This window comes from Sinorhizobium psoraleae (assembly GCF_013283645.1).
Lineage (GTDB): Bacteria > Pseudomonadota > Alphaproteobacteria > Rhizobiales > Rhizobiaceae > Sinorhizobium > Sinorhizobium psoraleae.
Window position 1 is genome coordinate 54,651 of record NZ_JABEKV010000005.1, and the last position, 55,493, is coordinate 110,143.

The following is a 55,493-nucleotide window of genomic DNA, read 5'->3' on the forward strand; positions in this document are numbered from 1 at the left end:
AACGACAGGAGAAGCAGGATGCAACACATAACAGTCGAGCCGAAACTCATCGAAACCGTCGCCGACGTGACGCCGACCGTATTGGCCGCGATGTCACGGACGTCGAACCCGCGGCTCAAGCAATTGATGGAGTCGATGGTGCGTCATCTCCATGAATTCATCATCGAGACACGACCGACCGAGGAGGAGTTCGAATACGGACTGCGCTGGATCGCGGCACTCGGCCACCACACTCACGAGACCAACAACGAGGTCGTGCTCGCAGGAGATGTCCTCGGCGCTTCGACGCTGATCGACCTCATCAACAATAACGGCATGCAGGGCGAGACGATGTCGGCGCTGCTCGGCCCCTTCTATCGCGGCCAGGCGCCCGTTTGCGAATGCGGAGACTGCATCGCGCGTTCCGAAACGCCCGGCCCGACGCTCTATTTCAAGGGTACGGTCACTGGCGTCGATGGCAAGCCGGTCGCCGATGCGAAGCTCGATGTCTGGCAGGCTTCCCCGGTCGGCCTCTATGAAAATCAGGACGCGGAGCAGGACGATTTCAATCTCCGCGGTGTGTTCCGCACCGATGCCGAAGGGCGCTTTCACTTCACGTCGGTGAAGCCGGCCGGCTATCCGGTTCCGACCGATGGGCCTGTGGGCGACCTGCTGAGAGCACAGCGGCGCCACCCGATGCGGCCCGCCCACATCCACTTCATCGTCTCGGCGCCGGGCCACAAGACGTTGATCACCCAGATATTCTCCGATACGCCGCAGGCGCTGGTGACGGACGTTGTCTTCGGAGCCAAGACCCAGATCGTCGGCAACTTCGTCGAACATACGGAGCAGCATCCCGACTACCCGGAAACGCCGCTGCCTTTCTACACCTGCGAGTACCAGTTCAAGCTGCTCGAGGGCGAACCGAGCTATCCGGTTCCGCCGATTTCCGGCAGCAAATCGTGAGGGCATCGATAATGCGCTTGTCTGATGCCCTGAAGGGAAAGGTTGCAGTCGTCGCCGGCGGGTCCGGCGGCATCGGGCGGGAAGCCTGCCGCCTGTTCGCCGAAGCCGGCGCCCGGGTCGTGGTCGGTTACCGCTCCGGAAAGGAGACGGCGGAGGCGATCGTCGCAGCGTTGCCGGGCGAGGGACACGTAGCCCTGCCTGTCTCGATCGAGGACTCGTCGAGCATCAATGCGTTTCGGGACAGGACGCTTGAGACCCTTGATCGCGCCGACATCCTAGTGAACACGGCCGGCGTGACGAGCCCGGTCGCCCATGGGGATCTCGAAGGCCTGACCGATGGGCTGATCGACCAGATTTTCGTCAACAACTGGCGCGGCGTCTTTTCGACTGTGCGCGCCTTCGCCCCGGCGCTGAAAGCGCATCGAGACGGGCTGATCGTCAACGTCTCGTCGATTGCCGCCTTCACGGGGATCGGCTCGAACATCGCCTACTGCGGCGCAAAGGCGGGCTTGGACATCATGACCAATTCGCTCGCACGCGCGCTCGCACCGGACATTCGCGTCATGGCCGTTTCCCCCGGCGTCGTCGATACGGAGTTTGTTCCCGGCCGCGGCCAGGCGTTCAAGGAGAAGGCTGCCGCAGCGACCCCGCTCAAGCGGCTGACGACGCCCACCGACGTCGCGGAGGCAATCCTCGCCTGCGCCACACATCTGAAATTCTCGACCGGCGCCCGGATCGTCGTCGACGGGGGGAGGCACCTTTGATGCAGCCGAAAGTCATCATTACCTGCGCCGTCACGGGCAATCTCACGACCAGGGAAAACCATCCCGGCCTGCCGGTGACCCCGGAAGAAATCGCCAACTCCTGTCTGGAAGCGGCGGACGCTGGTGCGGCCGTGGTTCATATCCACGTGCGCGATCCGCAAACGGCGAAGCCATCCATGGAGGTCAAGCATTACCGCGAGGTGATCGAGCGGATCCGGGCGAAGAACGATGCGGTGATATTGAACGTCACGACCGGACCGGGCGGGCGCTATCACCCGAGCGACGAGAACCCCGCGGTCGCCGGGCCCCGTACGACGCTGATGCGCCCGGAACGGCGCGTCGAACATATTCTCGAATTGAAGCCGGACATCGCGACGCTCGATCTCAACACGATGACCTTCGGGACGGAAGTCGTGATCAACACGCCGGGTAACGTGAAGATCATGGCCGACCTCATCAATGGGGCCGGCGTCAAACCGGAGCTTGAGGTTTTCGATACCGGTGACATCCAGCTTGCGCACGATCTCCTGAAGGCGGGCGTGCTCAAGTCTCCAGCGATGTTCACGATCGTTACCGGGGTAAAATACGGCCTGCCTTCGACCGCCGACGCCATGGCGCTCGCCGTACGGATGTTGCCGCGTGATGCGGTGTGGACCGGCTTCGGCGTCGGCCGCATGTCCTTTCCGATGGCCGCCCAGGCCTATCTGCTCGGCGGACACGTCCGCGTCGGCCTCGAAGACAACTCATACATCGCAAAGGGCGTGCTCGCGAAAGGCAACGGTGAACTCGTTGAGCGGGCCTGCGACATCGTCGGGAAGCTGGGCGGCCAAATCGCCAATCCGTTCGAAGCACGAGAGATCCTGCAGTTGAAGGCCTGAGCGGCCGCATCCATGAAAGGGGAAGACCATGAATATGCTGACTGACACGAAGGCCGCAAAGGCGTTGCGCGTTTCGCAAGCCTCTGCCGATCTCGACAATCTGCTGATCGACGTCGTCGACGTCAGCGTGCCACGCCCCGGACCGGGGCAGGTGCTGGTGGAGATCATGGCGGCGGGTGTCAATCCCAGCGATGTCAAGGCCTCGCTCGGTCACATGCCGCATGCGGTCTGGCCGCGCATTCCCGGGCGCGATTTCGGCGGCATCGTCCGGGAAGGCCCGAAATCGATGATCGGAATGGAGATCTGGGGGGGCGGCGGCGAACTCGGCATCAGCCAGGACGGCAGCCATGCCAGATGGATGGTGCTCGACCAGAAGGCGGTGCGCGAAAAGCCCAAGAATTTCACAATGGAGGAGGCAGGGTCGATCGGCGTGCCGTTCATTACGGCCTATGAAGGTTTGCGTGAGGCAGGCGGCGTCCAGCCAACCGATGTCGTCCTCGTCTGCGGCGGCAACGGCAAGGTCGGACAGGCGGCGATCCAGCTTGCGACGATGGCTGGCGCCAAGGTCTTCGCCGTCGAGTACAACGACCAACCATTGCTCGGCCATATCAATGCGCCGGTTGAAATGCTGAACAGCGGCTCCGACGACGTGGCGGCGATCGTTCGGGAAAAGACCGGTGGCCACGGCGCGGATATCGTCTTCAATACGGTCGGCAGTCCCTATTTCGAGATAGCCAACAAGGCGATGGCGAAACAGGCCCGGCAGATTTTCATCTCCACCTTCGATCGAGCCGTGCCGTTCGACATCTTCAACTTCTTCCGCGGCCGCCACAAATATATCGGTATCGATACCCTGGCACTTTCCTCAGTCGATGGCGCGCGCATCTTCGACCGGCTGAAACCGAAATTCGAGGAGGGCCTGCTGAAGCCTTTCCCGATCAATCCCGCCACCGTCTACGGCTTTTCCGACGCCGCCAAGGCCTATGCCTCGGTGCTGCGCGGCACGCCGGAACGCGTCCTCCTGAAGCCGTGAGGTTTTGCGGATGCAGGTGACCCTCTATCGAGAGGCGAAGCCCTACGAGGCGGCGGAGCATTACGACATGCGCTGCCTTCGTCTCCAGGGGAAGGAGGCGACGGACACAGATACGATCTGGGTCGGTCTGTCGCATCTTCTCCCAGGGGCGCGCACATCGCTGAAGGATGCGCCCGTCGAGAAGATCTACGTCTGCGTTGCCGGCGAGGTAACGATCGAGACGCAGGACGAGACGGTAACGCTAGGATATCTCGACAGTTGCCGTCTTGCGCCAGGCGAGGCGCGCGCTGTCGAACCGAACAAATGCCCCAGCATCGGTGCTACTTGCGATGCCTGCGTGAAATGGCCTCAACGCATCAAGGAGCAGCCGGCTCGGCCGCCGGCTGCTCACGCCGAAGGACTGTGTGGCCGACAGATCGATCAAAAAGTCGAGAAGACCACCATGAGCACTGCGGCCCAGAACAGGGCCGATAGTTCAGCCGCTACGAGAAACCCAATAGTGGTGTCACTCATATGATCCTCCTTAGGCAAACCTCCATTGCCAGGAGGAACTATAGGGGACGGCTGAAGGTTCCGCTACCCAATATCGTGCGGACTGCCCACGGAGGCATTTCTCCATTGGATCACGTGAGCAGCGAATAGATCAGAGCGCCAACGGAACCCCAGAAACCAATCATTACCAGCGACATCGCGAGAACGAAGATCTTAGTCACGGCAAAACTCCACAACCTTTACGCAGGTGGGAACAACTACCGCAGCGCTAAGCGCTTGGTATCGGCACTAAGTCTGAGAAGAGTGGGACTATGGTCTGACATGCCCCTTCGGAGGGGGTCGCCTCATCGACCCAGACACAGCGGCATGCTGAGAACGTCTCGGTATGCAAAATCTGGAATGAATGGTTTTCCACCATTTCGATTTTCCGCCGCAGACAACCCGCCTATTCTCCAATGGTGTCAGGACAGCACTGCGGAATTGCCATGATCGATATCGGATCCCCGCAAATTCAAGACGATGTCCCGTCGAGCACTGTTCCTTCTACGCCCTCGTCGTTGACCGACCAGAACGCTCACAGATATGAAATTCAACGGAGACCACATGCCTCACGCTCAACCGACGCCCGGTAAGACGCTTCTTTCGCCGCCCGACCATACGCTCATCATGATCGACTTCCAGTCGCAGATGGCGTTTGCGACGAAGTCGATCGACGCGACGCTTCTGCGCAACAATGCCGCGCTGGTCGCCCATGCCGCCGCCGGCTTCGGCGTATCGACCATTCTCACCACCGTCGCCGAGAAGAGCTTCTCGGGCCCGATGTTCGACGAGATCACGGCGGCCTTCCCCGGCAAGGCGATGCTCGACCGCACATCGATGAACACCTGGGAAGATGCTGCGGTGATCGAGGAAGTGAACGCGATCGGCAAGCCCCGCATCGTCTTTGCCGGTCTCTGGACAAGCGTCTGCATCGTTGGTCCGACGCTCTCGGCGCTCGACCAGGGCTTCGAGGTCTACATTATCACTGACGCTTGCGGCGATATCTCCGAGGAAGCGCACGAGCGCGCCGTCGAACGCATGGTTCAGGCCGGCGCCTGCCCGATGACTTCGCTTCAGTACCTGCTCGAACTGCAGCGCGACTGGGCGCGCGGCGAGACCTATGAGATGACAACCGGCATCGCCAAGACGTTCGGCGGCGCCTACGGCCTCGGCATCACTTACGCCAAGACGATGTTTGGCGCGTCCGAAGGACACTGACCTCTCCCAAGGCAGGGCGCGCCTGCCGTTCCGTCCGCAGCAGGCAGCGGACGGAACGGCCCTTTAATGACGGAAGGACGTTGTCGATGAAAACGTCTTTTCTTTCGCTTGGGCCGGGGCCATCTGCCGCAGGGCAGGGGGTAGACCTGCCGGCGCCGGCCTGCGGAGGCAGTGTGCGGCCCGAACTGCCGCACGCACCTGGAGTGTAATCTAACTCGTTGCAACTACGCCATCCCGGGCGCAAAACCGCTACACGGTTTTCCTGGAAATTGCCCTAAATTAGGCGCGCTCCTCCCAAATCTTCGCCAACTCGACGAGCGTCCTCACACTTTTGTCCATATCCTGGCGGCTGATCCATTCGAGCGGCGAATGAAAGGCATGTCCGCCAGCGAAGATGTTGGCACAGGGCAGGCCCATATACGACAGCCTCGAGCCATCGGTGCCGCCGCGAATGCTGCCGCGCACCGGCACCATGCCGGCGCGTCGGATCGCCTCCATGGCGTTCTCGACAATCTCCGGATGGCGATCGAGGATCGCCTTCATGTTGCGGTACTGCTGCTTGACCTCGAACGTGTAGCTCGAACCGGGAAAGTCCGCCATCACGCCATTCACGATGTCTTCGAGCATCGCTTCCTTGACAGCAAGGCCGGCCTCATCGAAGTCGCGGACGATGAAGCCAAGCGTGGCTTTTTCCATCGAACCGGTCACGCCGATCGGGTGAACGAAGCCGTCTCGGCCCGCCGTCGTCTCCGGGGCAATGTCCTTCGGCAAGCGGTCGATGATCGCGCCGGCGATCTTGATGGCGTTCTCCATTTTTCCCTTGGCGAAGCCGGGATGGATCGCGACGCCCCGGATGGTGATTTCGACGCCGTCGGCCGAGAAGGTCTCGTCCTCGATATGGCCGGCCGTTTCGCCATCCACCGTATAGCCGAATTCTGCCCCGAGCTTTTTCAGATCGACCTTGTCGACGCCGCGGCCGATTTCCTCGTCCGGGGTGAAGAGAAGCTTGATCGCACCGTGCCGGACGTCCGGATTATCGACGAGGAATTGCGCAGCCGTCATGATCTCTGCGAGACCGGCCTTGTCGTCGGCGCCGAGCAGCGTCGTTCCGTCTGTTGTGATGATGTCGTTGGCGATCTGGTTGCCAAGCTCCGGATTATCGCTGACGCGGATGACCTGCTGCGGATCGCCTGAAAGCCGGATGTCGCCACCGGCGTAGTTTCGCACGATTTGCGGCTTGACGTTGGCGCCGGTGAAATCGGGCGCGGTATCCATGTGCGAGCAGAAGCAGATCACGGGCACCGGCTTGTCGACATTCGACGGGATCGTCGCATAGACATAGCCGTGCTCATCGAGATGCGCATCGGTGAGACCGATCGCCATCAATTCCTCGACCAATATCCGCGCGAGGTTCTTCTGCTTTTCGGTAGAGGGCTGCGTCGATGACTTGGGATCCGACTGCGTGTCGATGACGACATAGCGGAGGAAGCGATCGGTAACGGTATCGGTCATGGCGGGTCCAATCTGTTCGTCAGCGTTGGGACCGCTATAGCCTTCGCCAGCCTTCCCGTGAACGCATTTTTTGTCGAGCGGCGGGTGCTCTACCGAAGCGAACTACAGCGCCGCGCGTCTTATCAGACGCGTCAAAGGCGTTGTAGCACTTTGAATTGTTTCATGTTTCTGTCCTTAAATCGACTACGGATTAAGGAACATGCAGTAGACGTCACGCGCCCCAGATGACGGACTGCTCATGCCGCTTGATGAGGTGCTTGAGGTTGTCGAACCCCGTGCGAACATGCCGGGCGAATTGGTCCACGGCGGGCGTGCGCGGGGCGTCCGAGCGTTTGAGCAATCCGAGTGCCCGCTCCGGATGGGGAATAGAGACCGGCAGTGCCGTGATGGATTTCTGGCTCCGGAGCGCGAATACGACACTGTGGGGCAGGATCGTCAGCGCGTCCGCAGCTTTCATGTAGTTGACGACGCTCATCAATGAGCCGCCGGAATAGCGGATCTTGATCTCGGTCGCGCCGAAGGAGAGAAGCATGCTGCGCAGATCGGCAAGCAGCGGGCTGCCCGGCGGCGGCGCGATCCAAGGAAACTCGAGCAAATGAGCAGGTTGCGGCCGTCGCTTCATCAGCAGCGGATGCGTTACCCGGCACGCAATCACATTGCGGCCCGGCAGTATCTGCTGGAACTCGAGCCCCGATCCTTCGTCCAGGATATCGATTGGACAGATGGCGAGGTCAATCTGATCGGCTTTGAGTGCCGCGCGAAGATCGGGAAAGTAGCCGTAGCTCTGGTCGATGCGGACGTCGGGATAAAGGTTCTGGAATTCCGCGATCATGCCGGCAATGAGGCCGTCCATGAAAAAAGGCGTGCCTCCGAGACGCACAACGCCGCTGTGGCCGACGCGGAAGCTTTCGACGGTATCGGAGGCCTTGCGCGATGCTGACAGCATGATCTGGCCGTGGTCGGCCAAGGCGCGCCCGAGCGGTGTCGGCTGCAATGGCCGGCGGCCCTTGATGAAAAGCGGCTCGCCAACCCGCCTTTCCAAAAGGGCAAGGGTGCGCGAGACGGCGGGCTGCGATAGCCCGAGCAGGGCCGCACCCTCTGTCACGCCGCCGGCCTTCACGACCGCGGCGAGCTGAATCAGATGGCGTTCATCGAACTTCATAGCATTTGGTTATATTAAATCGGAATAAAATCATCAACGCCTTTGCCGTCCTGGGTTAGCTTCTTCAGCAACAGTCGATGTCTTGGAGGAGAGTATGTCGTCGGGGCCACTGGCGTTGAATTTCAGCGAGGCAAACTCGTCCGAGATTTTTGCGCAACGACTTCCGCAAGTAAGCGACAAGCGGTTGCCGCAGGCTCTGGCGGCGGTTGTCATGCACCTTCATCAAGTCATCAGGGAATTGCGCCCGACCCCGGCGGATTGGCGTAACGTCATCGCCTTTCTGACCGACGTCGGCCATGCCTCGGACGAGCGCCGCCAGGAATGGGTGCTGCTTTCCGATCTGTTCGGTGCCTCGGCGCTTGTCGAGGAAATCAATTCGCGTCGCCCTAAGGGCGCGACACCGAATACGGTTCGCGGCCCGTTCTTTCGCGCCGATGCGCCCGAACTGCCGTCGGGCAGCGACATCTCGCTGGATGGCATCGGCGAAAAGCTCGAGGTTTTTGCCCAGGTGCGGGACCTCGATGGCCATCCGATCGCCGGCGCGGAAGTCATCACCTGGCAGGCCAATGCCGAAGGCTTCTACGAGAACCAGCAGCCCGATCTTCAACCGGAATTCAATCTGCGCGGCATCTTCGAGACGAACGAGGAAGGCGGGTTTTGCTACCGGACCGTCAAGCCTTCCGGCTATCGCGTGCCCGATGATGGTCCAGTAGGCAGGCTCCTGCGGCAGGCGGGATATCCGCTATGCCGCCCGGCCCACCTCCACTTCATCGTCAGGGCGCCCGGCTTCGAGACGATCACCACGCATGTCTACGACGCAAGCGATCCCCATCTCGGCGAGGATGCAATCTTCGGGGTCAAGGAGGCGCTTGTTCGCGAGTTCAAGCGGCTGGATGGGAAAGGGGCGCCGGCCTGGCGGCTCGATTTCACCTTCGTGATGGCGCGCGCAAGGCAAGGAGCGGATGCATGAACCGCAATTTCGTCTATAGCGGCAGCCCAGCTCATATCGTCTTCGGCGAAGGCAAAAGCGCTCAGGCCGGGGAATGGGTGGAAAGAATCGGCTGCAAGAAAGCGCTCGTGCTCTCTACGCCCCAGCAGCAGACCGATGCCGAAGTGCTGGCGGAACGCCTCGGGCCACTCGCTGCCGGCGTTTTTGCGGGCGCCGTCATGCACACGCCGGTCGATGTGACCGAGAAGGCGATGGAGATCGTTGCACGAACCGGCGCCGATTGCGTCGTTTCGCTCGGCGGCGGCTCGACTACCGGTCTCGGCAAGGCGATCGCCTATCGAATCGACCTGCCGCAGATCGTCATTCCGACGACTTACGCCGGCTCGGAGGTGACGCCAATCCTCGGGCAGACCGAGGGCGGGCGGAAGACGACCGTGCGTCATCCGAGCATCCTGCCGGAGGTCGTGATCTATGACCCAGCGCTGACATTGGGACTGCCGGTCGGCATGAGCATCAACAGCGGTTTGAACGCGATGGCGCATGCGGTAGAGGCGCTTTACGCTCAGGACCGCAATCCGATCTCGACGCTGATGGCGGTCGAGGGGCTTCGCGCCTTCGAGACGAGCCTGCCGAAGATGGCCGAGGCTCCGAGCGATATCGAGGTGCGCGCCAACGCCCTTTATGGTGCCTGGCTTTGCGGCACAGTGCTCGGCACGGTCGGCATGGCGCTGCACCACAAGATCTGCCACACGCTTGGCGGCACCTTCGACACGCCGCATGCCGAAACGCATGCAATCATGCTGCCGCATACGGCCGGCTACAACGCGGCCGCCGTTGCGGAACTGCTGGCTCCGATCGCCGAGATGTTCGGTGGCTCGGTCGGCGGCGGCCTTTGGGACTTCGCCAGGAAAATAGGCGCTCCACTGGCGCTGAAGGACCTCGGCTTAGGCGAGCCAGATCTCGACCGGGCAGCGGAGATCGCCACGGAGAATCCCTATTGGAACCCGCGCCCGGTTGACCGGCGATCCATTCGTGACCTGCTGCAGGATGCCTGGGAGGGCAGGCGGCCGACACGCTGAAAACACTCTCTGGAGGAGAGGGAAATGGGAGGAGGAACTATGTTTACGAGGCGTGATTTCTTGAAAACCACGGCGGCGACGGGGGCGTTTGCCGTCACGTCCGGACTCTCCATGCCGGCGATCGCGCAGAACGCGCCGGTCAAGCTTGGCTATGTCAGCCCCCAGACCGGGCCGCTCGCCGCCTTCGGCGAAGCCGACAAATTCGTCATTGACAGCTTTCTGGCGGCGACCAAGGCGATGGGCCTCAACTACGAGGTTGTCGTGAAAGACAGCCAGTCGAACCCGAACCGTGCAGCGGAAGTCGCCAAGGAATTGATCGTCACGGACGAGGTCAACCTCGTGCTGGTCGCGTCCACTCCGGAAACGACCAACCCGGTCGCGACCACCTGCGAGGCGGAGGAGATGCCTTGCATTTCGACGGTCGCTCCATGGCAGCCATGGTTCATCGGCCAGCAAGGCAATCCGGGCGACCCGAGCTCGTGGAAGCCCTTCGATTATGCCTATCACTTCTTCTGGGGTCTGGAAGACGTCATTGCCGTCTTTACCAATATGTGGGCGCAAATCGAGACCAACAAGCAAGTGGCCGGCCTCTTTCCCAATGACGGCGATGGCAATGCCTGGGGCGACAAGACGGTTGGCTTCCCGCCGGTCCTGGAAAAGATGGGCTATGCGCTCACCGATCCCGGCCGCTACCAGAACATGACGGATGATTTCTCCGCGCAGATCAACGCCTTCAAGTCCGGCCGGTGCGAGATTGTCACAGGCGTCGTGATCCCGCCGGATTTCACGACGTTCTGGAACCAGGCGAAACAGCAGGGTTTCGCGCCGAAGATCGCCTCTATCGGCAAGGCGCTTCTGTTTCCGCAAACGGTGGAGGCGCTCGGCGATGCCGGTCACAATCTCTCGTCGGAAATCTGGTGGACGCCGAGCCACCCGTTCAAGTCGTCTCTGACCGGCGAGAGTTCGGCCGAGATTGCCGGAAACTTCACCAAGGCCACGAACCGGCCCTGGACGCAGCCGATCGGTTTTGCGCATGCGCTGTTCGAACTGGCGGTCGACGTCATGAAGCGGGCGGCCGACCCGACCGACGGCGACGCTGTCGCCGAAGCAATTGCCGCCACAAGACTTGATACCCTCGTCGGGCCTATCGCCTGGGACGGAAAGAACCTGCCGCCTTTCGCTGCAAAAAATGTCGCGAAGACACCGCTCGTCGGCGGCCAATGGCGGCTCAAGGACGGCGGCGGCTACGACCTCGTGATCACCGACAACAAAACGGCGCCGGCCATTCCGGTCGGCGGCAAGATGGAGCCGATCGCCTGAGCTACAGGCGGTTACCCCTGGCCACCGGCCGACGAGGGCTGACACGCCGTATCTGTGCGGCGTCAAGCAACCATTGGATGCGCGGCGCAAGATGAACTGCCGGGCCTTTGGTCGTTTTCGGAGTGAAGCGAATGGCAATTCTAAGACTTGAAGAGGTGTCGAAGAAGTTCGGTGCTCTGACGGTCGCCGAGCAGATCTCCTTTGCCGTCGGCGAGGGCGAAGCGCTCGGCATCATCGGGCCGAACGGCGCGGGGAAGTCGACGCTCTTCAACCTCATCAATGGCAATATCGCGCCCGATAGCGGAACGATCCACTTTTGCGGTGCGGACGTCACCCGCGTGCCGCCGATGGCGCGCTGCCTTTCAGGAATGGGGCGGACATTCCAGATACCGCAACCGTTCGAGCAACTGACCGTCTTCGAAAACCTGCTCGTCGCCGGTTCCTTCGGCACGCGACGACAGGAATCGGAAGTCTCCGATCGCTGTGCTGAAATCCTTGTCGATACCGGTCTGATCGACAAAGCCAACGTGCTCGCCGGGGGCCTGACGCTCCTGCAGCGCAAACGGCTGGAATTGGCCCGCGCGCTCGCCACCGAGCCGAAGCTCCTGCTTTTGGACGAGATTGCCGGCGGCCTCACCGAAGGCGAGTGCCGCTCGCTGGTCGCCACCATCCGCGCCATCCACGCCAAGGGCGTCGCCGTGATCTGGATTGAACACGTTCTGCATGCGCTGAACTCGGTCGTCGAGCGCCTGCTGGTACTGCATTTCGGCAAGGTGATCGGCATCGGCAAGCCGGACGAAATCATGGCCTCGCGGCAGGTGCGCGAAATTTATCTGGGGATCGAGATCTGATGGCGCTGATCGAAACAAAAGGGCTGACCGCCTTCTACCGCGATTTCCAGGCTCTTTTCGGTGTTGATATCGCCGTGGACGCGGGTGAGACGATTGCCATCATTGGCGCGAACGGTGCCGGCAAGACCACATTGATGCGTTCCATTTCCGGGGTTCTCGCCAATGAGCCGGGAGCGATCCTCCATAACAACGAGCCGATCGGCGCCCTTCCGGCGCCCGACGTCCTTGCCCGCGGCATCGCCATGGTGCCGGAAGGGCGCAAGCTCTTTCCGTCGCTGACGGTCGAGGAAAATCTGCTTGTCGGCGGTTACGGCCGCAAGGCTGAGGGGCAGTGGACGCTGGAGAGCCTCTATGCGCTCTTTCCCGTTCTCAAGGAGCGTCGGCAGAGTCCGGCAACGGCGCTCTCCGGTGGCCAGCAGCAGATGGTGGCGATCGGCCGGGCGCTTATGTCAAATCCGAGCGTGCTGCTTTGCGACGAAATCAGCCTGGGTCTCGCGCCGGCGGTCGTGCGGACCATCTATGCCGCTTTTCCGCGCATTCGCGCGAGCGGCGCGTCCATCGTCATCGTCGAACAGGATATCGGCCAGGCACTGAAGGTTGCCGACCGCGTCTATTGCATGATGGAGGGACGCATCACGCTCTCCGGTCGCTCGTCGGAGCTTGGTCACGAAGAGATCCACAAGGCCTATTTCGGAGCGGAGCGCCATGAACTGGCTTGATACCATCCTCCAAGGCGTGTTGCTCGGCGGGCTCTATGCGCTTTTTGCAGCCGGCTTGAGCCTCGTCTTCGGCATCATGCGGCTTGTGAACCTCGCCCATGGCGACCTGATCGTGCTCGCCGCTTTTGCCATACTCGTGCTGACTACCTCGCTTGGCGTCAGCCCCTTTGTCGGCGCCCTCATTGCCGCGCCGCTGATGTTTACCGCCGGCTGGGTGCTGCAATACTTCCTGCTCAATCGCACATTGGGCAAGGACATCCTGCCGCCGTTGCTCGTGACTTTCGGGCTGTCGATCGTGCTGCAGAACGGACTGCTCGAAGGATTTTCCGCCGATAGCCGCCGTGTCTCCGCCGGTAGCCTCGAATCCGCATCGATCGCGCTTGGGCCGGTCAATGCCGGCGTCATGCCGCTGACGACTTTCCTTTCCGCCGTTGCCGTCATCGTCTGTCTCAACCAGCTCATTTACCGCACCGCCGTTGGTCGCGCCTTTCGCGCCACGTCGGATGATCCGGTGACGGCAGGTCTGATGGGCATCCGGCCGCAACGGATATTCGCGCTTGCAACCGGCCTGGCGATGGTCGTGGTGACGATCGCCGCACTCTATCTCGGCACCCGTGCCAATTTCGAGCCGACCTCGGGGCCGGCGCGCCTGATCTACGCCTTCGAAGCAGTCATCATCGGCGGGCTCGGCTCACTCTGGGGCACGCTTGCCGGTGGCGTCATCCTGGGGATCGCGCAGACGGTCGGTGCCGCGATCAACCCCGAATGGCAGATCCTCGCCGGGCATCTCGCCTTTCTGCTGGTTCTCCTTTTCAAACCGCGCGGCCTTTTCCCGCGCGCCGTGGATTGAGGTGCATCGATGTCGCTCGTCGTTCCATCCTGGCAGGTCGAAACCCGAACCAAGGCATCGGCGCCCTTCGCTCTTGCAGCTGCCGCAGCGCTGGCGCTCGCCTTCGCGGCGCCATTCCTCGTCTCACGCGGGGCCGTCCAGGATCTGTTCTTCATCCTGACGATGCTGGTGCTCGCGCAGAACTGGAATTTGCTTGCGGGTTACGCCGGGCTGATTTCGGTCGGCCAGCAGGCTTTCGTCGGCTTCGGCGCCTATGCGATGTTCGCCTGCGTGATCCTGCTCGGCGTCGACCCGATCGCTGCAGTGCTGATCGCGGGCGTGCTTTCGATGCTGCTGGCGATACCGACCGCGTTCTTCACGTTCCGACTGCAGGGGCCGTATTTTGCGATTGGAACCTGGGTGATCGCCGAGGTCGTCCGTCTGTTGCTGGCGCAGTGGAAGGCGCTCGGCGGGGGAACGGGTACGTCGCTGCCGCGCGACGCGACCCGCGACATGATCGGCGTCGGCTTGATGCGCGACGTCTTCGACATGAAGGCCTCGGAAGCGGGCGATGCGCTCACCTATTGGCTGGCACTGATCCTGATGGTGTTGACCATCGGCTTCGTCTACAGGCTGCTGTGCAGCAAGCAGGGTCTCGGCCTGGCGGCGGTGCGTGACAACGAGCAGGCGGCGCGCGCCGTCGGCGTCAATGCGCGGCGAATGAAGGCGCTCGTCTATCTCGCCGCCTCGTTCATCACCGGCGTTGCCGGCGCGCTGATCTACGTGCAGAAGGCGCGCATTTCGCCGGACGCGGCCTTTTCGGTCATCGACTGGACGGCCTACGTGATCTTCATCGTCGTGATCGGCGGCATCGGCACGGTCGAGGGGCCGATCGTCGGCGTCATCCTGTTCTTTTTCCTGCAGAATCTCCTTGCCGGCTACGGCTCCTGGTATCTCCTGATGCTGGGCCTGATCGGCATTCTCGTCATGCTTTTCGCGCCGCGCGGTCTCTGGGGCCTCTTCTCGGACCGCACCGGCATCCAGCTTTTCCCGGTTCGCCGCCTGCTGAGGGGCGGATCACTCAATCAAGCGCATAAGGGAGGGCCTCATGGCTGACATCACCACCGACGTACTCATCATCGGCACCGGGCCTGCGGGATCGGCCACTGCCGCGCTGCTTTCGACCTATGGCATTGAAAACGTGGTGATCAATCGCTACCGATGGCTCGCCAATACGCCACGCGCGCATATCACCAACCAGCGCACGATGGAGGTGCTGCGCGATCTTGGCCGTGACGTCGAGGACGAGGCCTATATGTTCGCCGCCGAGCAGGACCTGATGGGCGAGAACGTGTTCTGTACGTCGCTTGCGGGCGAGGAGATCGGCCGCATGAAGAGCTGGGGCAAACACCCGCTCAGCCGCGCCGAGCACCAGCTGTCTTCGCCGAGCCATATGAACGACCTGCCGCAAACCTTCATGGAGCCGCTCTTGTTCAAGACGGCATGCTCACGCGGCACGCAGGCCCGGATGTCGACGGAGTATATAAGCCACGTGCAGGACGCCGAGGGCGTCACCACCACCTGTCTCGACCGGCTGACCGGCAACGAAGTCACGGTCCGCTCGAAGTATCTGATCGGCGCCGACGGAGGTAATTCGAAGGTCGCGGAGCATGCGGGCCTCACCTTCGAGGGCAAGATGGGCGTTGCCGGCTCGATGAACATCCTGTTCGAAGCCGATCTCTCCCGATACGTCGCCCATCGTCCGTCGGTGCTTTATTGGGTGCTTCAGCCAGGCGCCGATGTCGGCGGCATCGGCATGGGCCTCGTGCGCATGGTGCGGCCCTGGCACGAATGGCTGATCGTCTGGGGCTACGACATCAATGAGCCGGCACCGCAGGTAGAGGAGGCTCACGCCAAGAAGGTGGTCTGCGATCTTGTCGGCGTGCCGGACCTGGAGCCACGGATCAAGCAGGTCTCCACCTGGACCGTCAACAACATGTACGCGACGACCATGTCCAATGGGCGCGTGTTCTGCATGGGCGACGCGACGCACCGCCATCCCCCCTCGAACGGGCTCGGCTCCAACACGTCCATCCAGGATGCGTTCAATCTCGCCTGGAAGCTTGCCTTCGTGCTCAAGGGCAAGGCCGGCCCAAAACTGCTCGACAGCTACGGCGCAGAGCGCGCACCGGTCGCCAAGCAGATCGTCACGCGGGCCAACAAGTCGATCGAGGAGTTCGGCCCGATCTTCAAGGCGCTAGGCCTGCTCGATTCGATCGACCCGGTGAAGATGCAGGAGAACATGGATGCGCGCTGCAACAACACGCCGGCCGCGGAAGAACAGCGCGCGGCGATCCGCAAATCCATTGCCGACAAGGTCTATGAATTCGATGCCCACGGCGTCGAGATGAACCACCGTTATCGTTCCGATGCGATCGTGACCGACGGGCAGGCAGAGCCCGCCTTCACGAAGGATGAGGAACTGCACTTTCAGCCGACGACATGGCCCGGTGCGCGGTTGCCGCATGCATGGGTATTCTCCGGCGACGGGACCAAGGTCTCGACTCTGGACCTGACCGGCCACGGCAAATTCACGATGCTGACCGGCATCGGTGGCGAAGGCTGGGTCGAGGCCGCCCGTGCCGTCGGCAGCGAGCTCGGCATCGAAATTGCTGCCCACGTGATCGGCCCGCGCCAGCATTGGCAGGATTTTACCGGCGACTGGGCGAACGCGCGCGAAGTGCGCGATAGCGGCATCGTGCTGGTGCGCCCGGATCATCACGTCTGCTGGCGAAGCAACGTGATCGCCGCCGACCCGGTGGCTGAGCTCTATCGCGTCATGACGGCGATTCTGGGCAAGTGAGGACCACTATGGAAGCGCATGAAAGAGGCTTTTTCACCGAAGAGAACTCCATCGAGGTCGTGACCGGCCGCAACCAGAACGCCAAGGATGCGCGGCTGAAGCAGGTGATGGAGGTCGTCATTCGCAAGCTGCACGAGGCCGTGAAGGAAATCGAGCCGACGCAGGAGGAGTGGCTGCAGGCGATCCTGTTTCTGACCCGAACGGGGCAGATGTGCAACGAGTGGCGCCAGGAGTTCATCCTGCTGTCGGACACGCTCGGGGTTTCGATGCTGGTGGATGCCATCAACAACCGCAAACCTTCCGGAGCTTCCGAAAGCACAGTGCTCGGACCCTTCCACGTCAAGGGAGCTCCGGAACTTGAGATGGGCGCCAATATCTGCCTCGACCACAAGGGAGAGGACCTGTTCATCCAGGGCCGGATTCTCGACACGAGCGGCAAGCCGATCGCCGGTGCGGTGCTCGATGTCTGGCAGGCCAACGACGAAGGCTTTTACGACGTCCAGCAGCAGGGCATCCAGCCGGACTTCAATTTGCGCGGCGTGTTCCGCACCGGGCCCGACGGACGGTACTGGTTCCGGGCGGTGAAGCCGAAATACTATCCGATCCCGAACGACGGGCCGGTGGGGCAGATGCTCGACTATCTCGGCCGCCACCCCAACCGTCCGGCGCATCTGCATTACATCATCAAGGCCAGTGGCTTCGAGACGCTGATCACCCACATCTTCGATCCGGACGATCCCTACATCAATTCCGACGCAGTGTTCGGCGTGAAGGAGAGCCTGCTCGCGGAGTTCAAGCGCACGCACGACCCGGTGCGTGCGAAGGAATACGGCTTCGAAGAGGACTTTTGGGAGGTGGAGCACGACTTCGTGCTGGCGCGCGCCGGCGAAGCGCGCAGTTGAAGCAGAGGGTGGCAAGCCTTGCGGAAGGGCTTGCCGCCTCTCTCTCTGCGTCAGGTCAAGCGCCGTCCGTCCGCAGAGAAAAGCCGTCGCTTATTATCGTCGACCGAAAGCATTATCGTGCTGCCGGCATTGACCGCCGGCCCCGAGCGATACTCGGCAATGAGCGGCTGGCCGTCGGCAAGCTGGCAATAGAGATACTGGGTGCCGCCGAGATATTCGGCAAAATCGACCTTTGCAGGAATGGATTCGGCTCTCCCGTCCGCGACGAAAAGATGTTCCGGCCTTGCTCCGAAGAAAACCTTGTCTCCGATTTGCAAATTCTCCGCTGCGATCGGCACGGACATCTCGCTTCCCGCAACGCGAACGCGTCCATTGCCTAGCCATATGGCACCGAGCAGGTTCATGCGTGGCGAGCCGATGAAGCCCGCGACGAAGATGTTCGCGGGATTCTCATAGACCTCGCGCGGCGTCCCCTCCTGTTCAACGCGCCCGTCCCGCAGCACGACGATCCTGTCGGCGAGCGTCATCGCCTCGGTCTGGTCATGGGTCACGTAGATCATCGTATTGCCAAGCTCGCGATGGAGTCTGGCGATTTCGATGCGCATCGAGACACGCAACTCCGCATCGAGGTTGGAAAGCGGCTCGTCGAAAAGAAAGACATCGGGTTTGCGCACGATCGCCCGTCCGATGGCGACGCGCTGGCGCTGGCCGCCGGAAAGCTGGCCTGGGCGACGGTCGAGCAGGTGGTCGATCTTCAGGATCGCGGAGGCGGCTTTCACGCGCGCGTCGATTTCGGCCGTCTCGGTGCGCGCCATTTTCAGACCGAAGGCGAGATTTTCGCGCACGCTCATATGCGGATAGAGGGCATAGGATTGAAAGACCATCGCAATGCCGCGGTCGGATGGATCGAGGTCGGTGACGTTGCGGCCCTTGATCTCGATCTCGCCATCGGTGACCTCCTCGAGGCCAGCAATCATGCGCAGCAAGGTCGACTTGCCGCAGCCGGACGGGCCGACGAAGACGACGAACGAGCCTTCCGCAATCCTAAGATCAATGCCGTGGATAACCTCCAGGCTGCCGAAGCTCTTGCGAATGTCCGTCAATACAACTCCCGTTTCGTTCATGCCTTCACCGCCCCAATTCACCGGCGCGGATCCAGACGAGCATCTCGCCGGGCGTGCGGTTGTCCCAGAGATGATAGGGAACGAAACGGGCGGTCGCCCGGTTCATCTTCGGCGGTGTCGTGCGATAGAGCGTGGGTCCCCAGTCATCCGCTTCATCGCGGGCGACGGGAATGTCGAGCGCGACTGCCCCTTGCACCTCAGCGATTTCTGCAGTCTTCGCGTTCGAGACATCGGAACCAAGCACAATCCCGTTCAAACCCGCGCCGTTGTCGGTTGCCTCTGCGCAGTAAACGAGCGGCCCGCGCATAAGCGCGACGCGCCCCGTATCCTGCCGCACCTGCGGATTGGCCCAGAGCGCGCGCGGCGTCAGCGGAATATCGAGTTCGACACGGTCACCGCTCCTCCAGTTACGCTCGATGCGCGCGTAGCCGTCGATTGTCGCCCCCGGGAGATCGATCGCCTCGCCGTTCAGTTTCAACGTGGCGCCCTCTGCCCATTCGGGAATGCGCAGCGACAGAGAGAAGCGGACCGGATTCTGCGTCGTGACGTCGAAGCGGATGGCCCCCTCCCAGGGATAACGGGTCTTCTGCGCCAGCTCGACCTTCACGCCGCCGATTTCGAAGCGGCCCTTGCTCTCGCCGTAAAGATGGACGGCGATTTCGTCGTCTGCCACGGCGTACATATAGGAGCCGATGGAGGCGAGCGGGCGCGAGATGTTCGGCGGGCAGCAGGGGCAATGATGCCAGCTCCAGCGATGGTGCTTGCCCGCGCTTTCAAGCGGGTTCTCGTAGAAGAAAGTTTTCCCGTCGAGCGAAAGACCAGCCATGGCGCCGTTGTAAAGCGCCTGCTCCATGATGTCGGCATAGCGCCGGTTCGGGCCGCGCCCGAGCATGCGGCTTGCCCAGAAGACGAGACCGACGGAGGCGCAGGTCTCGGCATAGGCGCTTTCGTTCGGCAGGTCGTAATAGTCCGTGAAGCCTTCGTTCGACGCCGCCGGTCCGATGCCGCCAGTGACATACATCTGCTTGGTCGTCAGGTCGTCCCAAAGGGTTTCGAGTGCCGCGGTAAGGCTGTCGTCGTTATATTCGGTCGCGATATCCGCCATTCCGGAATAAAGGTACATCGCGCGCACGGCATGGCCGACGACCTTCTTCTGCTCCCGCACCGGCAGGTGCGCCTGATTGTATTCGTAGGTCTTCTGAATGAACTGCTTTGGATCGCGGCCATCGCGGATCGCTTCCTCGGTGAAGAAGTGAGGCTCTCTGCCGCGCTCGTCGATGAAGAACTTGGCGAGATCGAGATATTTCTTCTCGCCCGTAACGCGGGCAAGCTTTACCAGCGCGAGCTCGATTTCTTCATGGCCGCAATAGCCCGGCAACTGCCCTTCGCCATGGCCGAAGACCTGGATCATGTAGTCGGCAAAGCGGCACATGACGTCGAGCAGCTTGCGCTTTCCCGTCGCCTGGTAATAGGCGACGGCGCCCTCGATCAGGTGGCCGGCGCAGTAGAGCTCGTGGTGATCGCGAAGATTGGTCCAGCGCCGGCCGGGCTGGACCCGCTGGAACCAGGCGTTCAGGTAACCGTCCTTGTCCTGCAGCTTTTCATACATGTCGACGATCGCATCGACACGCGCCTCGAGCCTGGGATTGGGCTTCCGGTAGAGCGAATAGGCAATGGTCTCGATCGATTTTCCGAGATCGCTGTCCCAGAACATCTGCGTCGAGCCCGACCAGGCCTGCAGCGGAATGACGATGCCAGGGCTCGGCTGGTCGATGTCAATGGCCCTGAGCATGCCGGCCTCGACGCAGCGGTCGAGCAGGACTTCGGCGGTGGATTCGCAGATCGCGTCCTGGCGGTCGCCGAAAAGCCCGTGCACTTCAACGCTCGGAACAGGGAGTGGGCGGAACTGGCGATCGTGTCGGGGTTTGTTCATGGCTTCATCCGTTTCTTGGAGTTCATTTCACCGCGCCGGCCATCAGCCCGCGCATGTAGTAGCGTTGCAGGAGCAGGAAGACGCCGAGACAGGGCAGGGTCATGACGGCGACACCGGCCTGAACCGCGCCCCAGTTGACCGCGCCGAGGCGGCCGGCGCGCACTGCCATCATCAGGACGGGGAGCGTGTATTTCTCGTTGCTGGACAAGAGCACGAGTGCTGCCAGGAATTCGTTCCACGCATTGAGGAAGGCGAAGATCGCGACGGTCGCGATGCCCGGTAACACCAGCGGCATCAGCACCCGGAAGAGCAGCTTCAGGTCTCGGGCGCCATCGATGCGGGCTGCCTCCTCGATCTCCTTCGGTACCGCGTCGAAGGCGTTGCGCATCATGAAGACAGAAAAGGGAAGCTGCAGCGTCACATAGACGAGCGTCAGTCCGAAAAGCGAGTTGTTGAGTCCGAGCCTGGCGAGGATGATGAAGAGCGGTGTCAGGATCGACTGGAACGGGATCATCAGCGTGGCGATGATCAGCACGAACAGCACGTTTTTCAACGGAAAGCGGTAGCGCGAGAAGCCGTAGCCCGCGAGCACACTGACGGCGACGGTCAGCGCAACGGTTGCGAGCGACACGAGCAATGAATTGAAGGTGTGCTGCCACACACCGGCGCCGAAGGTGTCGAGCGAGCTGTAGGAATCAAGACTGATGCCGTTCACCGGCCATGGCGGCAAGGGTGGCAGACGGGCCTCGGTGCCATGCCGGAACGAGGCAAGCAGGGTGATGGCGAAGGGCGCCAGGAAGAAAAGCGCGATCGCCACACCGGTTGCGTGATAGGCCGATTCTGCCCGGAACGCCTTGCGTTCCCGGCGCCGGCGGGAGAGGCTCATGGAGGCGTTCATCTTGGAAAGGGTCATGGGCGATCCTCGCCGACGCGAAGCAGCCGCAATTGCATGACGCTGATAACCACCAGGATGGCGAGGAGCGCGATCGAGAGCGCCGCGCCGTAGCCGAGATTGAAGGACACGAAGGACTGGTTGAAGATGTAGTAGACGACGGAGATCATACGGTTTTGCGGCCCGCCGCTCGTCATGATGTAGAACTGGTCGAAGGCAAGGATCGAGCCTGTCACTGAAATGATCAGCGCAAGCGCGATCGTTCTGCGCATCAGCGGCAAGGTCAGGTATCGGAACCGCTGCCACGGGCCGGCGCCATCGATGCGGGCGGCCTCTGTCAATTCGGACGGAATTGCCTGCAGACCCGTGAGCAGGATGATCATGGTGAAACCGGCGATCTTCCAGACGACCATGACGATGATCGTGAAGAAGGCGCTATCGAAAGTCGCAAGCAGGTTGGGGCTCTTCTCGACGAGCCCGAGCGCCCGCAGGGCAGGGCCGATGAAGCCGCTGTCGACGTTCGCGAGCCAGACCCAGAGCAACGACGCCGAGGCGAGCCCGACGACGACGGGCAGGAAGATGATGGTGCGGTAGGCGCCGACGAAGCGTCGGTGCTTCTCGACAAAGATCGCCAGCGGGAAGGCGACGGCGAAGATCGCGATCGTCACGATCACCGTGTAGTAGGTGGTGAAGCGCAGTGCCGAGACGAAGCGCGCGTCGTTCGCCATGCGGAAATAGTTGTTGAAGCCGATCCAGCGCGGCGAACCGAGCAGCGGCCAGTTGTGCAGGCTCATCCACCCGGTAAACAGCACCGGCATGACGAAGAAGACGATGACGAGGGCCATCGCCGGGGCGATGTAAAGAAGTCCGCGCCACTGCGAGTGGCGCCGTCTTCTGCGCACGGGCAATGCTTTTCCTGGGCCAGGGCCGGCCATCGCAAATTCTCCGCCTGTTCAAGAAAGAGGGGTCGCAGGACTGCCTCCGACCCCGGTTCCACTTTGCGATCACTGGCCGGTGTCGATGATCGACTGCATTTCCGACTGGGCGTTCGAAAATGCCCCGTCGACATCGTCGCCATAGATTGCCGCATTGGTGAAGGTTGCCCACGGACCGTTGGCGCTGTTGATCAGATCGTTGAATTGCAGCGTGTAGGGCGTCTTGGCGACTTCGATCGCTTTGATGCCCACCTGCATGCGCGGATCGAGACCTTCAAGCACCTTGTCGGCGATATCGCCGCGGGTCGGCAGGCTGCCGTATTTCGCCATGATCTTCTGGCCGTCCATCGAATAGGTGTATTCGAGGAATTCCTTCACCGCGTCGATCTTCTTCGTGCCTTTGGTGATGACGAAGTTGTCGCCGCCGGCAAAGGATGACGTCCCGCCGTTGACGCCGGGGATCAATGTCACGCCGAAGTTGATATCGGGGTGTTCGGTCACTAGCGTGCCGATGGCGAAGGCGCCAAGGCTTTGCTGGCCGATCTTGCCGTTTGTGAAGGTCAGGAAGTTTGCGCCGTTGTCGCTGGCCGCGCTCGCCGGGACGAGGTCCTTCTTGACCATCGAACGATAGATATCGACCGCCTTGCGCATTTCCGGCGTGTCGAGCGTCGCGATCTTGCCGTCGGCGGAAAGAATGTCGGCGCCCGAACCCCAGACGAGCGGGGTGAATGTGAAGATCATGCAGCCGCCGCAGCCGCCGCCGGAGAAGTAGAAGCCGTAGATATCGTCACCGAGCGCGCGGATCTTCTCTGCATTGGCTTCGATCTCCTCCCAGTTTGCCGGCGCCTTCTCCGGGTCGAGGCCGGCCTTTTTGTAGAGGTCCTTGTTCCAGGCGAAGATCGAGGTCTCGACGGAAAGCGGCAGACCGTAGATGCGATCCTGGTAAGTTCCAAGCTGGACGTGCGACGGCGAGAGTGAATTGAAGTAGGGCAGTGCCTTCGCCCAGTCGGTCAGGTCCTCGAGCTGGCCGGCGGCGGCAAAGGCCGGCGTGTAGATAAGGTCGAGCGAAAGGGCGTCCGGGGCCTGTCCGCCCGCGATCGCGGTCGCATATTTCTGCACCAGTTCGGAGAACGGCACTTCGGTCATGGCGACCTGGTTCTCGTGACTGGCATTGTAGGCCTCGACGACCTTCTTGAAGGACTCGCCGATGCCTGAGCGAACCCACATTTCGATCTTCTCGGCGGCCGACGCACCGGACGCCAGGCACAAGGTAATGATGCTCGTTGCTGCCAATAGACGCTTGATCATGGCACTCCTCCCGTTGTGGCGCCTCCTCGCGCCGTTTCGTTATTCCGTGGGGCTCATGCCCCCGCATGATTGCCGGACAACCAGCCGGCAGGGCAATTTCCTCACGCCGGGCTCGACGGGTCTTCCTTCGGCGAGCGCAAGCACCGTGAGGCCGGCTTCCCGGCCGAGTTCCTTCAACCCCATGTCGATCGACGTCAGTGGCGGCCGCGTTTGTGCCGCCAGGATCTCCCAGTTGTCGAAACCGACCACCGACACATCTTCCGGAACCCTGACGCCGCGCTCGCGCAATGCGTCGACCACGCCGCGGGCGATCTGGTCGTTGCCGCAGAAGATGGCATCGGGCTTCTCGCCGGGCCGATCCCAGATCGACCCGACAGCTTCATGGCCCCAGCTTTCCGCCCAGATACCGTAGAGGACCGGCTCGGCATCGCCGGCCACTTCGCGGTAGGCGCTGGCGCGCTCCCGGACCGAGAAGAAATCCTCAGGTCCCGTGATATGCGCGATCCGGCGGCGCCCTAGCTTTGCCAGCCATTCAACCGCAAGACGCGCGCCCTGCGCATCGTCCGACCGCAGCGTCACGCTGTTTTCGCTTCCTTCGGTAAAGGCATAGACGACCGGTACCGGCAGGCTCGACAGATCGACGGGCAAGCGCCGATCCAGGCGCTTACCGGAGGCGATGATGCCGTCGACCTGCTTGTCGAGCATGGCGTCGACATGGATCTGCCCCAGCGCCGGATCGTCTTCGATGGCGCACAGGAATACCGACACACCGTGATCGACCAGCGCTTCGGAAATTCCTGCCATGACCGGCAGGGTGAAACGTCCGTAGGTATCGTTCGTCAGAAGCCCGATGGTGAAGCTGCGCTTGCTGAGCAGCCCGCGCGCAAGAGCATTCGGCCGGAAGCCGATTTCCCCGGCGATGCGCTTCACCCTCTCGCGCGTCTCGGCACCCATGCGTCCGGTGTTGTTCAACGCCTTCGAGGCCGTTGAAATACTGACGCCTGCCGCCGCAGCCACGTCATGAATGGTCACGCGTTTGTTGGCCGGACTATCCAGAGAACCCTCCCGTGTTTGAGAAGAGAAAACCTTTTCTCATGCAGTCTGTCAACAGAAAAAAGGTTTTCTCATTAATGGCGGGCCGACCGCGCTCGTGACCGTGCCGAGATCAGCAAGAAGGCCGCGACAAGGACGATCGAAGCTGCCGGCACCGCCGCGCCGCGATCCTCCATCGCCAGCAGGGTCAGGCCGCTGAACGCGCACCACAGGAGCGGGACCGGCAGAAGCAGCCAGAGACGTTTTCCCCTGATCGCCAGCACGGCGCCAAGCGTCGTGATCGCGGTCGGATCGGGCATCAAACCGAAGGTTTCGGCGGCGGCCAGCGAGCGCGTCGCCAGCAAGGGAAGAAACGGGTGAACCAACAGGCCGAAGAGGGCGAGAAACATCCCGCCGTAGCGGCGCCATCGGCTCACGGACAGGACGTCATTGCTGGCACGCAAGCTGAGCAGCGCCAGAAGCCCGGCCTGGAGAAAGAATGCCATCGCTGCGTAGGTCGCACCCCAGTTTATGGTTGCATAGCGAAGCCAAAGGAACTGCCATGCGCAAAAAGCCCAGGCCGCGGCAAATACCGGCAGAAGCGCAATCCGCGCATAGCGTACATGCATGGCTGCGAGAACCATGATCGCCAGCGTACCGGTCACGAGGACGAGCTGAAGCGGCCAGAAATCTTGGTTATAACGCTCGACAAGGCGCAAATAGACGCGCGGAGAGAACATCAGGAAATCGGCAGGCGTGTAGGTCCACCAATCCGACATCCGCCGACCTCACCACGCATCCGTTCGATAGCATTGGACGAGGCCGGCGTTCACAACGCCTCCACATAGTCGAGCATGCGACGCCGGATCGCCTCGTCAGGCAGGACGCCGCCGCCCGCTTCAAGATTCTCGCGCACGTGGTCGACGCGCGTCGTCGCCGGTATGGCACAGGTCACCGCCGGATGCGAGACGATGAACTTCAGCAGGAACTGCGCCCAGCTCCGCGCGCCCGTCTCGGCAATCCATTCGGGCAATGGTTCGTCATCGAGTTGGCGGATCAGGCTGCCCTGGCGGAATGGGCGATTGACGATGACCGCGATGCCCTTCTCCTGCGCCAGCGGCAGAATGCGCTCCTCCGCCTCGCGGTCGAGGATATTGTAGGTGACCTGAACGAAATCGATCGGCTGGCTCTCCATGATGCGCGTGATTTCCTGATGCCTTCGCCCTTCCGAAGTGGTGATGCCGACGTAGCGCAACTGCGCTTTCGCTTTCATGTCGAACAGCATCGGCAGATGCTCTTCCCACGAAACGAGATTGTGGACCTGCATGAGATCGAACCTCTTTACGCCCCAATAGGCACGGGAGGCTTCGATCTGCTCCGCCCCGCTTGTCGGATCTGAAATCCAGACCTTCTCGGCTGAAAACAGGCGATCGGGGTATTTTAGCTTTTGCAAGCCGTAGCCGATGGTTGGCTGCGAGGAGCCGTACATGGGAGACGAATCGATCATGCGCCCGCCGCCCTCGAAGAACGCCGCCATCACGGCAGCGCACTCGTCCTGAAGCACCGGATCGTCGCCGACATTGAAGGTGATCCAGGTACCGAGTCCTATCACCGGTATTTCCTCGCCGCTCGAAGGGATCGCCCTGCGGGTGACGCCTGCGACTTCGGCAGGGGCGGGTTGCCCTATCAGCGGCAGGGACACGCCCAATGCAAATCCCTGAAGGACGCTTCGTCGTGTGAACCTCATCGAGGCACCTCCTTTCCGCGCTCGGCAAGGGGACAAAAGCATAAACATTATACTCGTCAGATCCGGCGAGATCATGGACCGCTGCGGCTGAGGCCAGAAACCACGAAGTCGTGAAGAGAGGGGCAACGGCTGGAACATGGAAGGCGTTTCGGGACTTTCCGCTTGTTCAGCGCGATTCAAGTCCTTATTTGACGTTGACCGTCATCGGCTGGAGCGTCATGGGGCAGAAACTTCCTCGTCATGCGATCTGGCTTCCGCCCGTGCAGCCCAATATCTTTTGAGCAATGCAACAGTTCGTCAAGGCGCCGAAGAGAGAGATCGGATGGGGCATGCCGACGTCGGTTGCCCTGCATCTGGCGCTTGCGTTCTTGTTGCTTTTTCGGTTGCCCGAAGCACCGGTGGAGCCCGAGAAGGAGCAGAGCGTCAACGTAGAGCTTGTTCCGCCACCGCGCCCGAAAGCGAAAGAAAAGCCGCCTGCAGACCCGGCCAAATCAGGCGCCAAACCATCAGCCTCACGGCCGCAGGCGTTCGAATCCGCTTCAGCGCGCGCCGATGTAAACGAAGCACGGCAATCGGCGCCGAAGCAGGGCGAGACGCAAGACGCTCCGAAAGCCGTCGAACAGCCGAAGCCGGGGCCACCCAAACCAGAGACTGCCGCGCGCGAAATGCCCGAAACCCGACCGGCGCCTCAGGTCTTGGCGACGCGGCAACCCGACGCAGCCAGCGGGCAAAGCGAGACGGAAGCGGCGTCCCTCGAAAGCGTGCCGGTCCCCGCGCAAAGGCCGCTGCAGGAACAAGGCGAAAAGCAAGAGGCCGCGGATCCGGCGGGCGCCAATACCGACCAGAAATCCGGCGAGCTCGTTCCGGCGAAGGAACTCTTCTCACCGAACGCGCTTTCGAACCCGCGCGTCAAGCAGGCGCTGGGGAAGCTCCCCGTCAAGAAACGCATAGTGCAGATCTGCAGCATCGAGGCGCTGGAGCAGGTGCGCAGCCAAAGACCGGGTGCCTTTCCGGACATGCTCGTTCCCTATGGTCCGACAGGTGGGATTATTTCGACTTCGGCGCTCACCGCCCGGGGTGGCGCCTACCGCAGCAAGGCGAACTGGTACAACGTCGACTTCAAATGCGAGGTCGACGCCGATGCGACGGCGGTGGTCTCCTTCAGCTTTGCAATCGGCGGCGCGGTGCCGAAAAGCGAATGGGACGCGCGCCAGCTACCACTGAATTGAGGTGGGCGGAGGCGACGGCGCGGTCGGACACTCGCGCGAAAGCAACAGGGCCTCCGTTTCGGGAGGCCCTATTTTCAGCTTACGGAGTTTGCTTCAGGCGGGACGCTCGCCGGCGCTCGGCCGCCACTTGATCAGCCGATTTTCGACCATGTCGAGAAGGCTGTCGATGATCAGCACGAACATTGCCAGTATAATGATGCCGGCAAACACACCAACTGCATCGAAATTTCCTTCGGCCTGAGCGATCAGGTAGCCGAGACCGGCAGAGGCGCCGAGATACTCACCGATGATGGCGCCAACGACCGCGAAGCCGACGGAGGTGCGCAGCGAGGACAGGATCCAGCTTGCCGCGGCCGGAAAATAGACATGGCGCAGCAGGTCCGACCGCTTTGCCCCGAGAATGCGGGCGTTCGACAGAACGACCGGGTTCACCTCACGCACGCCCTGCATGGCGTTGAAGAATGTCACAAAGAAGACGAGCGTGACGGCGAGTGCCACTTTTGACCAGAGGCCGAGGCCGAGCCACAGCACGAAGATCGGGGCGAGGACGACGCGCGGGATCGCATTCAGACCCTTGATGAATGGATCGAGAATGCGAGCCGTCCTGCGGCTAAGTCCGAGCCAGACGCCGGCAGCGACGCCAAGGCCCGTGCCGATGAGATAACCGAGCACGGTCTCTGTCAGCGTGATCGTCACGTGGCGGTAGAAATCGGTGTCGGTCACCCAGGACATGACCTGGTTGAAGATGTCGACCGGTGCCGGGAAGAAAAAGACATCGATCACGCCGGCAGCGACGCCAAGTTGCCAGCCGCCGAGAATGACGGTCAGGAGGCAGAGCTGGATCAAACGTTCAGTCATGGCGTTCATAGCTTTTCTCCACTTCGCCGCGCAGTGACGCCCAGATGTTGCGATAAAGGTCCATGAAGCGTGGATCGAGCTTGATTTCCGCCACGTCGCGCGGTCGGTCGAGGTCGACCGCGAAGCTGTCGATGACGTGACTGCGCGGCCCGGCCGCCAGAACCACGACGCGGTCACCGAGTGCGATGGCCTCTTCGAGGTCATGTGTGATCATCACGACGGCGCGCCGCTCTTCCTGCCACAGGCGCAAGAGTTCGTTCTGCATCAGATGACGCGTGTGGATATCGAGCGCTGAGAACGGTTCGTCCATCAGAATGACCTTTGGCCCGGTAATCAGCGCCTGGGCCATCTGGACGCGTTTGCGCTGGCCACCCGACAACTGATGCGGGTAGCGGTGCTCGAAACCCTTGAGGCCGACCTTGGCGAGCCAGGCCATGGATCGTTCACGACGCTCGGCAGCGTCAACGCCCTTGAACATCGGGCCCAGTTCGACGTTTTCCAACGCTGTTTTCCAAGGAAGCAGCGCATCCTGCTGGAAGAGATATCCGATATCGTTCTGGACGCCTTTGACCGCCGCACCATCGATCGAGACCGCACCGCTCGCGGGCTTCAGGAGGCCAGCGATCGCGTTGAGGATTGTGCTCTTGCCGCAGCCCGTCGGGCCGACGATCGCGAGAAATTCACCATCGGCAACGGTAAGATTGACATCCTGAACGGCGACATACGCGCCGAATGACATGGTGACCGCATCGATCGACACCATCGCCTTGGGCGTTTGCCGACCGACAGCATGCGGCACGGGTTTCACGACAGCCAACGACATGGCTTCCTCCTCATCAGTTCGCGACATCGTGCGGCACTTTGCCGATGAAGTCGTTGGTATAGGTTTTCGATAGATCGATATCCGTGGCTGCGACTTTCTCGTTGAAGCTCTTGAGAACGGCGAGCGGCGTCTTGACATCCTCGTCGCTGAAGCGGCCGTCGGTCGAGAAGATCGCCTTCGCGTTTTCGACGGCTTTTATGTAGGTTTCTCTATCGCCCGAAATGAATTCTTTCGGGAGCTTCTCGACGATCTCCTCGGCCGAGTGATTGTTCATCCACTCCAATGCCTTGACAGTCGCGTTCGTGACCTTCTGGATCGTCTCGGGGTTCTCGTCGATGTAGTCCTGGGTGGCATAGAGGACGGAGGTGGGATAGGTTCCGCCGTAGATTTCCTTGGCGCCTTTGTCGCTGCGCGCATCGATGAGGATCTTGCCGACGCCCTTGGCTTCGATGAAGGTCGCCGCCGGATCGTAGTTGACGAGCAGATCGACCTTGCCCTGTTCGAGTGCGGCGACGGCTGCAGAGCCGGAGCCGACGCCGATCAGCGAAACGTCGTCCGCCGACAGATTGTGACGCTGCAGATAATAGCGAACGAAGAAATCGGAGGACGATCCGGGCGAAGTGATGCCGATCTTCGCGCCCTTGATGGTTTCCGGCTTTGCCGGGTCAAAGGTGGCATTCTTGCCGCCGGCAAGGACAAGGCCGGAGTTGCGCGCGAGTTGTACGAAGCCGACGACGGCTTTGTTCTGTGACTGCATCTGAATCGTGTGGTCGTAGAAGCCTACGGCAATGTCGGTCGAGCCGGCTACCAGCGCCTGCAACGTTTTCGAGCCACCGGAGGCAAAGTTCTCGACGGTCACCTCAAGACCTTCCCGCTCGTAAAGTCCGAGACCCTGAGCGACGGGAAAGGGAAGGTTGTTGAGATTGTACGAGCCAACGCTGATGCGAACCGGTTCCGCGAAGGCGGATCCGGCAAACGCAACGGTGGCCGCGAGGGCGAGCATGAGCTTCCGCATGATTGTTCCTCCAGGTTACGTGGTGCCCTCCCGGCAGCCACTTCAAATTATGCCGCGCAAAACAGGCGCTTGGTAGGCTTTGCGAAGACGTGCCCTTCGAACAGGCGTCGCGCGGTTCGCAAGATGCCGGCGACTATCTTTCCGTCCCTCTCTTGCAGCTTCACATCGAGGTGGCCGCTTGGGTGTTCGATCGACAGTACAAGCGGGGGCGCGCGCAAGCCGGTCAGCCGGGAAGCCACGGTGTTTCTGGCGATGCAGGCCGTCGCTATCCCGACGGCGCCGGTGGTGGCAAGCGAGGGATGACATTGGTGCGGCATGAAGTACCGAACATTGAGGTCGCCGTTTCCCTTGGGCTTGCTGACCAACACTGGCTTCGGGGTGACCTGATCGCTTACGTCGCCCATGCCCATGCGCCGGCCGGCCTCCATCCTTAACGCTTCGATCCGGCCGAGCGCGGACTTATCGGCATTGAGTTCAGCGGCCGTTTCGTTTCCCGTGGCGCCGATCGCCTCCGCGTCGAAAAGGACCATGGGCATGGCGCAGTCGATGCAGGTCACCGCGATGCCGTCGATGTATTCCAGAGATTGTCCGGTCGGGAACAATTTTCCGGTCCGCGCTCCGGCGGCATCCATGAACGTCAGCGCGATTGGTGCGGCCTTGCCGGGAACACCGTCGATCGAAGCGTCGCCAAGATAGGCGACCTTGCCGTCCGGCGTCGGAACCTCTGCCTCGATCAGCTTGCCGGTGTTCACATTGTGAATACGGACGAGGGTCGTCGCGCCTCGCGCTGAAACCAATCCTGCTTCGATCGAGAAGGGGCCGACGGCGGCGAGCATATTGCCGCAGTTCGGCGACGTGTCGACCATCTGCTGATCGACGCGCACCTGGGCAAAAAGATAGTCGACGTCGGCGCCGGGGACGGTGGAGGGGCCGATGATTGCGACCTTACTGGTGACCGGATTGCCGCCACCGATGCCGTCGATCTGCAGGGGATGGCCCGAGCCCATAACTGAAAGCAGGATCTGGTCCCGCTCGGCCTGATCCGCCGGCAGATCCGACGCGAGAAAGAACGGACCTTTGGAGGTGCCGCCTCTCATCAAGACGCAGGGTACGGAAATCAGGTCGTTCATCGCCAAAATCCATGAGACTTATGTTTACGCCGTATCAATGATCGGCTTTATTGCATTTAGCGGCGATGCGATTGATATGTGAAATGCAAAGTTTAGGAGAATTGATCCGATATGAGCATCAATTGCGAGATTCTCGACCTGAGAGCATTTCTGAGTGTGGTGGAACTGGAAGGCTTCCACAGGGCGGCAGAGGCGCTCAATGTTTCGCAACCAGCCCTGAGCCGCCGCATCCAGAAGCTGGAGATGGCAATCGGTGCGCCCCTGCTGGAGCGCACAACGCGGCATGTCTCGCCGACGGCGCTCGGAACGGAGCTGATACCGCTGGTACGTCGGATGCTCGAGGAATTCGATGGATCGCTCTTTGCCGTCAGGGACGTCGGTGTGCAACGAAGCGGCCTGGTGACGATCGCGTGCCTGCCGACGGCGGCGTTCTACTTTCTTCCGACCGTCATCAGGCAGTTCAATGCCGAATATCCGAACATCCGGTTTCGAATTCTCGACCTTCCGGCGACTGACGGCCTGCAGGCGGTGGCTCGGGGCGAGGTCGAATTCGGCATCAACATCATGGGCACCTCCGACCCCGACCTGATCTTCGATCGGCTGGTGGAAGATCCCTTCGTGCTCGCGGCGCGCAAGGACCATCCCCTTGCCGACAGGCAAGAGGTCGGCTGGGGCGATCTGGAACCGTTCCGGCTGATCACGGTGCACAGGTCGAGCGGCAACAGAACGCTGCTCGACGCCGCGCTCGCACGATCCAATATCAAGCTGCGCTGGTTCTACGAGGTCACGCATCTTTCGACCTCGCTGGGGCTCGTCGAAGCCGGCCTCGGCATTTCCGTGCTGCCGCAAATGGCCACGCCGCAGGGCGATCACCCCTTCCTCGTCACTCGACCGATCCGCACTCCCGAAATTTCGCGAACGATCGGCGTCGTTAGGCGTCGGGGCGGGACGCTTTCTCCGGCCGCCGAGCGTTTTCTCGACATGTTGATCGGGACGTGGAGAGTCGAAAGCCGTGTACCCGAAGATCGGCCCCCTGCTACCTCCTGATTGCGTAAAGCATCATCCAAGCTATCACTAATGAAGCACTTATGAGGAAAGCGCGCAGTGTGATAGGATTGATCTTTGGGAGTAATTCCGGTTCGGGGAGGCGCCGGATAAAGTTTCAGTTGCCATAACCCGTGTCGAGTCAGTGTCTCCGCCATGCCGGATAGGGTGAGGTCCTCCTTCGAAAAAGCGGCCTCTGAATAATAACTCGGAATGGGAGGTGTATGATGGTTCGTAAACTGTTTCTCACCTTGGCTGCCGCGGCGTCCGTCCTCGCGATCAGCGGAGCCGCATGGGCCGATATCACGATCCTTGTGCCGTCGGGCAGTGAAGGCGACGGTCTCAGAGCTGCGGCGGCGGATTACGCGAAGATGAAGGGCACGAAGGTTGAGACCGTGCAGGCGCCCTATGCCAACGTCTTCGAGCAAGGTGCCAATGCCGGCGCTACCAAGTCCGGCATCTTCGACATCGTCCTGATGGACGATCCGTGGATTCCGTTCTTTGCCGAGAACGGGCACCTGGAGGACTTGACGCCCTTCTTCAAGAACGCCGGGTTGGAAGGACCCGACAACGATTTCCTGTCGAAGTCGCTCGCAATCTGCCGCAACCCGTACAATTCCGGCCCTTATGTCTGCCTGCCCTATGTCGGAAATGCGCAGATGTTCTTCTATGATGCTTCCAAGTACAAGGAAGCCGGCGTCGATGCCCCGAAAACCTGGGACGACGTGCTGAAGGCGAGCAAGACGCTGACGGAAGGCGGCGGCGGCCGCTATTTCGGCTACGTCTTCCGCGGCGGTCAGGGCAATCCCGTCGTAGCCGATTTCATGCCGATCTTCTGGTCCTATGGCGCCGATCTTTTCAATGCCGATCGCACCAAGGTCACGATCGACACGCCAGAAGGTGCTGCCGCCATGAAGATGTTCATGGCGCTACGCGATGTCTCGCCGAAAGGAGTGGAGAGCTACAACGCGAACGAGGTCGGCACGGCACTCGCCGCGGGCACGTCCGCTTCGTCGATCAACTGGCCGAACTGGGTCGCGACCTTCGAGGATCCGAGCCAGTCGAAAATGGTCGGCAAGATTTCCTATGGGCCCATTCCGGCTGGAACAAAGCCGGGCAGCTCGGAAATCGGCCACTGGACCATGGGCATCATGTCGGCGTCGAAGAACAAGCAGGAGGCCTTCGACTTCATGCTCTGGGCGACGTCGCCTGAGCAGATCAAGATCTCCGCCGAGCGCGGCAATCCGCCGGTCCGGGCCTCGGTCTTCACCGATCCGGAACTGACCAAACAGGAGAAGTTCCGGCATTATCCGGTGCTGATGGAGGCGATCCAGGCTTCGACCCCGCGTCCGCGCCATCCGAAATGGCCGGAGATAGAAAATGCCTTCGGCATAGAGCTTTCCAAGGCCGTCGCCGGCACGATCACGCCGGAGGAGGCGCTGAAGAACGCGCAGGCGGCGGTCGAGCAGATCACCGGCCTAAAATAACCGGCAATCCTGTGTGGACGGGGCGTTTAGGCCCCGTTCCCATCAGGGGACGGCCGCCTTGATCAAGAGGTGAGTCGAGGTCTGCGGGAGAGACCGATGTTGAAATCCGCAAACGACGGTACGTTGACTGCGCAGTCTCCGCCGGGCGGCCCCCTGGAGCGGTGGGCGGAGCGCCATCTGCGCTACCTGATGCTCGCGCCGACCGTTCTGATATTGCTGGCGCTGACCATCTTTCCAAGCGTCTACATGTTCTACGCAGCGGTTCACAAGATCAGCCCGAACCCTGATCTGGCGTGGGAGTTCGTCGGTCCCGGTAATTTTGCGCGGCTTCTGTCAGACGCACAGTTTCACGTCGCGCTCCGCAACACGGTCGTCTTTACCGTCGTGGCGGTGGCGGTCGAGTTTCTCCTCGGTCTCGGCCTGGCCTTGCTTCTCGACAAATTCATCCGCCGGCTGACGTTTCTGAAAACGGTGCTGATGATTCCGATGATGCTGCCGCCGATCGCGGTCGCCATCACCTGGAAACTGATCTACGAGCCTCAATTCGGCGTGCTAAACGAAATCATGTACCGCCTTGGTCTTCCCTTGCAGGCGTGGGCGGGCGACGTGAACCTTGCGATGTTTTCGATCATCGTTGCGGACGTCTGGCAGTGGACACCCTTCATATTCCTATTGATGCTGGCGGGCCTCGCAAGTCTGCCGGTGGAACCCTACGAGGCGGCAGCACTCGACGGCGCCTCGTCCTGGCGGCAATTCTGGGATCTGACGCTGCCCTTCCTGAAGCCGGTCATCGCCATCGCGCTGCTGCTGCGGGTCATGGACGCGCTGCGTCTCTTCGATCTGGTCTTCATCCTGACCGGCGGCGGCCCAGCCGATCGCACCAAGGTGTTGAGTCTTTACATCTATCAGGTCGCTTATCGTTTCGCCGACCCTGGCTATGCGGCGGCGATATCGCTGTTCGTCCTGTTCGTGACGATCATTCTCAGCACCTGGTTCATGAAACGCATGCGGCTGGCGGATTGATGACGATGACCACCAGAACCCTCCATAGACGCAGCCGCACGAGGGAGGTGATCACCCGCCTGGCGGCCTACCTGGCGATCCTCGTTGCACTGATCCTCACGCTTTTTCCGATCTACTGGATCGCCGCCAATTCATTCAAGTTCGATATCGACATTTTCGCCGTGCCGCCGGAATGGCTGCCGCGGAACCCGACACTGAAGCACTATGACGAAGCGTTCATCCAGCGTCCTTTCCTGCGCTACGCATTGAACAGCTTCCTCGTCGCAGTCGGGACGACGACCGTTTCCGTGGTTTTCGGCACCATGGCGGGCTATGCGCTGGCACGGTTCAATTATCCGTGGCAGTGGCGCAAGCAGATTTCGTTCTGGATCCTGTCGACACGCATGATGCCGCCGATCGTCAGCATCATTCCGCTCTATCTGTTCTTCAACTATTTCGACATGCTGAACACGAAGTCGGCACTCGTCATTGCCTACACCGCCTTCAACCTGCCGTTCGCGACCTGGATGATGAAGAGCTATTTCCAGGACCTTCCGGTCGAACTGGAGGAGGCCGCGGTCGTCGACGGCGACACGCGCTGGGGCGCCTTCCTGCATGTGGCCTTGCCGCTCGCCAGACCTGGGCTCGCTGCAACCGCCATCTTCTGCCTGATCATCTCGTGGAACGAGTTCCTGCTGTCCCTCATCATCACGTTGACCGAGCAGTCGCAGACGCTGCCGATCGGCATTGCCGGGCGGGTGACGCAGTACAATACCTATTGGGGCGAGATCAGCGCGGCCGGATTCATGGCCTGTGTTCCGATCGTCATCTTCGCTTTCATCGTTCAGAAGCATCTCGTCCGAGGGCTTTCCCTTGGGGCTGTCAAGGGTTGAGCCATGGCGTCCGTCACGTTCAAGAACGTCTCGAAGAAGTTCGGCGAATTCGTCGCAATCACCGACTTCAACCTCGATATCAAGGACAAGGAATTCCTCGTCCTGCTCGGACCTTCCGGTTGCGGCAAGACGACGACCATGCGCATGGTCGCGGGGCTCGAGGAGGCGACGTCCGGCGACATCTACATCGACGCGGACCGCATCAATGGCGTGCTGCCCAAATATCGCGACGTGGCGATGGTCTTCCAGTCCTATGCGCTCTATCCCCATCTGACCGTCGAGCAGAATATCGGCTATCCGCTGAAGATCCGCAAAGTGCCACCTGCCGAGAGCAAGCAGCGGATCGTCGAGGTGGCGCGGCGTGTGGAACTGGACAGCCTGTTGTCCCGTCTTCCGAAGGAGCTTTCCGGCGGTCAGCGACAGCGCGTGGCGCTCGCCCGTGCGATCGTGCGCACGCCGCGCGTCTTCCTGATGGACGAGCCGCTCTCCAATCTCGATGCCAAGCTCCGCACCCAGATGCGCGCGGAACTGAAGCATCTTCAGCATGAATTGCAGGTTACAACGATCTACGTCACTCATGACCAGATCGAGGCGATGACGCTCGCCGACCGCGTGGCGGTGATGAACAAGGGCGTGATCGAGCAGCTCGGAACGCCGCGGGAAATCTACAACGATCCGCGCACGCTCTTTGTTGCGGGCTTTATCGGTTCGCCATCGATGAACCTCATTCCCGGCGAGGTGAGGGATGGCGTGTTTGCGAGTGCTGGTCTCAGGGTCGGCGGGCTCGGCCGGCTCAGCGTCTCCCATGCCGTTCTCGGCGTCCGCCCGGAGGACGTCCACGCGGCCCGGGTCGACGATCCCGACCTCAACCTGGTTGCGCCGATCTATTCGGTCGAACTTACCGGAGACAGCACGCTCGTCAGCCTGCGGCTCGCTGCTCGACTCATGACGCTTAGGGCCGACAAGAATTTCACCGGTCAGATCGACCAGCGGATCGGCGTCAAGGTTGCGACGGATCGCGTATTTCTGTTCGACGGGGAGACACAATCCCGTGTCGATATCTAACCTTTGCGCCGCGACCGTCATCATCGCCATGACGTCCCCCGCGGCTGCGGCCGATAGAGGCCCGATTAATGGCAATCCGTTGATTGAGATCCCCGCCGGCCCGTTTGTCTTCGGTCGCGACGACGGTCCCGAAAACGAGCGCCCGCGCCGGGTGATCGAGGGAATGGCATTCTCCATCAACCGCACCGAGATCACGAACCGGCAATACCGCCGTTTCGTCGAGGCGACCGGGCATCGCGCGGCCTTTTATGCAAATCACCCGATTCTCGGTCTGGACGACAGGCCGGTGGTCGGCGTGAGCTGGGAAGACGCCGTGGCCTTTTGCCGTCACTACGGCCTCTCGCTGCCGTCGGAGCAGCAATACGAAAGGGCTGCGCGGGGAACGAAGGGGGCGCCATTTCCCTGGAGCGAGCGGGCCGGCAAGGCGGTGCCGGCCAACTTCGGCACGGATAGCTGCTGTTCCGGCGATGCACGCGACGGCTATCCTATGACCGCTCCGGCGGACGCCTTTGCCCACGGTGCGAGCGGGGAGGGCGTGCTCAATCTCGTCGGCAATGTCTGGGAATGGACCAGCGATGTCTACGCACCCTATGAGGGCGGTACGGAGGCGGTGAACGTCGGACCGTATCGCGTGCTTCGCGGCGGCGCCTGGAATAGCGATTCAGCCCATCTTACCACGACCTATCGCCTCGCCTATGATCCGGAATTCCGTTTTGCAGCCAATGGCGGCTTCCGATGCGTTCGCTCCAAGCCCTGATCATCGCGACGGGTCTTCTGTTCCTCGCAGCCGGCGCAGCTGCCGAACCGATAGCCGCGCCCGGCTATAGACTGGAGACAGTCAGCAAGCCGGGTGCTGTTTTCTCCGGCCTGTCCCGCGACCGTGAGGCGCTGCTTGTCACCGATCTCGCCAGCGGCCGGCTTTACCGGCGTGAGCCGGATGGTGTCCTTGTCTCCTTCGGTCCGGCCTTTCCGCACGGCCTCGATGTGATCGGCGACCCGACCGGCCCCTACCGCGTCACGCGCGTCGGCGATACTTTTGTCGTGGCTCAAGGGTGGACGCCGGTCGATGCCGGCGAAGGTCCGCTTGACCATGCCCTCGTGGCGATCGGCGAGGACGGCAACCCACGCGTGATCAGCAGCGATTTCTGGAATCCGTTCGACTTCGCCGTTACGAATGGAACCTACTACGTCATCGACTCCGCACGAAATAGCGTCGAACGCGTGCAGGCGGACGGTCGAAAGCAAACGGTCATGACCTTTCGCCGCGTGAAGCAGGAAACGACGGCCTTGCGGCAGCTTTCTCCGACGGAGTTTACCGAAGAGAACGGTTACGAAGTCGATGCGGTGCCGACCGGCATCGCTCTTCGCGACCGGCGCATCCATGTGGCGCTATTCGGCGGATTTCCTTTCCTCGACGGCGCGGGAAAGATCGTTTCCACCCCGGAGACGGGTGAAACAACGGTGCCGCGGGTCGATGTCGAAGGCCTGAACGCGCCGGTGGCAATCGCCTTCGATGCGGATGGCGGGATGCTTGTCCTCGAGCATGGTCGTTACGACCAGAAGGAGGGTTTTCTGAAGGGGAGCGGTCGATTGCTCAAACTCGATAAGACGACGGGCGCCAGGCAGACCATTCTCGATGGGCTGACACGGCCCGTCTCCGTCCTCGTCTGGGACGAGCGGCGGCTCGTCGTTTCCGAGCTTGCCGGTAATCTCCACTTCCTGACGCGGGAACCGACGCCATGACGCTGACGAGCACTCAGGCATTCCTTGCCTGGTCGGCCGTAAGCGCCTGGTCGCGCGTTCCCGAAACGATGATCTCCAGCACCTCGTGCTCGTCCGTGTTCCCGATGTATCGGTCGCCGACATACTCGCCGCGCTTGAGCACCATGACGCGATCACCGACAGCGAAAATGTCGACAAGGCGGTGGGAGATGATGATCTGGGCGACGCCTTGCCGCTTCAGTTCCAGCATGGTCTCGAGCAGCCGTTCGGTCGCCATCACCGATAGATTGGCTGTCGGCTCGTCGAGGATCACCACGCGCGGCTCGAACGAGATTGCTCGCGCGATCGCCACCGATTGCTGACGGCCGCCCGACAGGCTCTCGACCTTCTGATAGACCGAATTCACATCCACCTTGAGCCGCTTCAACACGCCCTCGGCTTCCGCATACATGCGCCGCCGGTCGACAAAAAACCCCCGGCGCGGCCAGCGGCCGAGAAAGATGTTCTGGCCGACGTCCATGTTTCCGCAAAGGGCGAAGTCCTGGTAGATCATCTCGATGCCCGCCGCGCGGCTTTCGTGCGGGCTCTTGAAGTGGACCGGCTTTCCGGCGACCAAGATCTCGCCGGCGTCGCGCTGGTAGGCGCCGGTCAGAATCTTCATCAGCGTGGATTTGCCGGCCGAGTTGTCGCCGACGAGGCCGAGGATCTCGCCCGGGTAGAGCACGAGGTCGACGCTTCTGAGCGCCTGCACCGCTCCGAAGGCCTTTTCGATACCGCGCATCTCGATAATCGGAGCACTTCTGGGGCTATCGGGCATGGCTGGTCTCCGGGGCTCGCTGGCGCGCAAGACGCTCGCGCAGGCGGCCGAACAGGTTGGCCTGGCGAACCCAGATATCGACAAGCACTGCGACGATCAGAATGCCGCCGATGAAGACGTTGATCCAATGCTGCGGCATGCTGAAGCCTTGGACGTTGAGCTGCAGCAGCGCCCGCACGAGTGTGATCACGGCCGCGCCGGCGAGCGCACCGATCATCGTGCCGTAGCCGCCGAAGATCGAACCGCCGCCGATGATGACTGCAGCGATCGCATCGAGTTCACGGAACTGGCCGGCCACCGGGTTGAAGCTGCGGAAATAGGCGACGTTGATGATCCCGGCCATGGTCGCGCAGAGGGCGGCCAACAGCAGCGAAAGTAGCCGCACGCGATTGGTGTTGATCCCGGCATAGGCGGCGGCCCGGATGTTCCCGCCCGTGGCGTAGACCTGCTGACCGAACGGCGTGTAGGCAAGGACGACGCCGGCGACGAGCGCCACGAGGAGCATCCAGATCGTCTGCACGCTTACGACCAGGGCGACAGTGCGCAGAAGCCCGTCCGGCAGCACGATCTGCATGTGCAGGAGGATGTCATTCACCTTGCGGCCGATGAGGTTGTAGCCCTCGGGCCAACCGGTCAACTGCTGGCCGGCGACGAACCAGGCGGCGAGGCCGCGGGCGATGTAGAACATGCCGAGCGTGGCGATGAAGGCCGGCAGCTTGAAGCCGACGGTCACGACGGCATTGACGAGGCCGGCGGCCATCCCCGCCAGCAGGCCCATCGTCACGGCGGTGACCGGGTCGGCGCCCAGCACCTTCAGGAAATAGGCCGCGGTACTGCCGGCAAGGGCGAGCACGGCGCCGACGGAGAGATCGATATCGCCGGCGGCGATGACATAGGTGAGCCCGACGGTGATCAGCGCCAGCTCGGTGTAGTTGAGCATGATCGCGAAGGTGTTGGAGAGATTCCACCAATAGTCGGGCCTGAGCGCAAGGCCCGTCAGCCACAGGACGGCAGTCAGGATGATCGCGAGCGCATCCCGGCGGCCCAGAAACCGACCGAGCACGGTGGTTGACGGCGTCACGTCCGTCGCCATCGCCCCCTTTGTCTGCACGCCCTCGAGCGCCACACCTTCCATTTCGTAGGCGGGCGGCGGTGGCTGGCCGCGCAGCCACGCCCAGAACCGCGCCGCAAGCTGGCGGCGAATGAGGTGCGGCTCGATGAGCACCGCAATGACGAGGAGCAGCCCGAGGAACACCAGCACGGCACCTGCAGGCAGGGTGTACCGGGCGTTGACGGCGATGCTCTCGCCGTCGATCACGACGGTACGCGTGATCGGCCAGCCTTCACGCAGCACCTTGTCGATCAGGACGACGACAGCGGTGCCGAGGCAGGAGCCGATGACACGGCCGCGGCCACCAAGGATCGACGCGCCGCCGATGATGACGGACGCGATGACGGTAAGCTCCCAGGTGACGCCGTAAAGGGGCGTCACACCCTTGTCCTGAGCCGCGGACAGGAGTGCCGCAAGGGTCGCCGAGAGCGATGAGATCAGATAGGCCCGGATGCGCACCCAGTTCGTCGGTATACCGGCATAAATCGCCGCTTGCTCGTTGCCTCCGGTGGCGAAGGTCTCGTAGCCCCAGCGGGTTTTGGCGAGCACCAAGGCGCCGACCGTGGCAACGATGGCGAAGATGACGATCTGGTTGTTGAAGCCGAAGACGTTGCTCCCGCCGAGGTGGAAGAAGAGCGGGTAATCCCTTGCTTTGCCGGAATAATAGATCGCCTGGCCGTGCGTCAGCGCCAGCACGAAACCGCGCCCGATGAAGAGGATCGTCAACGTGGCGATGAACGCCGGCACCTTCAGAACGGTGACGAGCATGCCGTTGACGAGCCCGATCAGCGTACCCAGTAGTATGCAGACGATCACCGACGTCGCGATGTCGAGATTGAGAAAGCTCGGCGCGAACAGCCGGGCGAAGATCACGGCGATCAGGCCGTAGGTAGAACCGACCGAAAGATCGAGATCCTTGTTGGCGATGACGAAAGTCATGCCGACGGCGATGATCCCGACGCGGGAGGTGTCGCGCAAAAGCGCGTGAAGAGCACCCGTCGATCCGAAGAAGGCCGGATTGACGAGCGCCCCGCCGAGAAAGAGCAGGGCGAGGAAGATCAGAAGGCCGGCTTCCCAGCCGCCGACCAGCTGCGGTGGTGCACGGCCGAGCGATGCCGTCGTGGTGAGCGCCATGGAGTTCCTGCGATTCTTGCTGTCATCACGATGCGGGAGAGCTTGCGCCCTCCTGCATCTGCTCAGATGCACACGCGGGCATCAGTTCTCGAAACGCTTGCCGACCTTGGCGACCGTTTCCTTGGTCACGAGTTGGGCACGCGTATCGAGATTGGCGGCCGAAATGCCACGGTCGATCTGCAGGTAAAGCTGCATCACCGGCCAGAAGCCCTGCAAGAACGGCTGCTGCCCGAGCGAGCCGGTGAGGTTGCCGGCAGCGATGCCTTCCTGCTGGGCCGGGCCAAGGTCGAAGCCATAGGCGCAGAACTTGTTCGTCCACCCCATCTGTTCGACGGCCTTGACCAGCGGCGGCGTGAAGACGTTGTTGGCGGTAAAGGCGCCGACGACGTCGCCGCGCGACTCGAACAGCGACACGAGCGCATTGACCGGGTCGTTCGGGTTCGTGTCGATGCCGACGTTTTCCGGGCCGGCGTCGACCTTGAAGGCGTCGAGCTTGCCGGCATCCTTCAGCGTCTTGACGATCGCGTTGAAGGCGGCGGTAACGCGGTTGTTCACTTCGATGTTGCCCATTGCGGTCGACGACGGCAGCAGGATCGAGCCCGAAGTGGCGCCGCTGTCGAGCACGCATTTGGCCAGCGCCTCACCGCCGATCGCTGCTGCCGAAGCGTCCTGGCCTGTATGGCTGATGCTGCTTCGGTTGAGGATCGTGCCGTCGAAGGAGTTGGTCGTGGCGACCGGAATGCCGGCGGCCTCGGCGGCCTTGACGATATCGTTGTATGCGCCGGCCTGCGGTGTCGTCATGATGATCCCATCGATCGTCGGGTCCTGTACGATCTGGTTCAGGATCTCGATCTCGCGGGCGGGATCATCCACCGGCGATTCCGAACCGAGCAGCAGGATGGTCGCGCCGATCATGTTGCCGGCGACCTTGGCTCCGACATAGACCGGATCGAAGAAGCCGTTGCCGGCCGTGTGGGTCACGATGGCGAAGGTGAGATGGCCATCGGCCGAATGGAAGTTCTTCGTTTCCGGAGCTTCCTTGGCGGCGTCATCGAAGCTGTAGCCGCCGACTGCCTTTTCGACACTGCCGGACTGGGCAAAGGTGTTCTGGGCGCAAAGGGATAGCGCCGCGACCGATGCCGCGCACAATAAAACTCGCCTCATGTTGGTCCTCCCTTGCAATCACGGGAGAAAGCCGTTCGGGCGCGTGACTGAGAGGGTCCGAAAGCTTCCTCCCATCTGCCAAGATGCTAATATTCTGCGCATTCCGGTCGAAGTAAATGGTGAACTCACCAAATTGTCGTATTTATTAGGGCGGTAGACCGGTTTCGCGAGATAAACGCCCTGGCGCTGTCGACGCCGGCGGGCGCCCCCCCATCGCCGGCGTCGACTGCCCCTCGAACTTCAATGCGCTGAAAGCCCGAAGAGCGCCTCAGCATTGCGGAAGCAGATCTTTTCGAGGTCCGCCTTGGGAAGGTCGAGCGTGTTCAGGATTTTCAGCGTGTCGCGGATATAGCCCGGGCCTTTTTCCGGATCGAACGGCGAGTCGGACGCAAAGAGGATGCGGTCGCTGCCGTAAAATTCCAGGCCGCAGAGCGTCGCTGCGCGCGAACCGAAAACGGCGGTGTCTGCGTAGAAATCCTTGAAATAGTCCAGCGGACGCTTCTTCAGCCGCTTGAGCACGAGAGAAAGATCCTCGTCCGAGGTCCGCTTGCCGAGCTGGTCCCAGCCGGGGCCGACACGTCCTTCGAAATAGGGAACCATCGCTCCCATGTGGTGGGCCAGCACCTTGAGGCCGGGAAGCCGGTCCATGAAGCCGGAGAAGACGAGCCGCGCCATGGCGGCGCTGGTCTCGTAGGGCCAGCCGAAGGTCCACCAGATCTCGTATTTCGATTTGTCCTCCGTTGCATAGTCCGGCATGGACGAGTTCCGTGACGGGTGGAGCAGTACCGGCTTGCCATGGCGGGCAGCGGCTTCGAAGATCGGGAAGAAACGCTCCTCGTCGAGCGGCGCGCCGTTGACGTTGGTGTGGATCTGCAGGCCGTTCGCGCCGAGTTCGGTGAAAGCCCGCTCGGCTTCTCTGACGGCCGCTTCGGGAGCGTTCATCGGAAGTGCGGCGACGAAGCCGGCGAACCGGTCCGGGTGTTTCTCGACGAGTTCCGCCAGTCCGTCATTGCCGAGTTTGGCAAACTCCGTCGACAGCTCCGGGCCGCCCATGGCTTCGAGCGGCGGCATGCCGAGCGAGAGGATCTGCGTATAGTCCTTGAACTCGTCCATGACACGGAAGCGGGCTTCGAGGTCATGTATGCAGGGAATGCCTTGCATCCGGCGACCGATATCCTTGCCGGCACCGTCGAGCTGCTGGATCCTTTGCCAGAGCGCTTTCGGGAAAAAGTGATTGAACGCGTCAATATAGTGCATCGTGTTCCTCTTGCTGCGATTTGGCCTGGTGGCGCCGAGGGTCAGCCGCGCTTCAGGCGCCGGACGAGATAGGCGAAAGTGGCTTTGAACATTTCTTCGCGGAACATGTGCCGGCGCTTGGCCTTGACGTCCTCCGGCTTGCCGAGCGCCTTGGCGCCGCCCGCCGCCTCGACCCAAAGCTGCATCATGCAGGCGGTTTCGAGCGAAAGCGCCAGGTAGATTGCCTGCTCGATGCTGGCGGCTGCGGTGACGATGCCGTGGTTCTGCAGCAGCATGGCGCCATGACCGCCGAGCGTCGCGGCCACCGCGCGGCCGCGTTCGGCCGTGGTGATCAACTCGGTCGTCTGGGAAAAGACCGGCAGTCCTTCGGAGAAGATCGATCCGGCGTGGCCGATCGCCTGCAATGGCTTGCCGAGTGCAGAGAAGCTGACGGCGTAGGGCGCATGCGTGTGGACGACGGCGTTGACGTCGGGCCGCGCCCTTAGCACCTCCGAATGGATATAGACCTCGTTGTGGCGGCCGAGATCACCGGCGACCTTCTCGCCGTCGAGACCGACGGTGATGAGGTTGTCGGGCGTGATTTCCTCAAGGCCAATCTTCGAGGCCTTCATGTAGAAACGATCCGGCGCATCCGGCACGCGCACCGAAATATGGCCCCGCGTCCAGTCGCCCTGTCCGGCCTGTTCGAGGATTTTGCCGGCCTCGACCATTCTCTGTTTCACGTCCTCATGCATCGTCTTCTGCTCCGATGGCTCATTGCAAAGGAAAGGATTGCCGCCGGCGAGGAGGTCTCCGCCGCTTCGGTCTTGCGGGTCGCAGGCGCTACACACGGTGCTTGTCCCCCCGCTTGCGGCCTTGCGACACGTCGAGGAAGAGTTCGCAGAGCGGCACCTTGCGATCGATCAGGCCCTGTTCGTATGCATAGCCGACGACCGTTTCGAGCGTCCTGCGGTTCTGGCCGTCGAGGCCGTAGGCCCAGGGGTCGTCGCCGAGGATTTCCTGCTGTTCCTCCCAGGCCTCGCGGTACCAGGCGAGCGGCACGATGCGCGGATTCTCCATGCGCCGCATCGCGATGCGCTTTGCCTCGTTGAAGGCCTGAAAGAGATTGATCGGCACCCAGGGATGGCGCTCGACGATCTCGGGGCGGATGCCGAGAACATGCATGATGGGGAAAATGCCGGTTCGGCTGTAATAGGCGATCTCCTCCCGCTTGTAGTCGGGAAAAAGCCGGCCGACGCGGGGATCGCGCCTGACGATGGGTTCGATCAGGTCGGGATGGAGGAGCGCGTCGATCTCGCCGTCGAGAAGCATCTGCTCAACCGACTTGTCGTCGGGAAGGCGATGAAGCCGGAGCCCTTCCGGCGGCGTGAAATCGACATCCTCGTCCAGTTCGGCATACCAGTCGATCGACTTGTGCGGGACGCCGTACTCGCTTTCGAGAAGTCCGCGCAGCCAGAGCGTCGCGGTGACGAGATAGCTCTTCACGCCGACCTTGCGACCGATCAGATCCTTCGGGTCGCGGATTCCACTTTGGGTGTTGGTGAAGATGAAGCCGTGGCGAAAGCGGCGGTGCAGAAAGACCGGGATCGCCGCGAAGGGCAGCCCCTGTGCCTTCGCGGCGATGTAGGATGATAGCGAGACTTCGGCGACGTCGAACTGGCCGTTTCTCAGAAAGCGCCAGTGACGCGTCGTGGAGTCCATCTCGGTCAGGATCGTGAGTTCGATCCCGTCCGGTCGCACGCCTCCCTCCTTCAGTGCCCGGACGATCTCGTAATCGCCACAGGCCAGCGTCAGCTCAATCTTTTTCGTCACCCGTTCCTCCCACTTCACGCGAGCTGCCCTGCGGCATCACCTAATGCACCATGCGCCAAACATCGCTGGAATGTCCAGCAGAGTCTAAGAATTTCTCGTAATGTGAGATTCTGTAATTTTCAGTTTGACGGACGAAACAATCTGACAGTACAAGTTTGTCATCCCTATCCGCCGGTGCTCGTTGTGTCGAAGCTGTGATCGATGTCGGTTTGCCGGGGCTGGTTGTGTCGCTAACAGAACTGATGGAATCTTATCATGCGCGAAACGGACATCCTCATTGTCGGAGCCGGACCTGTTGGGGTGACACTTGCGATCGACCTCGGCCAAAGGGGCGTGCGTTGCACATTGATCGAGAAGAAGGCGGGGCCGGAGTTTCTGCCGAAGATGGAGCGCTGCAACGCGCGAACGATGGAGATATTCCGGCGCATGGGGCTTTCCGAGCGGATCAGGGCGGCCGGTCTCGACGCTTCGGTTCCGATGGACGTCTATGTTGTGCTGGCGATGAACGAACCACCGCTGTTGCGACTGCCTTACCCATCCGTCGCCGAGTCGCTTGCGGAGATCGCGCTGAGCACCGATGCCTCGCAACCGCTCGAAGCCTATCAGCTCATCTCGCAATATACCTTGGAACCGCTGCTGAAATCCGTCGCCGAAAGCCTGCCCAGCGTCACCGTGCGCTACGGTTGCGAGTTCCTGTCGCTGGAGCAGGACGAAGGCGGCGTCACGGCACGGACCGCGGATGCGAAGGGTGCGATCGAACACATCCGCGCCAAGTACCTGGTTGGCTGCGACGGCGGCGCGAGCCCCGTACGCAAGCAGCTCGGCATCAAACTGCGCGGCGAGGGGAACCTTCTGCATCTGCGCCAGGCGCTCTATTACAGCGAGACACTTTATGACCGCATCCCGATCGGGGGCGGCCCCGGGCGCGGGCGGCACTATCATGTCGCCGATGGGCAGGCGACGTTCCTCATCATGCAGGATTCGACCAAACATTGGACACTTCACGCGGTCGTCGAACGTGACGAGGACATGGCCCAGCAGTTCGAAAAGGCCGTCGGTGCGCCGGTCGACTATACAATGCTCTATGTCGGGCAATGGAAGCAGAATCTGCTTCTGGCGGATCACTACGGCACCGGACGGGTCTTCCTCGCGGGAGACGCGGCGCACCTCGTGATCCCGACCGGGGGCCTTGGCATGAACACCGGCGTCGGTGACGCCATCGATCTCGGTTGGAAACTTGCGGCGATGCTGCAGGGCTGGGGCGGGCCCAACCTCCTGCGCTCCTACGAGATCGAGCGGCGACAGGTGGGCGATCGGAATGTCGGCGCGTCGCGTTATGCTTCGCTCGGCCGACGCAAGTGGCGCTCTGAGTACCGGCCGGACATCCGCGACGCGACGCCGGCGGGCCAGGCGACACGCGACAATCTCGCGCGTGTGGCAGATGTCGAGCAGCGCAAGACCAACGAGATGATCGGCGCCGAGCTCGGTTATCGCTATGTCGGCTCGCCAGTCATCACCGATGAGCCCGGAGGACCGGAACACCTCTTCCGCGAGTACCATCCGACCACCTGGCCCGGTGCCCGGCTGCCGCATCTCTGGCTCGATAGCGGCGAGGCGGTGCAGGACCGCATCGGCCAAGGCTATACGCTGCTGAGGCTCGGTGGTACCGGCGCCGACGACGGCGCTCTCGGCAAAGCTTTTCGCGCTCGCGACGTGCCGTTCGCGACGGTCGATATCGCCGAACAGAGGGCGCGCGATATCTACGGCTACAATCTGATCCTCGTGCGTCCCGATATGCATGTGGTCTGGCGTGGGAACCAGGCGCCGGAAGATGCGGCCGCACTCGCGGCCATGGTAACAGGCCACTGAACGGCAAATGCCGCGAAGCCTCCGAGGCTTCGCGGCAGGTGTAAACAGCAGTCGATCGCTGTGCTCAATCGCGGTCGAAAGCTTCATGGCCGAGACCGAGGCTCGGGAAGACCAGCGACTTGATCACCACCGGCACGGCGCCGGACGTCTCGAGCATAGCGCCGATGTCGATGAAATCGAACTCGTCGAGTTTGATGCCGTCGATGGAGACGAGTTTCGAGACGCCGGCTTCCTGTTTGCAGTGCATCCCGACAAGGCCGCCAATATCGCCTTCACCGACGAGGATCAGCGGATGACCGCTGTGAAGGATCGGAGCTAGCCCTTCGACAATGCCGCGACAGAAACCGTCGAGCCGTCGGTAGCTTGCCGAGCCTTCCCATTCGTAGCAGACGGCCACCGCACTCTCGCCGTCTGTGAGATCGAGCCGTGCCAAGGCCTCCCGCACCGCTTCGGCAATGGCGTCCGCGTCGATCTCCTCGCCGAAGACGAGCGCCGGCTTGATGACCGGCACGTTGCGCACGGGCAGCATGTCGATCGGGTCGACGTAGATCGTGCTGCCGCTCACTTGCACCGTATATTGCGAGGCGCCGACGACGGTTGCCCGAATGCCTTGCTGCGGGCGCTCCAGCCGCGGAGGCCAATTGGCGAGACGTTGTCGAAGTTCGACGGCAAGAAGGGGACCAAGATCGCTGAAATCCTGTTCCGTGTCCGTATAGAGGAATTCGGAAACACCGCCCGAGATCATCACGATGTCGGGCGTTGGACCGGTCGGCAAAGGCGGCAACCGGTGAAGATCGGCGGTTTCCCGCCGTATCTCGCCGCCCTGCATGGCCTCGAACAGCAAATCGATCATCGAGGCGGCGATGCTTTGGGCATCCTCGGCCGTCAGTATCGCGCCGAGTTCGATCGCGACCCCTGCGCGACGCGCAAAGTAATAGCCTGCCTCTTCAATCCGCGTGATGCGGCGGTTGGCGTCGAAGGCGATCACGCGTGCGCCGATATCGATGGCGCTGATATTACGGATTGCGCCGTCCTCGCAAAGAGCGAGCTTGGAGGTGCCGCCGCCGATATCGACGTTCAGCACCCGTGCGCCTTTTCCGGAGCGTGCGACTGCGCCCGAGCCGAAGGCGGCGAGCGTCGTTTCCAGCCCGTCTCCGGCACTGACGACGACGAACTTTCCGGTCTGGGCGGAAAATATTTCACCGATCGCACGCGCATTGCGGCGGCGGACCGCGACGCCGGTCAGGATGAGCGCGCCAGTGTCGATCGCCTCCGGCTTGAGGCCGGCGGCCTCGTATTGGTCGGCTATAAACGCCCCGAGCGCCTCGGCATCGATCTCGTTGTCTTCGGCGTAAGGCGTCAGCAAGACCTCGGACTGGTGCAGCAGCGTGCGCTCGACCACCATGTAGCGCGTGTCGAGGCGTTCGAGCACGATGCGCGAGAAGGCGAGGTGAGATGTCGACGAACCGATGTCGATTCCGACGCTGGTCAGCCGGATCTCATCCTCGAGTTCCATGCTGCGGCCGACATTCGAAAAGAATATCCGGCCGCCCTGTTGTTCTTCCTCCAACATCGCTCCGCCAATCAGACGACCGTCGACATCTTTTTGGTCGTATCGGTCGGCTTCTCATACCACTCGGGCTTCATGCGGATCTCCACGCCGTTCCGCTTGAGATGCGCCTCGTATTCGTTGCGGATAAAGGGGTCTTCCATCCAGTAGGGGATGGCCGTGCCACCTTCGTTGACGTCGATCGCCGTGTAATCCGTATGATTTTCGCCAGGCGCGCCAGGATCGCGGCCGGGATTGTGCGGGCCGAACCAGGCCATCAGGCGGAATGGTTCCTTAGAGACGCTGAAGTGCTGGTGATACCAGCGGGCGCCGCCGGGCGCCGCCGTCACCATGCCGAACGGGCCGTAGTCGAGGCGGCGTACCTTGTCGGCGTGGCCGTCCTTCCAGGGGTTGACGCCGTATTGCTCGGGCCAGGTGTAGGTATAGCCTTCGCCCTTCAGGCAGATCAGGATCGCCGCCGAGGTGTGGGCGTGTGCCTTGGAATAGCGGCCGTTCTCGTGCTGGCCGATCCAGTAATAGAAGGTGTTGTTGGTCATGAAGGGCTCGACGCGGCGGTAGCCGGGCGAACGCCGATTGTCGAGCGGCAGTTCGCAGTTGACGGCGTCCGGCAGGAAGTTCGTGCGCCGCATGGCGAGACCGCGCACCGGATCGGGCTCGATCTCTTCGCGATATTTGTAGAAGTCGTCGGCGCCTGAGAAACGGTCGCGGAAGACGTAAGGGTTGTTGAAGACGGCGTCGGCGTTCTGGAGCTGGTTGAGCACGTTTGGCGCCGTGGTGCCGCCGAGCAGCAGCGCAGGACTGTTGGTCGCATTGACGATGCGGTGCCATGCATTCATCGGGATGGAGAACATAGAGCCCTCCTGCCACTCGAAGACATGCTTGCGGCCTTCGCCTTCGAGCCAGACCTCGGTGGAGCCGCGCCCCTCGACCACGATGTAGATTTCCTCATACATGTGCTTCTCGGCGTTGAGTGCGCCGGCGGCGGGGACCTCGACGAGGTGGCAGCCCCATTTGGTTTCGGTGCCGTAGAGCTGGATGTAGGTGCCGTTGCCGCCGGTCCGCTTCCACGGCTTCAGCGGCAGGTTCTTCACGCTCGAGACGCCGAGATCGCGAAAGACCGGAATGCCTTCCTCTTCCATGAACTGGTCATAAGGCGTCGGCTGTTTCTTGAACTCGCCGAAGCCAGCCTTCTTGGTGCCAGCGGGCTCATGCCAGTGGGTACCGGTGCCGCCGCCAAGTGGGTCCTGATGCATTCCTGTCTCCTCTCGGTTGTCGCAGTCGGGCAGGGCGAGCCGCGCTCGCGGTGGGGATGCATATCTGCTCCGGATTGCCCGTTTCAGCCAAACGCTAACAGACGGAGGGAATGACGGTAGTGCGTTTTCGGAAAGGCCTTCTTTCCGATCCGAAGTCTGCGCAGCGCTTGGCGAGCCAGGCGAACGCGCCGAGTGCCTCGCTTAGCTGCGGGCGATAGTCTTGGAGATGATGCCGGCACAAAACACGACGCGCTCGGCGACATCCTCGATCATTTTCGAATTGGTGCGGGAATCCCTGAGTGTCAGGCTCAGGCTACCGAGGATCTCCGAACGGCTGTCGAAGACGGGCGCTGCCACGCCGGTGACGCCGGGGGTTACATCGCCAGTCGTACTCACCCAGCCCCGCTGCCTGTGCTCCTTTAGCGCGCCCTTAACTTCCTTCAGGTTCGTGCCGAGGCCGGCGGCAGCAAACTGTTCCGGTACCAGGCCATAGAACTTGCGCAACTGATGGTCAGGCAGATAGGCAAGAATCCCGAGCGATGCGGCGCCGTGAAGAAGTGACCGCCTGCGTCCGCGTTCGTAGTTGCTGTGGATCGTGTCCGTGCCGCTTTCCTGATGGACGCAAAGCACGTCGAACCGGTATCGGCGGCAGAGGAGGGCGATGCCACGGAACTGGCTGGCAAGCTCCTCCATTACCGGGCGCGCCGCCCGGATGAGCACGTCGCCCGTTCGGATCTTGTAATCCAGTTCGACGATCCGCGGCCCGAGCATGTAGCCGACAGAAGGCAACGACGTGAGAAGGCCCGCGTCCGTCAGTGTCTTCAGGTAGCGATAGAGCGTCGAACGGGTATAGCCGAGCCGTTCATGCATCTCGTCGAAGGTGACGGCAACGGCGTCCTCGCCGCTGTCGAAAAGATCGAGAATTCCGAGCATCTTTTCGTGGCTGTTCAAGCGGCGGTCCCCCGCAGGTCAGCAGGAAAGAAGCTGAAAAGAAGGGAAAGTCGCGAAGGCAGACCGATCACGGATGGCGACATCGATACTCGTACTCGAAGCTCAAGAGCCGGCGGGGCGGCCCGGTTTGCGCGGCGGACCGGGGTTCACCGGTCCGCCAATGTGGGATTCGCGCACATCTTGTGCCAGCCACATGCTTCCTTCAAGCAGCAATTTCTACGGCCGGTCGCCCGACCTCATCCTCGTTTCTCAGCGGAGCTTGGTCACGCGTTCCACGCTTCGGGGAAGATGCCGTCCCGGATGGCGCCGCGGGCGTAATAATTCCAGAGCTTGCGGATGTGATGTCCGCGCCTGAAACCATGGGAGAAGGACTCGATTTCGCCTTCCGTCAGCGGCTTCAGCTTGCCGATAGCGGCGGCACGATAGGCGGCCTCGGCGTTCTCGACGAGGTGCAGCGAATCGATGAAGACGCCGCGCACCGTTTCGGCGGTAACGATCTGCCCATGTGCGCGAATTTGCATGGCGTGGTGCGGTCCGAGCGTCGCAACGATACCCCGACCCCTTTCGGCATCGTCCACATGGGCGGGATCCGGATGGACCGGAATACCGCTCTTCCAGCGGATCGCGTGGTTCTTGAAGGGCAGCAGCGGCACGTCCTCGACAAGCGTGAAGACGTTCGTCACGTCGTGATGGAAGTGTGCGATCGAATTGACGTCCACTCGTGCACGATAAATCTCACAATGAAGGAATACTTCGGACGGCGGCTTGATGTCGGTCGGGCCAGACACGACCTTGCCGTCGAGGTCGCAGACCAGGAGATCGTCAGGGGATACTTCGGCGCGACTCTTCTCCTGCGGCTGGATCAGAAAGGTGACGCCTCCCGGCAACCGGGCACTGACATGGCCGCTATACTCCAATATTTTCAAGCTGTTGAGCAGCCGCGTACTCATCGCGACATCGAGGCGCAAGGACGCTTCGGATGGCGCGTCCGCTGCCTCCGCGGCCGCCGCACTGTCGCTCTTCTTATGAACCTGCATGAGTTCCTCCGTGAGATAGAATAAATCTCACATTATACGACTTCTTTGTTTTCGCAAGCGCGTCGGAGCGTCGGTCACCGGCCGCGCACAAAGCGCGAGCGGCGTCAAACCTCGATCGTTACGTTCTCTCCCTCGATCACCACCTTGTAGGTTTTGACCGGAATCATGCAGGGCGGCGTGACCACTTCGCCAGTGCGGACGTCGAACGCGCCGTTGTGGAAGTCGCACTCGATCGTGTGGCCGTCGAGGTAGCCCTCGGAAAGCGATCCCGGGCCGTGCGTGCACAGGTCGTCGGTAACATAAAACACGCCGTTGACGTTGAAGACGGCGAGGGTGAGGTCGCCTTCCTCAACCCGTATCGCGCTGTCCCAATCGACGTCGCTCGTGGAACACAGCCTAATTCTGGTGCTTGCCTCGGCCATTCCTGGCTCCTCCTTCGTTGCGTTGCAGGCCCGCTTGACGGGACGGTCATCAGATTGTACGTTGCTTAAAGAGAAACGGCGTTCCGCATAAAGGAACACACAAAAGATACCTGATCGGTCGAGAACGTCAACCCGCAATTCGGAAAAGCCCCGAGGCGGTCGGAAAAGGGGAGTGGCGGCGCAAATCGACGCACCGCCCAAGCGGTCCGCAACATGGAGGAAGTGAAAATGCTCAGGAAGGAACAGAACGATCTTCTAACGCAGTCGGGCCCGGGCACGCCGATGGGCGACATGTTTCGCTGTTATTGGATCCCGGCGTTGCTCGCGGAGGAACTGCCCGACAACGATTGCGCGCCGGTCCGCGTGAAGCTCCTGAGCGAGCGCCTGCTCGCCTTTCGTGACAGCGAAGGCCGCTACGGGCTGATCGACGAATTCTGCGCCCATCGCGGCGTCTCGCTCTGGTTCGGGCGCAACGAGCAAGGCGGTCTGCGCTGCCCCTATCACGGCTGGAAATACGACCACACCGGCCAGTGCACCGAAGTGCCTTCCGAGCCGAAGGAAAGCGGCTACTGCGGCAAGATCAAGCTCAAGTCCTATCCGCTGATCAAGATCGGCGACATCCTGTGGACCTACATGGGGCCGGCTGAAAAGCAGCCGCCGCATCCCGAATGGGAGTTCGCGCTCGTTCCCTCGGAACAGACTTTCACATCGAAGCGCTGGCAGGAGTGCAACTGGCTGCAGGCGATGGAGGGCGGCATCGATTCCAGCCACGTATCCTGGCTGCATAGCGGCAATCTCAACAGCGACCCGCTCTTCAAGGGCGCGCGCGGCAACAAGTACAACATGTCGGATGCGAGGCCCTTCTTCGAGGTAACCGACAGCGCGGGTGGTCTGTTCATCGGTGCCCGACGGAATGCCGAAGAAGGCCATTACTATTGGCGCGTCACACCCTGGGTCATGCCGTCCTTCACGATGGTTCCGCCACGCGGCGACCATCCCGTTCATGGTCACTTCTGGATTCCGATCGACGACGAGAACTGCTGGGCCTGGAGCTTCGACTATCACCCCGTTCGCGCGCTGACGAAAGAGGAACGCCAGGCGATGATCGACGGCAAGGGCATCCATGTCGCCTATGTGCCTGGAACCTACCGGCCGCTCGCCAACAAGGACAATGATTACCTCATGGACCGCGAGGCTCAGCGCAAGGGCCTCACCTATTCGGGCGTCGAAGGCATCGCGATGCAGGACGCCTCGCTGCAGGAAAGCATGGGGCCGATCGTCGATCGCAGCAAGGAAAACCTGGTGTCGACCGACAACGGCATCATCATGGCACGACACCGCCTGCTGAAGGCCGCTCGCGCATTGCGTGACAAAGGCGTCGTTCCTCCGGGCGTCGATCCGGTTCATCACCGCGTCCGTTCAGCTGCGATCGTGCTGCCGGTCGATAAATCCTATGTCGATGTCGCCGACGAGGCGTTGACCGTGATCGAGGGCAAGGCGCAGACCAGCGTTTGAGGCGGGGGCCGGGACACGGGATCCCGGCCGCTCAGTCGTCGGGATCCGTGTATTCGCCAGCAGCTCGTTCTAATGAGGAGAAATGTCATGCAGCTCGGACTGAGCGAAAGTGCGCGCTTCGCCACCGCGGAGGAAGCACGTTTCCGTATCGCATACCCGAATTCGCGGCCACGCAAGTCCCGTGTCATCGCTTTGGATGAACCGAGTGTGGCGATGCTGCGCACGCTTGCCGACATGCCCTGGAGCGGCGCGCATTTCCTGCGTTACGTCAACGCAAAAGGGGCAACCGATTCCCTCCACATGCTGCCGGTCGACGCAGTCCTGGAGGACCTTGAAGGGAAGAGGGTCAGCCTCGCCGACGAGCTCGCCGATGCCGACATCATCGTCATGGTGACGACAGCCGGTACCGCGGCTGAGGCTGCAGAAGTGATCGGCAACGCCTGTTTTGTCCGCAACAAGCTGGCGACCGGACTTGTGCGCAACGCCGAGGGTATCTCCGCGGAGGATCTGGCACGCACGCTGACGACCATGCGTCCCTTCGCGGCGATGCTGGTGGTCTCCAACGGCGACGAATATGTCGGCGAAATGCTGAGTGCGCTTAGGGTTTGAGATCGGCAGGGTGGTGATGTGAGACCATGGCAACTGTGTTATGGACGAGCCGTAACTCTCGCGATGAAACGGACAATCACGCCATGAACGCACCCACCAAACCACCCGCGCGCGGAGGAAAAGGTCCCGCCGGCAAGCGCAACCGCCTCTCGTCAGTAACGACGGCGATCCGTCTCCT

The 55,493-nt window shown here is 61.8% G+C and carries 52 protein-coding genes (1 of these 52 only partly in view); 27 read left to right on the forward strand and 25 right to left on the reverse strand.

Annotated elements, in window-relative coordinates; all coding sequences use genetic code 11:
* Positions 1–18: 18 nt before the first annotated feature.
* The 6 genes from ILFOPFJJ_RS25755 to ILFOPFJJ_RS25780 all read left to right on the forward strand — a co-directional run bounded on the left by ILFOPFJJ_RS25755 (position 19) and on the right by ILFOPFJJ_RS25780 (position 5,369).
* A complete protein-coding gene (locus ILFOPFJJ_RS25755) occupies positions 19–945 on the forward strand; it encodes a dioxygenase family protein (protein ID WP_173513405.1) in 927 nt (308 codons plus the stop codon).
* 11 nt (positions 946–956) lie between these two features.
* Positions 957–1,709, forward strand: a complete 753-nt coding sequence (locus ILFOPFJJ_RS25760; protein WP_173513406.1) for an SDR family NAD(P)-dependent oxidoreductase — start codon at positions 957–959, stop codon at positions 1,707–1,709.
* Positions 1,709–2,587: a beta-keto acid cleavage family enzyme gene (locus ILFOPFJJ_RS25765; protein ID WP_173513407.1), complete on the forward strand. Its 879-nt coding sequence runs from the start codon at positions 1,709–1,711 to the stop codon at positions 2,585–2,587. The genes ILFOPFJJ_RS25760 and ILFOPFJJ_RS25765 overlap by 1 nt, the downstream gene beginning before the upstream one ends.
* A 28-nt stretch (positions 2,588–2,615) precedes the next feature.
* Positions 2,616–3,620 carry a quinone oxidoreductase family protein gene (locus ILFOPFJJ_RS25770; protein WP_210267569.1) on the forward strand — a complete coding sequence of 335 codons (1,005 nt, stop codon included), beginning with the start codon at positions 2,616–2,618 and terminating at the stop codon, positions 3,618–3,620.
* A 10-nt stretch (positions 3,621–3,630) separates the two neighbouring features.
* Positions 3,631–4,137, forward strand: a complete 507-nt coding sequence (locus tag ILFOPFJJ_RS25775) for a cupin domain-containing protein (protein ID WP_210267570.1) — start codon at positions 3,631–3,633, stop codon at positions 4,135–4,137.
* Positions 4,138–4,715: 578 nt separating this feature from the next.
* Entirely contained in the window at positions 4,716–5,369 is a 654-nt protein-coding gene (locus ILFOPFJJ_RS25780; RefSeq protein WP_173513408.1) for a hydrolase, read from the forward strand.
* A 279-nt stretch (positions 5,370–5,648) separates the two neighbouring features.
* On the opposite strand, the gene pepT is transcribed toward ILFOPFJJ_RS25780, so the two are convergent.
* Together pepT and ILFOPFJJ_RS25790 are read right to left on the reverse strand one after the other, a co-directional pair.
* Entirely contained in the window at positions 5,649–6,881 is a 1,233-nt protein-coding gene (pepT, locus tag ILFOPFJJ_RS25785) for a peptidase T (RefSeq protein WP_173513409.1), read from the reverse strand.
* A 211-nt stretch (positions 6,882–7,092) separates the two neighbouring features.
* The gene (locus tag ILFOPFJJ_RS25790) at positions 7,093–8,043 is read right to left on the reverse strand and encodes a LysR family transcriptional regulator (protein ID WP_173513410.1); all 951 of its coding nucleotides are present in this window, start codon (positions 8,041–8,043) and stop codon (positions 7,093–7,095) included.
* Between the two features lie 94 nt (positions 8,044–8,137).
* Here ILFOPFJJ_RS25790 and ILFOPFJJ_RS25795 point away from each other — a divergent pair, with 94 nt between their 5' ends.
* The 9 genes from ILFOPFJJ_RS25795 to ILFOPFJJ_RS25835 all read left to right on the forward strand — a co-directional run bounded on the left by ILFOPFJJ_RS25795 (position 8,138) and on the right by ILFOPFJJ_RS25835 (position 17,555).
* A complete protein-coding gene (locus ILFOPFJJ_RS25795) occupies positions 8,138–9,013 on the forward strand; it encodes a dioxygenase family protein (RefSeq protein ID WP_173513411.1) in 876 nt (291 codons plus the stop codon).
* Positions 9,010–10,071, forward strand: a complete 1,062-nt coding sequence (locus ILFOPFJJ_RS25800) for a maleylacetate reductase (protein ID WP_173513412.1) — start codon at positions 9,010–9,012, stop codon at positions 10,069–10,071. The genes ILFOPFJJ_RS25795 and ILFOPFJJ_RS25800 overlap by 4 nt, the downstream gene beginning before the upstream one ends.
* Before the next feature lie 39 nt (positions 10,072–10,110).
* Positions 10,111–11,391: an ABC transporter substrate-binding protein gene (locus ILFOPFJJ_RS25805; RefSeq protein ID WP_173513413.1), complete on the forward strand. Its 1,281-nt coding sequence runs from the start codon at positions 10,111–10,113 to the stop codon at positions 11,389–11,391.
* Positions 11,392–11,522: 131 nt separating this feature from the next.
* The gene (locus tag ILFOPFJJ_RS25810) at positions 11,523–12,242 is read left to right on the forward strand and encodes an ABC transporter ATP-binding protein (RefSeq protein WP_173513414.1); all 720 of its coding nucleotides are present in this window, start codon (positions 11,523–11,525) and stop codon (positions 12,240–12,242) included.
* Complete coding sequence (locus ILFOPFJJ_RS25815; protein ID WP_173513415.1) at positions 12,242–12,961, forward strand: ABC transporter ATP-binding protein; 720 nt, start codon at positions 12,242–12,244, stop codon at positions 12,959–12,961. Before ILFOPFJJ_RS25810 ends, ILFOPFJJ_RS25815 begins: the two co-directional genes overlap by 1 nt.
* Entirely contained in the window at positions 12,948–13,811 is an 864-nt protein-coding gene (locus ILFOPFJJ_RS25820; protein ID WP_173513416.1) for a branched-chain amino acid ABC transporter permease, read from the forward strand. The genes ILFOPFJJ_RS25815 and ILFOPFJJ_RS25820 overlap by 14 nt, the downstream gene beginning before the upstream one ends.
* 9 nt (positions 13,812–13,820) lie before the next feature.
* The gene (locus tag ILFOPFJJ_RS25825) at positions 13,821–14,906 is read left to right on the forward strand and encodes a branched-chain amino acid ABC transporter permease (RefSeq protein ID WP_173513417.1); all 1,086 of its coding nucleotides are present in this window, start codon (positions 13,821–13,823) and stop codon (positions 14,904–14,906) included.
* Positions 14,899–16,653 carry an FAD-dependent oxidoreductase gene (locus tag ILFOPFJJ_RS25830; RefSeq protein ID WP_173513418.1) on the forward strand — a complete coding sequence of 585 codons (1,755 nt, stop codon included), beginning with the start codon at positions 14,899–14,901 and terminating at the stop codon, positions 16,651–16,653. The genes ILFOPFJJ_RS25825 and ILFOPFJJ_RS25830 overlap by 8 nt, the downstream gene beginning before the upstream one ends.
* Positions 16,654–16,661: 8 nt before the next feature.
* On the forward strand, positions 16,662–17,555 hold the full coding sequence (locus ILFOPFJJ_RS25835; RefSeq protein WP_173513419.1) for an intradiol ring-cleavage dioxygenase: 894 nt from the start codon (positions 16,662–16,664) through the stop codon (positions 17,553–17,555).
* Positions 17,556–17,605: 50 nt separating this feature from the next.
* On the opposite strand, the gene ILFOPFJJ_RS25840 is transcribed toward ILFOPFJJ_RS25835, so the two are convergent.
* The 8 genes from ILFOPFJJ_RS25840 to ILFOPFJJ_RS25875 all read right to left on the reverse strand — a co-directional run bounded on the left by ILFOPFJJ_RS25840 (position 17,606) and on the right by ILFOPFJJ_RS25875 (position 26,526).
* Positions 17,606–18,679, reverse strand: a complete 1,074-nt coding sequence (locus ILFOPFJJ_RS25840; protein WP_173513420.1) for an ABC transporter ATP-binding protein — start codon at positions 18,677–18,679, stop codon at positions 17,606–17,608.
* A 4-nt stretch (positions 18,680–18,683) separates the two neighbouring features.
* The gene (locus ILFOPFJJ_RS25845; protein WP_173513421.1) at positions 18,684–20,612 is read right to left on the reverse strand and encodes a glycoside hydrolase family 127 protein; all 1,929 of its coding nucleotides are present in this window, start codon (positions 20,610–20,612) and stop codon (positions 18,684–18,686) included.
* Positions 20,613–20,634: 22 nt separating this feature from the next.
* Complete coding sequence (locus tag ILFOPFJJ_RS25850) at positions 20,635–21,498, reverse strand: carbohydrate ABC transporter permease (protein ID WP_173513599.1); 864 nt, start codon at positions 21,496–21,498, stop codon at positions 20,635–20,637.
* Between the two features lie 23 nt (positions 21,499–21,521).
* Entirely contained in the window at positions 21,522–22,439 is a 918-nt protein-coding gene (locus ILFOPFJJ_RS25855; RefSeq protein ID WP_173513422.1) for a carbohydrate ABC transporter permease, read from the reverse strand.
* Positions 22,440–22,508: 69 nt separating this feature from the next.
* Positions 22,509–23,747 carry an ABC transporter substrate-binding protein gene (locus ILFOPFJJ_RS25860; RefSeq protein WP_173513423.1) on the reverse strand — a complete coding sequence of 413 codons (1,239 nt, stop codon included), beginning with the start codon at positions 23,745–23,747 and terminating at the stop codon, positions 22,509–22,511.
* Positions 23,748–23,786: 39 nt separating this feature from the next.
* Complete coding sequence (locus tag ILFOPFJJ_RS25865; protein ID WP_210267582.1) at positions 23,787–24,803, reverse strand: LacI family DNA-binding transcriptional regulator; 1,017 nt, start codon at positions 24,801–24,803, stop codon at positions 23,787–23,789.
* Between the two features lie 71 nt (positions 24,804–24,874).
* The gene (locus tag ILFOPFJJ_RS25870) at positions 24,875–25,558 is read right to left on the reverse strand and encodes a DUF6064 family protein (protein ID WP_173513424.1); all 684 of its coding nucleotides are present in this window, start codon (positions 25,556–25,558) and stop codon (positions 24,875–24,877) included.
* A 50-nt stretch (positions 25,559–25,608) separates the two neighbouring features.
* On the reverse strand, positions 25,609–26,526 hold the full coding sequence (locus tag ILFOPFJJ_RS25875) for an aldo/keto reductase (RefSeq protein WP_173513425.1): 918 nt from the start codon (positions 26,524–26,526) through the stop codon (positions 25,609–25,611).
* Positions 26,527–26,855: 329 nt separating this feature from the next.
* Between ILFOPFJJ_RS25875 and ILFOPFJJ_RS25880 the strand changes: the two genes are divergently transcribed.
* Entirely contained in the window at positions 26,856–27,755 is a 900-nt protein-coding gene (locus tag ILFOPFJJ_RS25880) for a DUF930 domain-containing protein (RefSeq protein WP_173513426.1), read from the forward strand.
* 93 nt (positions 27,756–27,848) lie between these two features.
* Here ILFOPFJJ_RS25880 and ILFOPFJJ_RS25885 read toward each other — a convergent pair whose 3' ends face one another.
* Genes ILFOPFJJ_RS25885 through ILFOPFJJ_RS25900 form a run of 4 tightly spaced genes read right to left on the reverse strand, consistent with a single transcriptional unit; the run spans position 27,849 to position 31,581 of the window.
* Positions 27,849–28,622, reverse strand: a complete 774-nt coding sequence (locus ILFOPFJJ_RS25885; RefSeq protein WP_173513427.1) for an ABC transporter permease — start codon at positions 28,620–28,622, stop codon at positions 27,849–27,851.
* Positions 28,606–29,436, reverse strand: a complete 831-nt coding sequence (locus ILFOPFJJ_RS25890) for an ABC transporter ATP-binding protein (protein ID WP_246299786.1) — start codon at positions 29,434–29,436, stop codon at positions 28,606–28,608. The genes ILFOPFJJ_RS25885 and ILFOPFJJ_RS25890 overlap by 17 nt, the downstream gene beginning before the upstream one ends.
* A gap of 13 nt (positions 29,437–29,449) precedes the next feature.
* Entirely contained in the window at positions 29,450–30,451 is a 1,002-nt protein-coding gene (locus ILFOPFJJ_RS25895; RefSeq protein ID WP_173513428.1) for an ABC transporter substrate-binding protein, read from the reverse strand.
* Between the two features lie 47 nt (positions 30,452–30,498).
* A complete protein-coding gene (locus tag ILFOPFJJ_RS25900) occupies positions 30,499–31,581 on the reverse strand; it encodes a 4-oxalomesaconate tautomerase (protein ID WP_173513429.1) in 1,083 nt (360 codons plus the stop codon).
* Positions 31,582–31,692: 111 nt separating this feature from the next.
* Between ILFOPFJJ_RS25900 and ILFOPFJJ_RS25905 the strand changes: the two genes are divergently transcribed.
* The 7 genes from ILFOPFJJ_RS25905 (at position 31,693) to ILFOPFJJ_RS25935 (ending at position 38,815) form a co-directional block, all read left to right on the forward strand.
* Positions 31,693–32,628 (forward strand): LysR family transcriptional regulator, encoded by a 936-nt coding sequence (locus tag ILFOPFJJ_RS25905; RefSeq protein ID WP_173513430.1) that lies wholly within the window; start codon positions 31,693–31,695, stop codon positions 32,626–32,628.
* A gap of 224 nt (positions 32,629–32,852) precedes the next feature.
* The gene (locus ILFOPFJJ_RS25910; protein WP_173513431.1) at positions 32,853–34,112 is read left to right on the forward strand and encodes an ABC transporter substrate-binding protein; all 1,260 of its coding nucleotides are present in this window, start codon (positions 32,853–32,855) and stop codon (positions 34,110–34,112) included.
* 96 nt (positions 34,113–34,208) lie between these two features.
* A complete protein-coding gene (locus ILFOPFJJ_RS25915; RefSeq protein WP_173513432.1) occupies positions 34,209–35,135 on the forward strand; it encodes a carbohydrate ABC transporter permease in 927 nt (308 codons plus the stop codon).
* Entirely contained in the window at positions 35,135–36,007 is an 873-nt protein-coding gene (locus ILFOPFJJ_RS25920) for a carbohydrate ABC transporter permease (protein WP_173513433.1), read from the forward strand. Before ILFOPFJJ_RS25915 ends, ILFOPFJJ_RS25920 begins: the two co-directional genes overlap by 1 nt.
* Positions 36,008–36,010: 3 nt before the next feature.
* Positions 36,011–37,072, forward strand: a complete 1,062-nt coding sequence (locus ILFOPFJJ_RS25925) for an ABC transporter ATP-binding protein (RefSeq protein WP_173513434.1) — start codon at positions 36,011–36,013, stop codon at positions 37,070–37,072.
* 28 nt (positions 37,073–37,100) lie between these two features.
* On the forward strand, positions 37,101–37,829 hold the full coding sequence (locus ILFOPFJJ_RS25930) for a formylglycine-generating enzyme family protein (RefSeq protein ID WP_173513602.1): 729 nt from the start codon (positions 37,101–37,103) through the stop codon (positions 37,827–37,829).
* Complete coding sequence (locus ILFOPFJJ_RS25935; RefSeq protein ID WP_173513435.1) at positions 37,808–38,815, forward strand: ScyD/ScyE family protein; 1,008 nt, start codon at positions 37,808–37,810, stop codon at positions 38,813–38,815. Before ILFOPFJJ_RS25930 ends, ILFOPFJJ_RS25935 begins: the two co-directional genes overlap by 22 nt.
* Before the next feature lie 13 nt (positions 38,816–38,828).
* On the opposite strand, the gene ILFOPFJJ_RS25940 is transcribed toward ILFOPFJJ_RS25935, so the two are convergent.
* From ILFOPFJJ_RS25940 to ILFOPFJJ_RS25965, 6 genes are all read right to left on the reverse strand, one after another.
* Complete coding sequence (locus ILFOPFJJ_RS25940; RefSeq protein ID WP_173513436.1) at positions 38,829–39,611, reverse strand: ATP-binding cassette domain-containing protein; 783 nt, start codon at positions 39,609–39,611, stop codon at positions 38,829–38,831.
* Complete coding sequence (locus ILFOPFJJ_RS25945; RefSeq protein WP_173513437.1) at positions 39,601–41,856, reverse strand: ABC transporter permease; 2,256 nt, start codon at positions 41,854–41,856, stop codon at positions 39,601–39,603. The genes ILFOPFJJ_RS25940 and ILFOPFJJ_RS25945 overlap by 11 nt, the downstream gene beginning before the upstream one ends.
* 81 nt (positions 41,857–41,937) lie before the next feature.
* On the reverse strand, positions 41,938–43,020 hold the full coding sequence (locus ILFOPFJJ_RS25950; RefSeq protein ID WP_173513438.1) for a substrate-binding domain-containing protein: 1,083 nt from the start codon (positions 43,018–43,020) through the stop codon (positions 41,938–41,940).
* 240 nt (positions 43,021–43,260) lie between these two features.
* On the reverse strand, positions 43,261–44,277 hold the full coding sequence (locus tag ILFOPFJJ_RS25955; protein WP_173513439.1) for an amidohydrolase family protein: 1,017 nt from the start codon (positions 44,275–44,277) through the stop codon (positions 43,261–43,263).
* A gap of 41 nt (positions 44,278–44,318) precedes the next feature.
* Positions 44,319–45,011, reverse strand: a complete 693-nt coding sequence (locus ILFOPFJJ_RS25960; protein WP_173513440.1) for a class II aldolase/adducin family protein — start codon at positions 45,009–45,011, stop codon at positions 44,319–44,321.
* A gap of 88 nt (positions 45,012–45,099) precedes the next feature.
* On the reverse strand, positions 45,100–46,089 hold the full coding sequence (locus ILFOPFJJ_RS25965; RefSeq protein WP_173513441.1) for an ABC transporter substrate-binding protein: 990 nt from the start codon (positions 46,087–46,089) through the stop codon (positions 45,100–45,102).
* Between the two features lie 255 nt (positions 46,090–46,344).
* On the opposite strand from ILFOPFJJ_RS25965, the gene ILFOPFJJ_RS25970 reads away from it, so the two are divergent.
* Positions 46,345–47,958 carry an FAD-dependent monooxygenase gene (locus ILFOPFJJ_RS25970; RefSeq protein WP_173513442.1) on the forward strand — a complete coding sequence of 538 codons (1,614 nt, stop codon included), beginning with the start codon at positions 46,345–46,347 and terminating at the stop codon, positions 47,956–47,958.
* A 64-nt stretch (positions 47,959–48,022) separates the two neighbouring features.
* Here the strand turns inward: ILFOPFJJ_RS25970 and ILFOPFJJ_RS25975 are convergent, their stop codons facing one another.
* The 5 genes from ILFOPFJJ_RS25975 to ILFOPFJJ_RS25995 form a co-directional block, all read right to left on the reverse strand.
* Positions 48,023–49,531, reverse strand: a complete 1,509-nt coding sequence (locus tag ILFOPFJJ_RS25975; protein ID WP_173513443.1) for an ethanolamine ammonia-lyase reactivating factor EutA — start codon at positions 49,529–49,531, stop codon at positions 48,023–48,025.
* A gap of 11 nt (positions 49,532–49,542) precedes the next feature.
* A complete protein-coding gene (locus ILFOPFJJ_RS25980) occupies positions 49,543–50,781 on the reverse strand; it encodes a cupin domain-containing protein (RefSeq protein WP_173513444.1) in 1,239 nt (412 codons plus the stop codon).
* Positions 50,782–50,982: 201 nt separating this feature from the next.
* The gene (locus ILFOPFJJ_RS25985) at positions 50,983–51,732 is read right to left on the reverse strand and encodes an IclR family transcriptional regulator (RefSeq protein ID WP_173513445.1); all 750 of its coding nucleotides are present in this window, start codon (positions 51,730–51,732) and stop codon (positions 50,983–50,985) included.
* Positions 51,733–51,995: 263 nt separating this feature from the next.
* Positions 51,996–52,769 (reverse strand): class II aldolase/adducin family protein, encoded by a 774-nt coding sequence (locus ILFOPFJJ_RS25990; protein ID WP_173513446.1) that lies wholly within the window; start codon positions 52,767–52,769, stop codon positions 51,996–51,998.
* A gap of 104 nt (positions 52,770–52,873) precedes the next feature.
* Positions 52,874–53,191 (reverse strand): non-heme iron oxygenase ferredoxin subunit, encoded by a 318-nt coding sequence (locus ILFOPFJJ_RS25995; RefSeq protein WP_173513447.1) that lies wholly within the window; start codon positions 53,189–53,191, stop codon positions 52,874–52,876.
* Between the two features lie 228 nt (positions 53,192–53,419).
* Between ILFOPFJJ_RS25995 and ILFOPFJJ_RS26000 the strand changes: the two genes are divergently transcribed.
* From ILFOPFJJ_RS26000 to ILFOPFJJ_RS26010, 3 genes are all read left to right on the forward strand, one after another.
* Positions 53,420–54,706 carry an aromatic ring-hydroxylating dioxygenase subunit alpha gene (locus tag ILFOPFJJ_RS26000; protein ID WP_173513448.1) on the forward strand — a complete coding sequence of 429 codons (1,287 nt, stop codon included), beginning with the start codon at positions 53,420–53,422 and terminating at the stop codon, positions 54,704–54,706.
* A gap of 87 nt (positions 54,707–54,793) precedes the next feature.
* A complete protein-coding gene (locus ILFOPFJJ_RS26005) occupies positions 54,794–55,315 on the forward strand; it encodes a 3-methyl-2-oxobutanoate hydroxymethyltransferase (RefSeq protein ID WP_173513449.1) in 522 nt (173 codons plus the stop codon).
* Between the two features lie 83 nt (positions 55,316–55,398).
* Positions 55,399–55,493 carry the start of an IclR family transcriptional regulator gene (locus tag ILFOPFJJ_RS26010; protein ID WP_173513450.1) on the forward strand. 745 nt of this gene lie beyond the right edge of the window, so the window shows 95 of its 840 coding nt (coding positions 1–95); its start codon is at positions 55,399–55,401; its stop codon lies off the right edge, out of view.

What these genes read in the sequence shown, in the direction of transcription:
- ILFOPFJJ_RS25990 (WP_173513446.1), bottom strand. Translation starts at nt 52,769, where the DNA reads ATGCAGGTTCATAAGAAGAGCGACAGTGCGGCGGCCGCGGAGGCAGCG.
- ILFOPFJJ_RS25835 (WP_173513419.1), top strand. Translation starts at nt 16,662, where the DNA reads ATGGAAGCGCATGAAAGAGGCTTTTTCACCGAAGAGAACTCCATCGAG.
- ILFOPFJJ_RS25950 (WP_173513438.1), bottom strand. Translation starts at nt 43,020, where the DNA reads ATGAGGCGAGTTTTATTGTGCGCGGCATCGGTCGCGGCGCTATCCCTT.
- ILFOPFJJ_RS25895 (WP_173513428.1), bottom strand. Translation starts at nt 30,451, where the DNA reads ATGCGGAAGCTCATGCTCGCCCTCGCGGCCACCGTTGCGTTTGCCGGA.
- ILFOPFJJ_RS25955 (WP_173513439.1), bottom strand. Translation starts at nt 44,277, where the DNA reads ATGCACTATATTGACGCGTTCAATCACTTTTTCCCGAAAGCGCTCTGG.
- ILFOPFJJ_RS25805 (WP_173513413.1), top strand. Translation starts at nt 10,111, where the DNA reads ATGTTTACGAGGCGTGATTTCTTGAAAACCACGGCGGCGACGGGGGCG.
- ILFOPFJJ_RS25905 (WP_173513430.1), top strand. Translation starts at nt 31,693, where the DNA reads ATGAGCATCAATTGCGAGATTCTCGACCTGAGAGCATTTCTGAGTGTG.
- ILFOPFJJ_RS25795 (WP_173513411.1), top strand. Translation starts at nt 8,138, where the DNA reads ATGTCGTCGGGGCCACTGGCGTTGAATTTCAGCGAGGCAAACTCGTCC.
- ILFOPFJJ_RS26000 (WP_173513448.1), top strand. Translation starts at nt 53,420, where the DNA reads ATGCTCAGGAAGGAACAGAACGATCTTCTAACGCAGTCGGGCCCGGGC.
- ILFOPFJJ_RS25925 (WP_173513434.1), top strand. Translation starts at nt 36,011, where the DNA reads ATGGCGTCCGTCACGTTCAAGAACGTCTCGAAGAAGTTCGGCGAATTC.
- ILFOPFJJ_RS25845 (WP_173513421.1), bottom strand. Translation starts at nt 20,612, where the DNA reads ATGAACAAACCCCGACACGATCGCCAGTTCCGCCCACTCCCTGTTCCG.
- ILFOPFJJ_RS25940 (WP_173513436.1), bottom strand. Translation starts at nt 39,611, where the DNA reads ATGCCCGATAGCCCCAGAAGTGCTCCGATTATCGAGATGCGCGGTATC.
- ILFOPFJJ_RS25975 (WP_173513443.1), bottom strand. Translation starts at nt 49,531, where the DNA reads ATGTTGGAGGAAGAACAACAGGGCGGCCGGATATTCTTTTCGAATGTC.
- ILFOPFJJ_RS25960 (WP_173513440.1), bottom strand. Translation starts at nt 45,011, where the DNA reads ATGCATGAGGACGTGAAACAGAGAATGGTCGAGGCCGGCAAAATCCTC.
- ILFOPFJJ_RS25885 (WP_173513427.1), bottom strand. Translation starts at nt 28,622, where the DNA reads ATGAACGCCATGACTGAACGTTTGATCCAGCTCTGCCTCCTGACCGTC.
- ILFOPFJJ_RS25900 (WP_173513429.1), bottom strand. Translation starts at nt 31,581, where the DNA reads ATGAACGACCTGATTTCCGTACCCTGCGTCTTGATGAGAGGCGGCACC.
- ILFOPFJJ_RS25875 (WP_173513425.1), bottom strand. Translation starts at nt 26,526, where the DNA reads ATGAGGTTCACACGACGAAGCGTCCTTCAGGGATTTGCATTGGGCGTG.
- ILFOPFJJ_RS25920 (WP_173513433.1), top strand. Translation starts at nt 35,135, where the DNA reads ATGACGATGACCACCAGAACCCTCCATAGACGCAGCCGCACGAGGGAG.
- ILFOPFJJ_RS25775 (WP_210267570.1), top strand. Translation starts at nt 3,631, where the DNA reads ATGCAGGTGACCCTCTATCGAGAGGCGAAGCCCTACGAGGCGGCGGAG.
- ILFOPFJJ_RS25810 (WP_173513414.1), top strand. Translation starts at nt 11,523, where the DNA reads ATGGCAATTCTAAGACTTGAAGAGGTGTCGAAGAAGTTCGGTGCTCTG.
- ILFOPFJJ_RS25790 (WP_173513410.1), bottom strand. Translation starts at nt 8,043, where the DNA reads ATGAAGTTCGATGAACGCCATCTGATTCAGCTCGCCGCGGTCGTGAAG.
- ILFOPFJJ_RS25910 (WP_173513431.1), top strand. Translation starts at nt 32,853, where the DNA reads ATGGTTCGTAAACTGTTTCTCACCTTGGCTGCCGCGGCGTCCGTCCTC.
- ILFOPFJJ_RS25840 (WP_173513420.1), bottom strand. Translation starts at nt 18,679, where the DNA reads ATGAACGAAACGGGAGTTGTATTGACGGACATTCGCAAGAGCTTCGGC.
- ILFOPFJJ_RS25995 (WP_173513447.1), bottom strand. Translation starts at nt 53,191, where the DNA reads ATGGCCGAGGCAAGCACCAGAATTAGGCTGTGTTCCACGAGCGACGTC.
- ILFOPFJJ_RS25770 (WP_210267569.1), top strand. Translation starts at nt 2,616, where the DNA reads ATGAATATGCTGACTGACACGAAGGCCGCAAAGGCGTTGCGCGTTTCG.
- ILFOPFJJ_RS25760 (WP_173513406.1), top strand. Translation starts at nt 957, where the DNA reads ATGCGCTTGTCTGATGCCCTGAAGGGAAAGGTTGCAGTCGTCGCCGGC.
- ILFOPFJJ_RS26005 (WP_173513449.1), top strand. Translation starts at nt 54,794, where the DNA reads ATGCAGCTCGGACTGAGCGAAAGTGCGCGCTTCGCCACCGCGGAGGAA.
- ILFOPFJJ_RS25970 (WP_173513442.1), top strand. Translation starts at nt 46,345, where the DNA reads ATGCGCGAAACGGACATCCTCATTGTCGGAGCCGGACCTGTTGGGGTG.
- ILFOPFJJ_RS25850 (WP_173513599.1), bottom strand. Translation starts at nt 21,498, where the DNA reads ATGAGCCTCTCCCGCCGGCGCCGGGAACGCAAGGCGTTCCGGGCAGAA.
- ILFOPFJJ_RS25860 (WP_173513423.1), bottom strand. Translation starts at nt 23,747, where the DNA reads ATGATCAAGCGTCTATTGGCAGCAACGAGCATCATTACCTTGTGCCTG.
- ILFOPFJJ_RS25800 (WP_173513412.1), top strand. Translation starts at nt 9,010, where the DNA reads ATGAACCGCAATTTCGTCTATAGCGGCAGCCCAGCTCATATCGTCTTC.
- ILFOPFJJ_RS25765 (WP_173513407.1), top strand. Translation starts at nt 1,709, where the DNA reads ATGCAGCCGAAAGTCATCATTACCTGCGCCGTCACGGGCAATCTCACG.
- pepT (WP_173513409.1), bottom strand. Translation starts at nt 6,881, where the DNA reads ATGACCGATACCGTTACCGATCGCTTCCTCCGCTATGTCGTCATCGAC.
- ILFOPFJJ_RS25780 (WP_173513408.1), top strand. Translation starts at nt 4,716, where the DNA reads ATGCCTCACGCTCAACCGACGCCCGGTAAGACGCTTCTTTCGCCGCCC.
- ILFOPFJJ_RS25890 (WP_246299786.1), bottom strand. Translation starts at nt 29,436, where the DNA reads ATGTCGTTGGCTGTCGTGAAACCCGTGCCGCATGCTGTCGGTCGGCAA.
- ILFOPFJJ_RS25945 (WP_173513437.1), bottom strand. Translation starts at nt 41,856, where the DNA reads ATGGCGCTCACCACGACGGCATCGCTCGGCCGTGCACCACCGCAGCTG.
- ILFOPFJJ_RS25815 (WP_173513415.1), top strand. Translation starts at nt 12,242, where the DNA reads ATGGCGCTGATCGAAACAAAAGGGCTGACCGCCTTCTACCGCGATTTC.
- ILFOPFJJ_RS25930 (WP_173513602.1), top strand. Translation starts at nt 37,101, where the DNA reads ATGACGTCCCCCGCGGCTGCGGCCGATAGAGGCCCGATTAATGGCAAT.
- ILFOPFJJ_RS25755 (WP_173513405.1), top strand. Translation starts at nt 19, where the DNA reads ATGCAACACATAACAGTCGAGCCGAAACTCATCGAAACCGTCGCCGAC.
- ILFOPFJJ_RS25820 (WP_173513416.1), top strand. Translation starts at nt 12,948, where the DNA reads ATGAACTGGCTTGATACCATCCTCCAAGGCGTGTTGCTCGGCGGGCTC.
- ILFOPFJJ_RS25870 (WP_173513424.1), bottom strand. Translation starts at nt 25,558, where the DNA reads ATGTCGGATTGGTGGACCTACACGCCTGCCGATTTCCTGATGTTCTCT.
- ILFOPFJJ_RS25830 (WP_173513418.1), top strand. Translation starts at nt 14,899, where the DNA reads ATGGCTGACATCACCACCGACGTACTCATCATCGGCACCGGGCCTGCG.
- ILFOPFJJ_RS25825 (WP_173513417.1), top strand. Translation starts at nt 13,821, where the DNA reads ATGTCGCTCGTCGTTCCATCCTGGCAGGTCGAAACCCGAACCAAGGCA.
- ILFOPFJJ_RS25935 (WP_173513435.1), top strand. Translation starts at nt 37,808, where the DNA reads ATGCGTTCGCTCCAAGCCCTGATCATCGCGACGGGTCTTCTGTTCCTC.
- ILFOPFJJ_RS25915 (WP_173513432.1), top strand. Translation starts at nt 34,209, where the DNA reads ATGTTGAAATCCGCAAACGACGGTACGTTGACTGCGCAGTCTCCGCCG.
- ILFOPFJJ_RS25880 (WP_173513426.1), top strand. Translation starts at nt 26,856, where the DNA reads ATGCCGACGTCGGTTGCCCTGCATCTGGCGCTTGCGTTCTTGTTGCTT.
- ILFOPFJJ_RS25855 (WP_173513422.1), bottom strand. Translation starts at nt 22,439, where the DNA reads ATGGCCGGCCCTGGCCCAGGAAAAGCATTGCCCGTGCGCAGAAGACGG.
- ILFOPFJJ_RS25980 (WP_173513444.1), bottom strand. Translation starts at nt 50,781, where the DNA reads ATGCATCAGGACCCACTTGGCGGCGGCACCGGTACCCACTGGCATGAG.